This window comes from Lutibacter sp. (assembly GCF_041562875.1).
In the GTDB taxonomy this organism is placed as follows: Bacteria; Bacteroidota; Bacteroidia; order Flavobacteriales; family Flavobacteriaceae; genus Lutibacter.
In genome coordinates, this window is the sequence record NZ_JBFFOE010000011.1 from 1 (window position 1) to 45,975 (window position 45,975).

The following is a 45,975-nucleotide window of genomic DNA, read 5'->3' on the forward strand; positions in this document are numbered from 1 at the left end:
CTTTTTTAGTTGCTCCACTTGCAGCAATACTTTCAATTTGGATTTCAGTTAAAAACTGGCGATGACCATTTTTCTTTTTGTATCCTTTTCTACGTTTCTTTTTGAAAACGATTACTTTATCACCTTTTAGGTGACCTAAGATTTTTGCCGTTACTTCGGCTCCTTCTATAACTGGGGCGCCAACGGTTACTGTACCTTCACTTCCTATAAGAAGAACTTTATTAAAAGAAACTTTCGCTCCTTCTTCTTCTTGTAAGCGGTGTACGTAAACCTTTTGGTCTTTCGCTACTTTAAATTGCTGCCCTGCTATCTCTACAATTGCATACATACGTATAATATTTTCGCTTTGTTAATAATTTAATTACCTCTTTAATTAAGGCGGGTGCAAATATATAGATTTTTTCTTATTCAACAAAACAAATTTAACCCAAAGAAAAAAACCTTCAAAGCTCCTTAATAATTCATTTCCTTAATGTTACGTTAATTTTTAAGTTGAATAACTTATTCCCTATAAAATTTACTTAAATTTGAAATTCATTTTTGCTATGAAACCTACTTATCTATTTTAAAATTATTTCATTTCAAAAATTGTAACATCTAGTAAAAATCTGCGTCCTATAGCGCAATATTAATTAATTTAACCTATCAATAACTATGAGAAAAATGTATTTCTTAAGCCTTTTAGGGTTATTTTTTAGTGTAAACACATTTGCACAAAAAGTAGCTTTTGAAGAGTATGACTTAAGCAACGGTATGCATGTAATTTTACATCAAGACAATTCAGCACCACTTGTAACAACATCAGTAATGTATCATGTTGGCGCAAAAGATGAAAACCCTGAAAGAACTGGTTTCGCTCACTTTTTTGAACATTTATTGTTTGAAGGGACCAAAAATATTGAAAGAGGTGACTGGTTTAAAATAGTGTCATCTAACGGTGGAACTAATAATGCGAACACCACTCAAGACAGAACATATTATTATGAAGTTTTCCCCTCTAACAATCTAGAATTAGGTTTATGGATGGAATCTGAAAGATTATTACACCCAGTAATTAATCAAATTGGTGTAGACACACAAAATGAAGTTGTAAAAGAAGAAAAACGATTAAGAGTTGATAACTCTCCTTATGGGCAATGGAATGGTGAAGTATTTAAAAACTTATTTGAAAAACACCCTTACAAATGGACAACTATAGGATCTTTAGATCATTTAGATGCTGCAACTTTACAAGAATTTCAAGATTTTAATAAAAAATATTATGTGCCAAACAATGCCGTTTTAGTTGTTGCAGGTGATTTTGAAACAACAACAGCAAAAAAATTAATTGCAGATTATTTTGGAACTATCCCAAGAGGAGAAGAAATAACGCGTACTGTAATACAAGAAAATCCTATTACAGAAGAAATAAACACAACTTTTGAAGATCCAAATATTCAAATTCCAGCAGTTTTCACAGTATATAGAACTCCTGCAATGACAACAAGAGATGCTAGAGTTTTAGATATGATTTCAACTATTTTAAGTGATGGGAAAAGTTCTAGATTGTACAAAAAATTAGTAGATGACAAGAAAAAAGCAATGCAAATTGCTGCTTTCAATTATTCATTAGAAGAATATGGTGCTTATATAGTATTAGCACTTCCTTTAGGTGAAAACACATTAGATGATTTAGTTGTTGAAATGGATGAAGAAATTGTAAAAATTCAAACAGAATTAATTTCAGATAAAGAACTTCAAAAATTAAGAAATAAGTTTGAAAATCAATTTGTAAATTCAAATTCAAGTGTTGAAGGTATCGCAGGTTCATTAGCAACATTCTATATGCTTTATGACGATGTAAATTTAATTAATACCGAAATTGAAATTTACAATTCTATTACTAAAGAAGAAATTAGAGAAATTGCTAAAAAATATTTAAACCCTAATCAACGATTAGTGTTAGATTATTTACCAAAAAAAGATAAAGCATAAAACACAACAACACATGAAAACAAAATATATATCAATCATAACATTCTTATTTTTGACACTGTCATTGTCTGCACAAGTAGATAGATCAGTTCAACCAAAACCAGGACCTTCACCTAAAATTAATTTAGGGAAGCCTCAAACTTTTGAACTTAAAAATGGCTTAAAAGTTTTAGTAGTTGAAAACCATAAATTACCTCGTGTTTCTGCTATGCTAACTATTGATAATAACCCAATTTTTGAAGGAGATAAAGCAGGTGTCTCTAGTTTAACTGGAAGTTTAATAGGGTCTGGAACAAAAAACATAAGTAAGGATGCTTTTAATGAAGAAGTTGATTATTTAGGTGCTCGCTTATCATTTTCAAGTCAAGGAGCTCGATTAAATTCATTGTCTAAATATTTTCCAAGAATTTTAGAATTAATGGCTGACGGTTCTCAAAATCCAATTTTCACTCAAGAAGATTTTGATAAAGAAGTAAATATTTTACTAGATGGAATTAAATCTGGCGAAAAAAGTGTTGGAGAAATTGCAAGTAGAGTGCAATCTGCTTTGGCTTATGGGAAAAATCATCCTTATGGTGAATTTACATCCAAAGAAACTGTTGAAAATATTAGGTTAGCTGACGTTCAAAATTTTTATAACACCTATTTCAAACCTAACAATGCTTATTTAGTAATTGTTGGTGATGTTAATTTTGAAGAAGTTAAAAAATTAATTAAAAAGCAATTTAACAATTGGAAAAAAGGTGAATTACCTACTTATACAATTCCTGTTGTAAATAACGTTACTAAAACAGAAATTGATTTTATTGATATGCCTAACGCAGTACAATCTGATGTTACTGTTTTAAGCACCGTTGATTTTAAAATGACAGATAGTGATTATTGTGCTATTTTACTTGCTAACCAAATTTTTGGGGGCGATTTTAATAGCTACTTAAATATGAACTTACGTGAAGCACATGGTTATACTTATGGTGCAAGATCTGGTATTCGACCAGACAAAAATACTGCTGCCTTATTTACAGCTGGAGCACAAGTTAGAAATTCAGTTACAGACAGCACTGTGATTCAAACAATGTTAGAATTAACAAAAATCCGTACAGCCAACGTAACATCTGAAGAATTAGAAATTGTAAAAGCTACTTATGTTGGAAGTTTTGTTAGAAATATTGAAAAACCTGAAACAGTTGCTGGATATGCTCTAAACATTCAAACTAATAACTTACCTGAAGATTTTTATGAAACCTACTTAACTAAAATTAATGCTGTAACCATTGAAGATATTCAACGTGTTGCACAAAAATATTTTAGTGCAGACAATGCAAGAATTATTATTACTGGTAAAGCGTTAGATGTATTACCAAATCTTGAAAAGCTTCCATACAAAATAAATTATTTCGACAAAGATGCAAATGCAACTGGAAAACCAGAAATGACAAAACCAATTCCTGATGGTGTTACTAAGCAAACTGTATTTAATAATTATTTTGAAGCAATTGGAGGAACTGAGAAAGTAACTAGTATTACAACTTTTCACAACAAAGCAGAAGCTAGTTTTCAAGGAATGGCTTTAACTATGGAGTCAAAATCAATGGCACCAAACAAACAATTAGTTACCATGTCTGGTATGGGAATGATTTTATCTAAAATGGTTTTTGATGGAGAAAAAGGTTATTCTGAACAACAAGGAAGAAAAACTGAATTAAGCGGTGATATTTTAGAAAAAACTAAAGCTAACATTGTACCATTTCCTGAAGCAGGTTACTCAACTGATGAAAAAGTTTCGTTAGAAAAAATTGAACCAATAAATGGTAGTGATGCTTATGTAATAAAAGAAGGTGATGACACAACAATTTATTATGATGTAACTACAGGCTTAAAAATAAAACAAGTAACTAAAATTGAAGCTAGTGGACAAACAATGTATCAAACTTTTGATTTTTCAGATTACAAAGAAGTGAGTGGTGTTAAATTTCCTCATTCATTTAAAATGACAGTAGGACCACAAATATTTGAGTTTGTTATTAAAGAAATAATAGTTAACGAAGGTGTATCTGATAGTGATTTTGAATAAATAACACATCAAACAATATATTGTAAAAACGTCTCAAGAAATTGAGGCGTTTTTTTATTTAGATCTGTTTACCAAATATACCCCCAATAAAATTATAAAACCTGAACCAAATTGAATAAGGGTTATTTTTTCACCATCAAAAATTCCCCAAGAAATAGCTACTATAGGAATTAAATAAGTGACTGATGAAGAAAATATTGGGTTAGATATTTGAATTAATCTATTAAACATAATCTTCGCTATACCTGTTCCAAAAACTGATAATATCACTAAATATAAAATAGCTGTTATACTAGTTTCTGTAATTTTAAACGTGGTGAAAAAATCAGTAAACCACAATACTATTAATGTTGGAATAATTAATAAAACAAAATTTCCAACAGTAATACTCAATGCATCTAAATCATGTAAATATTTCTTTAAAATATTCACATTTAAAGCATAACCAACTGAAGCAATTAAAATAAAACTTGCGTAAAAATAATCTTGATTAGGATTTAGCTCTGCTCCTTTTAATATTAATAATACAGTTCCAACCAATCCAATTAAAACCCCTATTAACTGTCTTTTTCTAAATCCAAAACCAAAAATTAAAGCTCCAAAAATTAAGGTATTTAATGGTGTAAGTGAATTTAATATGGATGCTATTGAACTATCAATTTTCTCAATAGCATATGCAAATAAAAATGCAGGAAAAAAAGTACCAACAAAACCATTTAAAGTTAAATAATACCAATGTCTTCTTTTAATTTTTAATAAGCGTTTAAATCCAATTAACAATAGGAATACTGATGTAATTAAGATTCTAAGTGCACCAACTTGAACTGGAGTTAAGCCAACCAAGGCTCTTTTCATTAAAATAAAAGAAGTTCCCCAAATTATTGAAAGCACAATTAAGTAAACCCAACGTAATTTATTATTTTCCATTCAATCAAATAAAGTGCAAAAATCGTATAATTATTCGTTTTTAAAATTATTAGTTTCTAAATTCGCTTAATAATTAAATAAAAATCCTTATGAAAATATATATCTCAGTTTTAATAATATCTTTTGTACTGTTTTCTTGTAATGAAACAAAAAAAGATTCAGTAAAAAAAGTGGAAATTTCTAAACAAGAGGTTGCAGCAGTTTATAAAAACTTAGAAGTAGAAATTGAAGGAATGACTTGTGAAATTGGTTGTGCTCGATTAATTGAATCTAAGTTATCTAAAGTTGATGGCATAACCTATTCAAAAGTTAACTTTGAAGCTAAAAAAGGGTTATTTACCTATGATGAAAACAAAATAAGCAAAGAAGGTATTATTGCTAAAATAGACGGAATTGCTGGGGGTGACTTATATAAAGTGACCAAATCAACTTACATTACAGAAATTATTAAAGAAATTAAATAAAAAAAATTAATTGTCATAAATTTATCTTAAATTTGCATCTTAAATAAAAATCAATCTAAAATGAAACACATTAAATTTTTATTAGCAATCGCTTTAGTAAGTGTTATTGCTATCTCTTGTAAAGAAACTCCAAAAGTTGAAGAAGTTGCTCCAGTAGTAGAAGAAGTTGAAACTTCAGAAACTGTTGAAGCTATTGAAGATGCTCAAGAAGTTTTAGTAGCTGCTGATTCTCTTGCAACTACTGCTAAAGAAATAGTTGAAGAAGAAAAAGAATAATTTTTCTCTTCAAAATTTAAAAAAGCTTCAATTTATTGAAGCTTTTTTTATGCCTTATTTTTTCGAAATGAGTACTGTAAAAATAACATATTCATAAAATATAGCAATCCTACCAATTGATGACTCACACCTAAAAATAAAGGTATTTTACCTTTTACATATAATACAGTAAGAATTCCTAAAACAATTTGAGCTAAAACTAAAATTAACGAAATAGCCAACCATATTTTTGAAATTCCTTCAACTTTTCCTTTTAATTTAAAAAACATATAAATGGTTAAAGCACCTAATAAATATGCTAACATTCTATGTGTTAACTGTATAAATGCTGGAGCAAATAAATAAGTGTCATAATTTATCATATTTTCCCAACTCCAATTTGCTGATTTTAGTAATACATCAGGAATAAATTCCCCATTCATATCTGGCCAAGTTGGGTAATATAAACCCGCTTTCATTCCTGCCATCAAACCTGCAAAAATCATTTGTAAAAATGTAATGCCTACAACCATTGAAACTATTGGCTTTCTAAAATTTATTTTATTAGTACTTGGCAAGTAAACATCCGCAATTGTTTTTACCATAGCCCAAATAACTAAAATAGCAAATACAAAATGTATTGTAAGTTTGTATGCATTTACCCAAGGTCTGTTTACCAAACCACTTTGCACCATAATCCAACCTGCAGAAGCAGTTAGTATTGTTAATAAAATTACCAATACTAAACGTTTTATTAAATAAAAATCTAATTGTTTTTTAAAAACAAAAATTATAAATGGAATTAAGAAAATAAACCCTAATGACCGTATCCAAAGTCTATGAAAATACTCCCAGAAGTAAATAAATTTAAAATCTTGAACAGTAAATAATGAATTTATTTTATGAAACTGTGGTGTTTGCTTATATAATTCAAATGCCTCTAACCATTGTTCTGCATTTAATGGAGGAATAACTCCCGTAATTATATCCCAACGTGTTATAGAAAGCCCTGAGCCCGTTAAACGTGTAATTCCACCTAAAATAACCTGACCAACTAACATAATTAGTCCAACTATCAACCAGCTTCTAATTGTTTTTGTGTATTTAAATTTGCTTGCTAACATTTATTTCCATTCTAAAGTTTCAATCAAATGCATCATATCCTTTTCTAAATATTTTATAGTAGGAACAATTGAATCATAATTAGGTTTTGCATAAAAATACAATGCACCTGAAAGTACATTTTTCACACTGTCAGTTGCCCTAAATTGAATATTTGTTGCAACATTTCCTTCAATATTATATAATTTACCATAAACTTTTTTATCTGAATTTTCAAAAGGTCTATAATCAGGAATTGCATCGGCCTTTATAGTATGTTCAAAAGTTAATTTTTCAATTTCTTTTAAAATTTCATCTAAATTACCTTCAACTTTTCTGTAAGTAATATAAATGGTTGCTTTTAATTCAGGGTACTCTATAGATAGCCAGCAATTATTTTTAAAATTAACCTTAGCTAGATTTGAAATTTCAAAACTGTAAGGACAATTTGTTTCAATTTTTTTATAAGAAGTTATTGGATATTGTAATGTTAAATAAGGCTTTGGTTTTGGAACTATTTCCTCTCCGCAAGAAAATAAAAAAAAAGCTATAATTATGAATCCACTAAAATTTTTCATTGTACTGTTTTAAATATTTCTGTGGATTGTGATTTTTATTTGTTTAATTCTCTTTTTATCCATTGATTCTATTTTAAACGAACAATTTGCAAATTTTATTACTTCATTTTTTCTTGGGAATTTTCCACAAACCTCTAAAATAAAACCAGCAACCGTTTCAGATTCACCTTTGTGTTGGTCAAATAATTCTGAATTTTCAATTTCCAAGATTTTATAAAAGTCTTTTAAATTGGTTTTACCTTCAAACAAGTAATTATCTGCATCTAATCTTGAATATAGTAATTCTTCATCGTCAAATTCATCACTAATATCTCCTACAATTTCTTCAATTACATCTTCCAACGTTACAATACCACTTGTTCCTCCATATTCATCTACAACAATTGCTAAGTGGTTTTTCTTTTCTTGAAACTCTTTCAATAAATCGTCTAATTTTTTGTTTTCAGGAACAAAATAAGGTTCTCTTATTAATTTTTGCCAATTAAAATTTGTTTCATTTAAATGAGGCAATAAATCTTTTGCATATAAAATACCAATAATTTCATCAGTACTTTCTTTATATACAGGATTTCTTGAGTACCCTTTTTCAACAATTTTAGCAATAACATCTTCATATAATTCTGTAATTGATAGTGCAAAAATATCAATTCTGGGAATCATAATTTGACTTGTTTCAGTATTTCCGAAATTAACAATACCCTCTAATATTTTTTGTTCATCTTTTGTTGTAGCTTCATTTGAAGTTAATCCTAAAGCTTGAGATAATTTTTCAACTGATAAATTTGATTGTTTTTTACCTAATTTCTTTTCAATAATAATTGTTAAACTCATTAATGGTGTGCTTACCAAGGTAAGTAATGAATTTAATATTTTTATTGGGTACGCCATAAAAATGGCAAATTTTAACGAATTTCTTGATGCATACACTTTTGGTAAAACTTCTCCAAATAACAAAATTAAAAAAGTAACCAAAACTACTTCAATTACAAATTTTAATAAAATTGGGGTAATTTGACTAAATATCGTATTTCCTATATATGCAAACAATAATACAATTAAAATGTTAATGAAATTGTTTGAAATAAGAATAGTTGCCAATAATTTTTGTGGAGTTTTTAATAACTCTACAACAATTTTTTGCGTACTTAATTTAGATTCAGATGCTTTATTTATTTCTTCTTTAGAAAGTGAAAAAAAAGCAACTTCAGCTCCAGAAATTAAGGCTGATAAGGCTAACAATAAAAAAAGTGCTAATACACTTGAAAGTAGTAAAAAATCAATACTACTACTAATAAATAACATTCGTAAAAATATGGGTTCAGGATCCAAATTAATTTCTATTTAATTAAACTTAAAAAGGCAAATCATCATCTGCAACATCACTTATTGATTGCTCTTGAATCGTTGTTTTTTCAATTTTTACATCAGGAGCTTGTTCTGGTTTATTTAGCTCTTTTTTTGTGGTTAAAAATGTCATATCAACCACATGAATTTCAGTAGTGTATTTTTTATTTCCTGCTTCATCTTCCCACTGACGTGTTTTTATACGACCTTCACAGTAAATTTTATCACCTTTTGTTAAATATTTTTCACAAATTTCAGCCAATTTATTTCTAACAACAATATTGTGCCACTCTGTAGTTGTTACTTTTTCTCCAGTTTGCTTATTCGTATAGGTCTCATTTGTAGCAATTGGAAAACGTCCAATAGCATTACCTCCTTCAAAATAATGCATTTTAACTTCGTCTCCTAAATGCCCAATTAATATTACTTTATTTATTGTACCTGCCATAATCTCAAATTCATTTGTATCAAAAGTACTAAAAAATTTAGTGTGTTTTATATTGGTTTAAAAAATTATCTATCAATGAAGAAACCGGATATTTTTTTATAGCATCCCAAGAAAGTAAAAAATCTTGTGAAGTTTGAGTATTTACAACCCAAAACTTAGTATAAATGTGTTGATGAGATAATTTATGTATCACGCTATCTTTATTAAAAAGTCTCACAGATGTTGAAATATTTTTAAACAATTCTTGGAATTTACTATGTTCAAAAAGTTGTTTTTCACCAATTTCACTAAGTGTCTCAATTAAAGGGAACTCATAAAGATTTAACCAAATACCTTTTTCTCTTTTTACAATTTTAGTTCTATTATCTTCCGTTTGAATCACTATATAGTTAAAATACCTATTTTTTACTTTTAGCTTTTTTTCTTTTACAGGAAGTAGTTTAATTATTTTTTTTGACAATGCGACGCAACTATTGTTTAAAGGACAATTCTCACAATCTGGGTTTTGAGGTTTACACATTCTCGCTCCAAATTCCATAACTGCCTGATTGTGTGTGCCTGGGTTTTCAACATTAATTAATTCTTGTGCTAATTGTTTAAACTCTTTAATTCCTTTGGTTGAATTAATAGGTGTATTAATACCAAAATAACGAGCTAACACTCTGTAAACATTCCCATCAACAACAGCTGTGACTTCATTAAAACAAATTGAAGCTATTGCAGACGCTGTATAATCTCCTACTCCTTTTAATTTTAATAATTCATTATAGGTTACGGGAAATTCACCATTAAGTTCATTAACAATATGCTTCGCTGAAAAATGTAAGTTTCTAGCTCTTGAATAATATCCTAACCCTTGCCATAATTTAAGCACTTCTTCTTCTGAAGCAGAAGCTAAGTTATTTATAGTCGGAAAATTCTCGATAAATTTAAAATAATAGGCCATTCCTTGGTCTACTCTAGTTTGCTGTAAAATAATTTCGGACAACCAAATCTTATAGGGATTTACTGTTGTCCTCCAAGGTAAATTTCTTTTATTATGTAAATACCACAATACTAAGTGATTAGAAAATTTCATTCGTTTTTTTGTAAAACGCAATAATACAAGATTTAATTGATTAAATTTTAATGAATTAACTTTTTAGAATTGATTTATATATACTATATTTGCCGTCTTAATTTTATAATAACATATATAACAATATTAAAAATGACGAAAGCGGAAATCGTATCAAGCATTTCAGACAAATCTGGAATTGAAAAAGCAGATGTTTTAGCAACTGTTGAAGCGTTTATGGACGAAGTAAAGGTATCTTTAGAAAAAGGCGACAATGTTTATTTAAGAGGTTTTGGTAGTTTTATTATTAAAACAAGAGCTGAAAAAACCGGAAGAAACATATCAAAAAATACAACTATTAAAATTCCTGCACACAATATCCCTTCTTTTAAACCTGCAAAAGTATTTGTAGAAGGAGTAAAAACTAAAGTAAGTGTATCGTAGGTACAGCATATTTATTAACATAAAAACATCCTTTTATTATGCCAAGTGGTAAAAAAAGAAAAAGAGCAAAAATCTCTACTCATAAACGTAAAAAAAGAGCGAGAGCTAACAGACACAAAAAGAAAAAGTAAGCTAAGCTTACTTTTTTCTTTATAATTTAAAGTTCATTGAAATAAATATTTACACTAAAACTGTAAATATTGTTGGGTATAAATCCTGTAAAAACTAATTATAAATAGTTTAAGTTTAAATGCTTGAACATAAAAACAATTCAGAGTGAAAACGGAATTAATTATTAGATCAAACTCCTCTGATATTGATTTTGCCTTATTAAAAGACGGTAAATTAACAGCCCTTAACAAAGAAACAAACGGAAATAAATTCTCAGTAGGAGATATTTTTTTAGCTAAAATTGGAAAAGTTTTATCTGGTTTAAACGCCTCATTTGTTAACGTAGGTTACGAAAAAGACGGCTTTTTACATTACCAAGATTTAGGGGCACAATTATTATCATTAAACAAGTTTATAAAAGGTATTAGCACAGGTAAAGTTAAAGATTACACTTTAAATAATTTTCAACTAGAAAACGACATTGATAAAAATGGTAGTATAGTTGATGCATTAAAAACAGGACAAAGTTCATTAGTACAAATTGTAAAAGAACCAATTTCTACAAAAGGACCACGCATGAGTTCTGAAATATCTATTGCTGGTAGATATATGGTTTTAGTTCCTTTTTCTGATAGAGTTTCAGTATCACAGAAAATTACTGATTTAGAAGAAAAAGAACGTTTAAAAAGACTTGTTAAAAGTATTAAGCCTAAAGGTTTTGGTGTTATTATAAGAACTGTAGCTGTAAATAAAAAGGTTGCAGAACTTGATAGAGATATACAAAACTCATTAGAGCGTTGGGTGGCAATGTGTAAGAAAGTTAAATCTGTAAAAACACAACAAACACCTGTAAAAGTATTAAGTGAATTAAATAGAGCCTCTTCAATTTTAAGAGATTTATTTAATGACTCATTTACAAACATTGTTACAAACGATGAAGTTTTGTTTTTAGAGATTAAAGAATATTTACAAGAAATTGCTCCAGAAAAGGAATCTATTGTAAGTTTATATGAATCAAGCGTTCCAATTTTTGAGAAATTTGGAATTGAGCGTCAAATAAAAACATCATTTGGACGAACCGTTTCAATGAGTAAAGGAGCTTATTTGGTTATTGAACATACAGAAGCACTTCATGTAATTGATGTAAATAGCGGTAATCGCTCAAATAAAGCTACAACACAAGCAGATACAGCTCTTGAAGTAAATTTAATTGCAGCATCTGAAGTTGCGAGGCAATTACAATTACGAGATATGGGTGGCATTATAGTAGTTGATTTTATTGATATGCATACAGCTGAACATAGACAAAAGTTATATGATCATTTAAAAGCTGAAATGGATTTTGATAGAACAAAACACAAAATACTACCTCCAAGTAAGTTTGGTTTAATTCAAATTACAAGACAACGTGTACGACCAGAAATGGTGATTAAAACTCAAGAACCAAATCCTAGCGGTTCTGGAGAAGTAGAAGCTCCAATTGTTATTTTAGATACAATTAAAGCAGAGCTTGATAAGCTAATTATTCTAAAAGACCACAAAAAGATAATACTAAATGTGCATCCTTTTATTGCGGCTTATCTAAAGAAAGGAATTCCATCAATTCAGCAACGATGGTTTGCAAAATATAAAAAGTGGATTAAAATTTTACCTAGAGATGCTTACCAATATTTAAGATTTGATTTTACTGATGACAAAGGTGAACTCATTAAATAAGGCATTTACAATATCTAAAAGTCCTGCATTTTATGCAGGGCTTTTTTTAAAACCAATACCCAACATTAAAATACCAATATTTCTTATTGTGGTCAGGTGACCATGCATAATTAATTTCTATTGGTCCTAAAAAAGTATCTAAACCATATCCAACCATATAACCAGATTTGGTATTATCAAAAATCCTTCCTTCATTAAATAAATCGCGTTCTACTCTTGCATAGTTTCCTGCTGCTGAAAAATAATTTTTTGGTAAAAACTCATACCTTAAAGTAAGTGTAGATTTTAAAAATGAATTTTCAGAAAGCTCAGCAAAATCATACCCAAAAAACGGTATTAAAGTATTTATATAGTTTTCACCATATCCCCCCACATTATAGTTTAACACCCTATTTTCATTTTTACCAATAGTTATACCTGCTTCAGAAATAAAATGTGTAGTTAGCCTATTAAAAAAAGTATGGGCCAAACCTATTTCCCCTTTAAATTGAGAAAAAGAGACAAAATTAAAAGGCTCCAATTCAAAATCACTCTGATAATTTGAAGATGTTAAATACCATCTAAAATCTGCATTCAAATAAAATCCTTTCTTTTGAAAGTATTTTTTATCATATGTATCAATCTTTATGTATGATATCAGATTTAAATAATCAGATTTATCAAAATAACCTCTTTCATTATTATCCAAATTATTTATGTTTTCAAGAGATGATATGGTTTCAGTATATGCTCTAATACTTTTTTGCTCAATTCCAACCCCAATAGCAAATTTCCTATTAAAAACAGTTTGCAAATAGATTTGATTTGTAAAATCTTCATACTGTAAATTAATTTTATTAACACTTGCAGCATCAAAATTAACATTGGCATTAAAATTATTATATCTGGATTTGATTCCAAAACTCCAATAAAAGCCATTGTCTATAAAATAATTGATGTTATACCGAATATTATCTCCCAAAATAACATCAGCCGAAATAACATCGTTTTTATAAAAAATATGTTTTTGTGTTGTGTTTAATAAAATTCCTGTTTTATAAAAATCATCATAATGCACTCCTAATTTTATAAAGTTAGAAAATTCTTGTTCCTTTACTTTAAATTTAACCAAACTACCATCCTCTTCATTTACAATATTATACTGAATACTTTCAAAATTATTAGTTGCAGTTAGGTTATTAATACTTTCAATTAATTTTTCATAACTAGTTGTATCTCTGCTTTTAAAATTTAACTTACCTAATATATAAGCCCTTGTATAATATTTATTTCCATCTATTTCAATTCTTTTAATATGAAATTTTTGAATTTGTTTAGTATTTACTTTTTTGGTTTCCTTTTTAACCTGTTGGTCAGCAATATTTTTCAATTGAACTATCTTTTCTCTGGCTGCAATTTGGCCTGCATACATAATTTCATGTATTTTATCAAAAGAAATTACATTAAAGTCTTTTACATTAGGTTTTATTAATATGTCTGCATTTTCATGTTTAGAATTATTTGCTTGATGAATTTGAAACCCTACAATTTGATTTAATATTTCTACAGCAGAATCTAATCCTTTTTTATCTTTTAATCCACTCTGAATATCCACTCCAATAATAATATCTGCACCCATAGCCTTTACTTCATCTATAGGAAAATTGTTCACAATTCCACCATCTGTTAATAATTTACCATCAATTTCAACTGGAGCTAATAATGTTGGAAAAGAACCACTTGCTTTAACTGCTTCAGGTAAAAACCCTTTAGTTAAAACCTCCTGTTTCCCAGTCTCTAAATTAGTTGCAATACATAAAAATGGAATTGGCAAATCATTAAAATCATTAATATTATTAACATGTTGAGTCAATTTGGTTAGTAAATTAAGAACATTTTGTCCTTGAGATAATGCTCTTGGTATTCCAACTTTTCTATTCACAATTGGCAATGATAAAGCATACTTTTCTCCACTTTCTTTTTCATAAAATGGTTTTGATTTTCGTGGTAAATCATCTAACAGTATTTTTTCAAAATTAATGGAATTAATAATAGAATCTAACTGATTTCCATTATAACCTGATGCATATAATGCACCAACAATTGCGCCCATACTTGTTCCCCCAATATAATCTATTCTAACACCTGCTTCCTCTATTACTTTAATTGCAGCTACATGTGCAAATCCTTTGGCTCCACCTCCACTAAGAACTAAACCTACTTTAATATCTTTTTTTTCAATAACTTCTTGTGAAAACAGAAAGTTTATTGAAAAAATAAAAGTTATTATTAGAATTTTTTTCATAGTTGCTTATTTTTATAATAGTCTACAATTTTAATGGCTCTGCTTTTTCCAACAACATTTTCAATAGCTTCAAATGAAGCTTCAGAAATTCTTTTTACCGATTTAAAATGTTTCATTAAAGATACAATTGTTTGGTTACCTATTCCTGAAATTTCTTCAAGCTCATTGGTTAAAGAATTTTTACTTCTTTTATTTCTGTGATGTGTAATACTAAACCTATGCGCTTCATTTCTTAATTGTTGAATAATTTTTAAACTCTCAGAAGTTTTATCTAAATACATTGGTACTGAATCCCCTGGATAATAAATTTCTTCCAAACGTTTAGCAATACCAATAATTGCAATTTTATTTCTTAATCCTAACACGTCTAAACTTTTTAAGGAGGCTGATAATTGCCCTTTTCCACCATCAATTACTATTAACTGAGGCAAATCTTGTCCTTCTTCAAGCAAACGTTTATAGCGTCTAAAAACTACTTCTTCCATAGAAGCAAAGTCATCTGGGCCTTCAACAGTTTTAATATTAAAATGCCTATAATCCTTTTTACTTGGCTTCCCATTTTTAAAAACTACACAAGCCGAAACTGGGTTTGTACCTTGAATATTTGAGTTGTCAAAACATTCAATATGCCTTGGTTCAACTGTAAGTCGTAAATCTTTCTGCATTTGTAACATAATTCTATTTACATGCCTATCTGGATCTACAATTTTAATTTGTTTAAGGCGATCTTGCCTATAGTACTTCGCATTTCTAATGCTTAAATCTACAATTCTCTTTTTATCTCCAAGTTTAGGAATTGTAACTTTTATGGTTTCTCCTAAATTTACTTCAAAAGGCACATAAATTTCTTTTGAAGTAGAATTAAACCTCTGTCTAATTTCAATAATTGCTAATTCCAACAATTCCTTATCACTCTCATCTAATTTCTTTTTAATTTCAGAAGTATGTGATTGAATAATTGCACCATTTATTATTTTAAAAAAATTAACGTAGCTATACGTTTCATCTGAAACAATTGAAAAAACATCAACATTTGTAATAGATGGATTTACAACTGTAGATTTTGCCTGATAATTAGCCAATAATGCTATTTTTTCTTTAATTTTTTGAGCTTCTTCAAACTCCATATCATTTGAAAATTGTATCATTAACTCTTCAAATAACACCAATGAATCTTTAAAATTACCTTTAATAATATTCCGAATAGCGCTAATATCTTCATTATAATTTGCTTCAGTTTGCAACCCTTCACAACCACCTTTACAATTTCCAATATGAAAATCTAAACAAACTTTATATTTTTCAATTTCAATATTTTTTTCACTTAAATCGTAATTACAACTGCGTAACAAATATAATTCCTTAATTAAATCTAACAAGGCTTTTACAGCTCTTACAGAAGTATAAGGTCCATAATATTCTGAACCATCTTTAATTACATTTCGTGTTAAGAAAATTCTTGGATAACGCTCTTTTTTAATACAAATCCAAGGATACGTTTTGTCGTCCTTTAATAGTACATTGTAACGTGGCTGGTATTTTTTAATCAAATTATTTTCCAGCAGCAAAGCATCTGTCTCAGTATTAACAACAATGTGTTTAATATTGGCAATTTTTTTTACCAACATTTTTGTTTTACCGTATTCGTGATTTTTATTAAAATAAGATGCAACTCTTTTCTTTAAGTTTTTTGCTTTTCCTACATATAAAATAACCCCATTTTTATCATAATACTGATAAACGCCAGGCTGATTTGGTAAAGTTTGTATTTGAATTTCTAATTCCAAAAAATAAGTTGATTTTAAAAATTAAAATTACTGCTTTTTATTGAATCTTGCATTGGTTTTAGCAGATTGAATTCAAAACACATTTCTTATAAAAAAACGTATTTTTGCGGAAAACATAAAAATTCGCTTTTAAAACGAATTTTTTTACAGATAATTTAAAGTTATTAGAAAATGAAATATTGGAAAAAATATTCGAAAGAAAAATTAATAGAAAGAATTGACGGTGCATTAGAAGCAAATGTTAATTTTCAAACAAGTAAATTCTTAGGTTATCCTGTTTCCCGCTTAGATGAAAACGTATTCAATACAAGTGGTGGATTTTTAGATGTTTCACCTTTATTAAAATCATTTATTGCAAATCCAAACAATATTGGCTGCCATACTTTAGGCAAAAGTGAAGAAGCTTTTAAAGGTTCTCAAGAATTAGAAAAAGAAGTAATTCGAGTTTTAGCCGTAGATATTTTTAAAGCTGAAGAAGAAGAATATGATGGATATATTGCTACAGGAGGAACTGAAGCAAACATTCAAGCGCTTTGGATTTACAGAAATAAATTTAAAAAAGATTTTAATGCTACTTTAGATGAAATGGTGATCCTATCTTCTGAAGATACGCATTATTCAGTTCATAAAGGCTCCAATTTATTAAGTGTTGATACCGTTTCAATTCCAGTAAATTTTGATTCAAGAGAGATAATTGTTGAAGAGTTAGATACTATTGTTAGAGGCTTAATTTCTGAAGGCAAAAAGTATTTTATGGTAATTTCAAATATGGCTACAACTATGTTTGGATCTGTTGATAATCCTGATATTTATGCTAATATTTTATTGAAACACAATGTTGAATTTAGAATTCATATAGATGGCGCTTTTGGTGGATTTATATATCCAATTTCAAATAAAAAATCAACCATCAATTTTCAAAATCCACACGTTTCATCAATCACAATTGATGCACATAAAATGCTGCAAGCTCCATACGGAACAGGTGTTTTTTTATGTAGAAAAAACTTAATTGAAAATGTACTTACCAAAGAAGCTCAATATGTTGATGGAATGGATTTAACCATAGTTGGTAGTCGTTCTGGGGCAAATGCTATTGCTGTTTGGATGATTTTATTTAGTTATGGATATTATGGATGGTTTGAAAAAATAAGCACTTTATTACTTCGTACAGAATGGTTTTGTAAACAATTAAATGAACTAAATATTGAATATTTTAGAGACCCTTATATGAATATTGTAACCTTAAAATCGAAATTTGTTCCTGAAATACTAGCTCAAAAATTTGGGTTAGTACCTGATACTCACAATGGAGTAAATAGTTGGTACAAAGTTATTATGATGGATCACGTTGAAATTGATGATTTACTAAAATTTGTAAATGAACTTAAAAGAAGTTTATAAACTAAATAAATTCAAATACTCGTTTTAATAACGGGCATTTTTTATTTCCCAAATAATCCAGATTTAAAATCGTCCCAATGAGAAAACAGCTCTCTAAAAACTAAAAATGTTACTATAAAAACTACGATAGCAATTACTATCTTTTTTCTTTCTGCTTTCATATTGTTGATTTAAACCGGATTGCTTTAAACTAAAATTATTAATTAATAATAAAAGAATAAAATATTAAAGCTACTAAAACCAATAAAAATAAGATTTTAGTTTCGGTTGGAGCATTTTTAATTTGATTAAATATTTTCATAATTATAAGTTGCAATTTTTCGCTAAATTATAACATTAAATTAAACCCGTAAAAATTAAACCATAATAAATTCCTGTTATAACAAATACAATACCTGCAATAGAACGCATTACCTTTTCAACCTTGGTAATTTTAGCGTAAAAAATGCCAACATTTCCTGCCGCAAATGCCAGTAAGTAGGTAAATAAAAGCACTGGAAGCCCCGTTCCAAAGGCAAAAACAATTGGCAAATACAAACCGTCTAAACTTGAAATTGCCATTGGAATTAACATTCCAAAATACAAAGCACCACTATAAGGACAAAAAGCCAATGCAAAAATAACGCCTATTAAAAAAGAGCCTAATAAGCCTTTTCCTTTCAATTTCTCAGTCAGTTTTTCGGTAAAGTTATATTTCCCTAAGAAGTTAAGTCTAATAATATTCAACATAATTAAACCAACAAAAATCAATAATGGTCCTAAATACTTTTCTCCATTTTGTTGAAAAAATCTTGCAATATGAAACTTACTTGCTCCAAAAAATAGAATTAAACCAATAGCCGTATAACTAAAAGCTCTTCCTAAAGAATAAACCACACCACTTAAAAACACTACTTTTTTATTAGCAATATTTTTTGAAATAAATGCTGTGGCTGTAATATTGGTTGCTAACGGACAAGGACTGATTGAAGTCATTAATCCTAATACAAAAGCTGATAAAATAGGAATATTGTAGTTTTCAAGAAGTGCTTGTAAATAATCCATTTATATGCTTTTTAGCTCCTTTTCCAACTTCGATTTCATCTCAATAGAAAAAGCAGCTTGGTCATTTCCTTTCATAAAAGCAAATTCAGTTAAATCAATTTGAGTTTCTTTTCCATCAACAATAACATTTAAAAATAATGCTGTTCCGGTTGCTTCAAATTTTTCAGCTAATTTGTAATTTTTTTCATCATCTACATTTACAACCTGAAATGTGATGTTTTCGTTTTTTAATTCTTTAGAAAAATATGTATCCAGAGTATATCTTGTACTCGCTTCAATGGCATTGCAAGTCATACATCTATGCGTTGAGTGAAAATCAATCACTTCAATTTTATTTGCTGCTTTTTTGTTTATAGGTTGGCTGTTTTGCGCTTTTCCATTACAAGAGAATAAAAATACGCTAATCACTGTTATTACTAAAATACTAAGCTTTTTCATTGTTTAAAATTTAAATGGTTAAAAAATTATATTAAATATATATCCTGAAATTATAATACAGAGCGTTACAACTCCAAAGAAAATTCCTATTAATTTAAAGGTCATAACCTTTTTCAAAAGCATTGCTTCTGGTAATGATAAACCTACTACTCCCATCATAAATGCAATAGCAGTTCCTAAAGGAATTCCTTTTGAAACTAATACTTGAACTACCGGCAAAATTCCTGAAGCATTTGAATACATTGGAACGGCTAAAATAGTAGCAATTGGAACAGCAAAAAGATTATCTTTACTCATATACTGCTCAAAAAAACCTTCTGGAATATAGCCATGCATTAAACCGCCAATGGCAATACCAATAATTACATAGGGTAAAATTCCTTTTAAAATTGTCTTCGTGTCAATCCAAATTGAAGGTAATCTGTCTTTAAAAAGAATTGATTTGGTTTTAAATTCACCAGTCTCCTTTTGTGATTTTTCCAACACTTGTTGTACCCAAGGTGTTAAATATTTCTCCAATTTTAATTTTTGAAGAATGACACCTGAAATAGTTCCTAATAAAATTCCACTCATCACATATATAATAGTTGTTTTTAGACCAAATAATCCAATAAATAATCCAATTGCAACTTCATTCACCAAAGGTGATGTTATTAGAAATGAGAAAGTAACACCTAATGGAATTCCTCCCTTTACAAAACCAATAAATAACGGAACTGAAGAACAAGAACAAAACGGTGTAACCACGCCAAATAATGAAGATATTAGGTATTCAAAACCATATAATTTTTTGCGTGATAAGTAATTTCTAACTTTTTCAACAGGAAAATAGCTATTTACTATTCCCATAAAAAAGATGATTATAAAAACTAGCAGTAAAATTTTTACACTATCATAAATAAAGAAATTTAACGCTTCAGCTAAATGATTTCCTTCTTTTAGCTTGAAAATATCAAAAACTAACCAATCTGCTATTTGTTGAATCCAATCGAACATTTTTTACTAATAGTATTTTTTCTTCAACCATAATGAAACTTTCACTAAAAGTATTAAAACAGGAACCTCAACTAAAGGTCCAATAACACCCGTAAATGCTTGTTGAGAATTCAATCCGAAAACAGCAATAGCTACTGCAATTGCCAATTCAAAATTGTTTCCAGTTGCAGTAAAAGCAACAGCCGCATTTCGTTTATAATCTATATTCATTGCTTTCCCAGCAAAGAAGCTTACAAAAAACATCAATACAAAATAGATAACTAATGGAACTGCAATTTTTAATACATCGAAAGGAATTTCAACAATTAAATCTCCTTTTAAACTAAACATTAAAACAATAGTTGCTAATAACGCAATTAATGTAATTGGCGAAATAAACGGAATAAATTTACGATTGTACCAATTTTCTCCTTTATATTTTACTAAATATTTTCTACTTAAAAAACCTGCCGCAAAAGGAATTCCTAAATATATAAGAACGCTTTTTGCAACTTCAAAAACAGAAATATCAACATTAAAACTATCTAATCCTAAATAATTTGGAAGTACTGTAATAAATAACCACGCATAAAAACTATAGGTAATAATTTGAAAAACACTGTTTAAAGCTATTAGTGTAGCGCCATATTCTCTACTTGCGCCTGCCAAATCGTTCCAAACAATTACCATTGCAATGCAACGTGCTAAACCAATTAAAATTAAACCAGACATGTATCCTGGTTCGTCTCTTAAAAAGATTATTGCTAATACAAACATTAAAATTGGGCCAACAACCCAATTTAAAAATAAAGACATGGACATTAATTTTGTGTCTTTAAAAACTGTTGGAATTAAACTATAATCTACTTTTGCTAATGGTGGATACATCATTAAAATTAGTCCAATAGCTAATGGAATATTTGTTGAGCCAACCGACAAAGAATCTGTAATAGTTGCCATTTGCGGAAAGAAATAACCTAAACTTACGCCAATAGTCATTGCTAAAAAAATCCATAAAGTTAAAAACCTATCCAGTAATTTTAATCTTATTTTCATTTAAATAGTAATTAAATTATTAGCAACAACCAGACTCATTTTCTTCAGAAGAACAACAAGAAGAATCAGTATTTCCATCAGAACAACAAGCATTATTAGCGAAATTATCTACTAAAAATGGCAATAAATCTTCTTTTGAAGGAATTTTTCCAGCTATAACAACTTTTCCATCAATAACAATAGCTGGTGTACGCATTACATCATATATCATAATCTCCTGAATATCTGTAACTTTTACAATTTTAGCTTCAATATTTAACTCTTTTACAATATTAGCCACCACTTTTTCTGCGCTTATGCAACTTGGACAACCTGTTCCTAAAATTTTTATTGTTTTCATAATTTATATTATATTTATTTTATTTACATGAAGTTTCATTCATATTACTACTAAAAAACTCATTGAATAAAGCCTTTGCTCTTTTCCAGTTTTCTTGATTAATACAGTATTTAATTTTGGGAGGATTCACAGTTCCTTGAATCAAGCCTGCATCTTTCAACTCTTTTAAATGTTGCGAAATTGTTGATTGTGCCAAAGGTAAAACCTCCAATAAGTCACCGGTATAACAGCAACTCGCATTGTCTAAATGATTTAATATTTTAATACGTGTTGGATGCCCTAAAGCTTTTGCAAATTTTGCTATTTCTTCGGTTTCAACTTCGTAAATAATATCTTTTTTTGTTCTTTTCATAAGTTAATCGCAAATATACGATTAATAAATTATTTTCCAAATAAATTAAACCTTTCACTTATTTTACAGTCATATTAGAAAAATAAAATGTTTAAAATCGCGAAAATTAATTTGATATTTATATATCTTCTAAGTATTGTATCTTGTAGTAATAATAACGACATATCTCAAGAAAACAATACAGATACATCTGAATCACCAAGTACAGAAACATACAGCTATCCAATAGTTGACACTGGGGTATTCGCTTTTTATAGTGATATTAATACAATTTCATCACCTTCAAATAAGGATGCCTTTTTTGGCCAAGATGCAACTTATTCTGGAAGTCAACCTTCATACACAAATAATGGAGATGGAACAATTACCGATAATATTACTGGTTTACAGTGGGAACAGGATATGGGAACTAAAATCACTTTTACAGATGCCATTACAAAAGCAACTAATTCAACTTTAGGGAATTACATCGATTGGAGAGTGCCTACTTTAAAGGAATTGTACTCTTTAATTTTATTTACGGGCCAAGTTAAAGGTGAAGTTGCGATAGACTTTTTTATAGATATTAATTATTTTAGTCAACCTTTAGGAGATACTTCTATTGGCGAACGAGAAATTGATGCTCAAACTTGGTCTTCAACAGAATATGTTGGGCTAACAATGAATGCTGATGCAACTGTTTTTGGTGTGAATTTTATTGATGGACGTATCAAAGGGTATCCAAAATACAAGCCGGGTTCAGGTGCTGCAAATACGATGTATTTTAGAATGGTAAGAGGGAATACGGATTACGGTAAAAACAATTTTGTTGATAATAATGACGGAACCATTAGCGATTTAGCAACTGGTTTAATGTGGCAAAAAGCAGATGACGAAATTTCTAGAAATTGGGAAGAGTCATTAGCGTACGCCGAAGAATTGTCTCTTGGAAATAAATCTGATTGGAGATTACCAAATGCAAAAGAATTACAAAGTATTGCTGATTATACTAGAAGTCCGCAGACAACAAATTCACCAGCAATCAATCCTTTGTTTGAATGCTCTGAAATTACTGACACAAATGGAAACAAAAACTATCCGTTTTATTGGACAGGCACATCACATTTAGATGGTGCAAATCCTTATTCGAGTGCAGTATATATTGCTTTTGGTGAAGGTCAAGGAGAAATGAGTGGTGTTTTGATGGATGTTCATGGAGCTGGCTGTCAACGTAGTGATCCAAAATCTGGAAATATAAATGATTATCCACAATTTTTTGGACCACAAGGAGATGTTCGTTACGTTTATAATTATGTGAGATGTGTTAGAACAATTAATTAGATTATTTATGCTTCAAAAAACTTTTATTTACACTTACTTTATAAGCATACTATTACTTTCTTGTAGTAAAAATAATGAGGTTGAGGTTATAGCTGTAGCACAAAGTAAACCAAATATATTACTAATTATTGCTGATGATATGGGTTTAGATTCTTGTTCTGGTTATAATTTAGGAATTTCAAAACCAACAATGCCAAATCTGGAAAGTATGATTAATAGTGGTGTTAGGTTTACCAATTTATGGTCTAACCCTACTTGTACACCTACACGTTCAAGCATACTAACTGGAAAATATGGTATTAGAACCAATATGCTAAAAGTTGGTGATGAGCTTTCAACTTCTGAAATATCAATTCAAAAATATTTAGATAACAATTTAGGTCAAGCATATAATCATGCAGTAATAGGAAAATGGCACTTAGCAACAAATACTGATCACCCAATAAATATGGGTGTAAATTATTATGCTGGTTTGTTAACCGGTGGTGTCTCATCATATTGGGATTGGAATCTAACTGAAAATAATATAACAACTAATTCTACTGAATATTCAACAACAAAAATTACCGATTTAGCAGTTAATTGGGTTGAAAATCAAACAAAGCCATGGTTTTTATGGTTAGCCTATAATGCTCCACATTCACCTTTTCATTTACCACCAAATAATTTACATTCACAAGGTTTTTTACCTACTGATGAAGCAAGTATAGCTGCAAATCCGCTACCTTATTATATGTCAATGGTAGAAGCAATGGATTCTGAAATAGGAAGACTTTTAAGTTCGCTTAGTCAAGAACAAAAAAATAATACAGTTATTATTTTCATAGGAGATAATGGAACGCCACAGCAAGTTGCACAGGAATACAATCCACTAAGAGTAAAAGGAACTGTTTATCAAGGAGGAATTAATGTACCAATGATAATTTCAGGAAAAGATGTAAGTAGATTTAATGCAACAGAAGATGCTCTTATAAATACTACTGATTTATTTGCTACAATAGCAAATATTGCTGGTATTGAAGTTGATAAAATTAATGACAGTCAAAATTTTAAAGAATTACTTTCTAATGAGAACTCAAGCTCTAGAGATTATGCTTATTCGGAAGTGGGTTATGAATCGGGAAAATCAGATTATACAATTCGAAATAAAACGCATAAATATATTGCATTTGAAGATGGAACTGAAAAATTATATAATTTAAATACAGACCCTTTGGAATTAATAGATTTGATGCATATAAATCAGCTACCATTAAATGGCACTGATGAATTGATAAAAGAAGAATTAATTTTAAAACTTAATAAAATTAGGCAATAAATTTTTTTTATTCTTCAACTTTTGGAAATGCTTTTTTATTGAAAAGAATTAAGATTCCAACACCTGTAGAAATAGCCGCATCTGCAACATTAAAAATAGCATTAAAAAAAGTAAAAGGCTTTCCACCCCATATTGGTAACCACTTTGGTAAGTCTCCACTCCAAATTGGGAAATAAAGCATATCTACTACTTTTCCAAAGAATAAAGATCCATAAGGTTTCTCAGAAAATAAAGTTGCAATTTTGTGACCTCCGGGAGTGTTAAAAATAACTCCATAAAAAACAGAATCTATAATATTCCCCATTGCACCAGCAAAAATTAAGGAAACAGCAACTATAAGTACATTGTGAGCATTCTTTTTAATTGAAGTATACAACCAAAATCCAATACCTGTTATTGCAAATAACCTGAAAATTGTTAAAAATAATTTTCCTGTTTTACCCCCAAATTCAGCACCCCAAGCCATTCCATTATTTTCAATAAAATGGATACGAAACCAATCAAAAACAACAACATCTTCCCCGTAGAAAAAGTTAGTTTTTATATAAATCTTACTAATTTGATCTATTAACAATACTGAAATTATAATAAATAAAGCTTTCTTCAATTTAAAAAGGATTTTTAATCTTAATTATGTTAAAAAAGTGAAGCTCCCAAAAATAAGGAAGCTTCTGTAATTTTACAATTTTCACCAATTATTGTTGCATATTTTTAGCCTCAATACTTAATGTTGCGTGTGGAACTAATTTTAAACGTTCTTTCATAATTAATTTACCTGTAACACGACAAATGCCATACGTTTTATTTTCAATACGTACGAGTGCATTTTTTAAATCTCTAATAAATTTTTCTTGTCTAATCGCTAAAGCCACATTTGCTTCTTTTGACATGGTTTCAGAACCTTCTTCAAAAGCTTTAAATGTTGGTGAAGTATCATCAGTACCATTATTACTGTCGTTTTTAAAAGCACTTTTAATTAATGCTAAATCTTCTTCAGCATATGCTATTTTATTTATAATTAGCTCTTTAAATTCGGCTAAATCTTTGTCTGAATATCTATTATTTTCGTTCATAACTTACATTTTTTGTATTACTATTTTAGTATTCACATCGTCAAAAACAATTTCTGTACCATTTTCTACTATATCTTCAAACACTAATTCATTTGTTAACGTTTCAGATTTAATATATTGTTCATTTGCCGCAACTGACAGTTCTAATATATCATTTTTTTGAATAATTAATTTTATTTTATCGGTAACATCAAAACCAGATTCTTTACGTAAGTTTTGAACTCTGTTTACCAACTCTCTAGCATTTCCTTCTTTACGTAATTCATCCGTAATTGTTACATCTAAAGCTACTGTTAAATTTCCTTGATTAGCAACTAACCAACCTTCAATATCTTGCGATGAGATTTCTACTTCATTAAGTTCTAAAAATACAACATTTTCATTTACTTTTATAGATATTCCACCTTGTTTTTCAACAATCGCAATGTCATTTTGAGTTAATTTTTGAATTGCTTCTCCAACAAACCTCATTTCTTTTCCAAACTTAGGTCCAAGTACTTTAAAATTAGGCTTTATTGTTTTAACCAATATTCCTGAAGCATCATCAATTAACTCAATTTCCTTTACATTTACTTCCGATTTTATTAAGTTTTCAACAGCTAAAATCTCTTCTCTTTCTTCATTATTTAAAACAGGGATCATAATTCGCTGTAACGGTTGACGAACTTTTATCATTTCTTTTTTTCGTAATGATAAAACCATAGATGATATTTTTTGAGCCTGTTGCATTTTTCGCTCTAACTTACTATCAATCAAACTTTCATCACATGTTGGAAATGTTGCCAAATGTATGGATTCAAAATTTTCTTTTCCTGAAATAGTTGTTAAATCTTTGTAAAGATTGTCCATAAAAAATGGTGCGATAGGAGAAGCTAATTTTGCAACTGTTACCATACATGTATACAATGTTTGGTATGCAGAAATTTTATCTTGTCCATATTCTCCTTTCCAAAAACGTCTTCTGCTTAAACGAACAAACCAGTTACTTACATACTCTGAAACAAAATCTTGAATTGCTCTTGCTGCTTTTGTTGGTTCGTAATCTTCGTAAAATTTCTCTACATTTTTAACCAATGTATTTAATTCAGATAAAACCCAACGGTCAATTTCTGGTCTCTCTTTAATTGCAATTTCATCTTCAGCATAGGTAAAACTATCTAAATTGGCATACAATGAAAAGAATGAATAGGTATTGTATAATGTTCCAAAAAATTTTCTTCTCACTTCATCAATTCCTTCAATATCAAATTTTAAGTTATCCCAAGGATTTGCATTTGAAATCATGTACCAACGTGTAGCATCTGCACCATATTTCTCCATTGTTTCAAATGGATCAACAGCGTTTCCTAAACGTTTCGACATTTTTTTACCTTCTTTGTCTAACACCAATCCGTTAGACACTACATTTTTATAAGCAACCGAATCAAAAACCATGGTTCCAATTGCGTGTAATGTATAAAACCAACCACGTGTTTGGTCAACTCCTTCTGCAATAAAATCGGCTGGAAAGAATTTTTTATCATCAATAAGTTCTTTGTTTTCAAACGGATAATGCCATTGTGCATAAGGCATTGACCCAGAATCAAACCAAACATCAATTAAATCTGATTCTCGTTTCATTGGTTGTCCGGAAGGAGAAACTAAGATAACTGCATCAACAATATTTTTATGCAAATCAATTTTATCATAATTTTCTTCGCTCATATTTCCAACCTCAAACTCTGAAAATATATCTTCCTTCATCATGCCTGCCTCAACGGCACGTTGCATTTCTAATTTTAATTCTTCAACAGAACCAATAATAATTTCTTCCGTACCATCTTCAGTTCTCCAAATTGGCAATGGAATTCCCCAATAACGTGAACGAGATAAATTCCAATCATTTGCATTTTTTAACCAGTTTCCAAAACGTCCTTCTCCTGTTGATTTTGGTTTCCAATTTATAGTATTATTAAGTTCAAACATTCTATCACGTTTGTCTGTAACTTTTATAAACCAAGAATCTAATGGATAATATAATATTGGCTTATCTGTTCTCCAACAATGTGGATAACTATGGCGATACTTTTCTACGTGAAAAGCTTTATTTTCTTCTTTTAATTGTATTGAAATTTCTACATCCAATGAACGCTCAGGCGCTTCACCGTCTGCATAATATTCGTTTTTTACATATTTTCCAGCATATTCAGCCATATGCTTGGTGAATTTTCCTTGTAAATTCACTAACGGAACTGGATTTCCATTGTCATCTAACACCAACATTGGTGGTACTTCAGGATTTGCTTGTTTAGCAACCATAGCATCATCTGCACCAAAAGTTGGAGCTGTATGTACAATTCCCGTACCGTCTTCAGTAGTTACAAAATCACCTGCTATAACTCTAAATGCGTTTTCAGGATTTTGATATGGAAGTGTATATGGCATTAATTGCTCATAACGACATTCTAATATATCTGCACCTTTAAATTCTTTTATGACTATAAAAGGTATTTTCTTATCGTCAGCTTTATATTCAGCAAGTTGAGTTTCATTTTCAACTACAAAGAATTTTTTAGAAAACTGTTTTCCAACTAAATTTTTAGCTAAAATTACAGTAATTGGTTCAAAAGTATATTGGTTGAAAGATTTTGCAACAACATAATCTATTTTCTTTCCAACAGTTAATGCTGTATTTGAAGGCAATGTCCAAGGTGTTGTTGTCCAAGCTAAAAAGTGAATGTCACCATCTATTTCTTGAAGAAAATCAGGTAAGGTATTTTTTACAGCTTTAAATTGAGCAACAGCCGATGTATCCGTTACATCCTGATACGTTCCAGGCTGATTTAATTCATGTGAACTTAACCCTGTACCCGCTTTTGGTGAATATGGCTGAATAGTATACCCTTTATAAATCAATCCTTTTTTGTACAATTGAGCCAATAACCACCAAACGGTTTCCATATATTTTGGCTTGTAAGTCACATACGGATCTTCCATATCAACCCAATGTCCCATTTTAAGGGTCAATTCTTCCCAAACATCAGTATAACGCATCACTGCAGTTCTACAAGCATCATTATATTCTTCTACACTAATTTTTTTACCAATATCTTCTTTGGTAATTCCTAATTCTTTTTCAACACCTAACTCAATTGGCAACCCGTGAGTATCCCAACCTGCTTTGCGTTTTACTTGGAAACCTTGTAAGGTTTTATAACGACAAAAAATATCTTTAATAGCACGTGCCATTACGTGATGAATTCCAGGTAAACCATTTGCTGAAGGAGGTCCTTCAAAAAATATAAATGGCTTATTTTCATCTCTAGTAGTGATACTTTTTTCGAAAATATGCTCTGCTTCCCATATCGCTAAAGTTTCTTCTGCTACTTTAGTGAGGTTCAATCCCTTATATTCTCTAAATTTTTTACTCATTTTATGCCTTTAAATCAATTAGGTCGCGAAATTACGTATTTTCTTGAAAATATCATTTCATAAATTGTAAAATATTTATTACAAAAAAAAGTTGAACTTACGAAGCTCTTTAATTACTATTTCAATAATTTTTTAAATTAAAAATCTCAAATTCCTCTTTCCTTCTGAATATCTTGATAAGCCTTTTGAACTTGTTTAAATTTATCCTCGGCACCTTTTACATGCTCATCACCTAAATGTTGCAATTTATCTGGATGGTATTTTTTAGCCATTTTCCTATAGGCTGCTTTCACCTCATTATTAGTTGCTGTTTTCTCAATTTCTAAAATTAAATAGGAACTTTCAGAACTATCATAAAACATAGCTTTTATAGATTCAAAATCGTACTGATTTATATATAAATAACCAGCAATTATTTTTATTGAATTTATTTCAGCTTCTACAACAACTCCATCAGATTTTGCTATTCCAAATAAAAAGTGAATTAATTGTAGGCGTGATGCATGCGTCAAATTTTGACGAATTTGTTCAGAAATTTGTCGTGTTGAAACTTTATTATTTTTAATAAAAATCTTAAATAATTTGAATGCATTATTGGCTCTTTCTTCGCCATACATTTTTTTAAAATGGCTTCTAACATAAGCTAATTCTCTTTCATCAGTTTTTCCATCTGCTTTAATTACTATAGATGACAAAAGCAATAAACTAATTTCAAAATCACCTGATTGAGTTGTTCTGCCAGTTTCTCTATAATTTTTAGCTATTTCAACATCTCCCTTTGAAAAACCATCAATCAAATTTCCAACAGCAAATCCTAAAATACTTCCAATTGGCCCACCCAATGTAAATCCTAATCCAGCTCCCAACCATTTCACAAAATTCCCCATAATATAATTTTAATTTGGCAAATATACATTCATTTGTTAGGATGTTAAAAGTTGAAAGCACTTCAATTGTTAAATTAATTATAAACTTAATCATACTTTCAACAATTAAATATTGTGTTTAGTCATTTCATATTTAATCTATTATATTTGCGGTTATAAATACGTCTAACTTAAAAATCAAAAATATGTATCCACCAGAATTAGTAAAACCTATGCAAACAGAATTAGAAAATGCAGGTTTTAAATCATTACATTCGGCTCTAGAAGTTGAAGAAATATTAAAAAAAGAAGGTACAACTTTAGTTGTAGTAAACTCAGTTTGTGGTTGCGCGGCAGGTACAGCGCGCCCAGGCGCAGTTCTTTCTTTACAATATGATAAAATACCTTCTAATTTAGCAACGGTATTTGCAGGAGTAGATGTTGAAGCTACAGCAACTGCTCGTGAAAACATGATTCCATTTCCACCTTCATCACCTGCAATTGCTTTATTTAAAGATGGTGTTTTAGTTCATATGCTGGAACGTCACCATATAGAAGGTAGATCTGCTGAAGTAATTGCTTCAAATTTAGCAGGAGCTTATGAAGAGCATTGTTAAATTATTATTTCTTTTGAAATGATAAAAACCATAACATATATTTTAAAAACGATTGCTCTAGTAGCAATCGTTTTTAGTTGTACAAATACCGCTGAAACTACACAAGAAAGTGAAAAGGCTGAATTGACCATTTTACAAGAAGAAATTGAACAATTAATTGCCACTGAAATTTGTAATGAAAATGCCAATTGTGATTTTATTGCCTTTGGAAGTAAACCCTGCGGAGGACCTTGGAGTTATTTAGTTTACAGCACTTCAATTAATATTGATTTACTAAAGGAAAAGGTAGATACCTATAATAAAAATGAAACCGCATATAATATAAAATGGAGTATTGTTTCAGATTGTATGGCAAGTGTTCCTCCAACAAGTGTTCAATGCATAAATGGAGAGTGTATAGCTATTTACTAAAATTGTAACTATTCATTACAAAATTACGTCAACCTGAACTTAATTTAGGTTCTCATAATAACCCTCATTCAAAATAGTGAGATTTTGAAATAAATTCAGAATAACATCCTTATTATTTTCTTTAAATTTATGTATTTTTAAAAAATGAATAAACAGCAAATAATTTTAACTACAGAAGCATTTGTAAAAGCAACTTTAGAAAATGCAGAAGGCGGTCACGACTGGTTTCACATTTTACGCGTTTGGAACAATGCCAAATTAATTTCAAAAAATGAAAATGTTGATAGTTTCATAATTGAACTTGGAGCGCTATTACATGATATTGCTGATTCAAAATTTCACAATGGCGATGAAACTATAGGCCCAAAAATTGCACGTGAATTTTTAGAAAAACAGCGAGTTGAAGAATCAGTAATAATTCATATTGAAAATATAATTACAAACATTTCTTATAAAGGTGGAAATTTTAGTCAAAAATTTACTTCTCCAGAACTAGAAGTTATACAAGATGCAGATAGATTAGATGCTATTGGTGCCGTTGGTATTGCACGTTGTTTTAACTATGGTGGTTTTAAAAATAGGCCTTTATACAGTCCTGAAATTTCTCCAAAATTAAATCAAACTAAAGAGGAATATAAAAACTCTAAAGCGCCAACAATTAATCATTTTTACGAAAAATTATTGTTGTTAAAGGATAGAATGAATACTGAAACGGGTAAAAAAATAGCAGAAGAACGCCATAATTATATGGAAACTTTTCTTCAGCAATTTTATAATGAATGGAATGGTGAAAAGTAAAAAAAATCAGATTGCAACAGCGTGTTTTCTTCTACATATCAATTAAAATATTTTTGCATTAGTAACAGTAATAATTTTCCATCAATAGGTTTTGAAATATAATCATTACATCCTACAGATAAAGCTTTTTCTCTATCCCCCGCAAGTCCATAGGCCGTTTGAGCAATAATAATAACATCTTTATTAAATTGTCTTATTTGTTGAGTGGCGCTATAGCCGTCCATTACTGGCATTTTTATATCCATCAATATCAGGTCAATATCCGGATTATTTCGGCAAGCTTCAATAGCTTCAAGCCCATTCATCACTTTAATAATTTCACTACTTATATTTTCAACAGTGATGCCAATTAACGAACTGGAAGTTTCATCATCTTCAACAATTAAAATTTTTAACCCAACAACTTCAGAAGAATCATACTTACCTGTTTCATTTAATATTATCTCATTATCAATACTAATTTTTTCTTTTTGTTCAGCATTATAAGGTAAGGTAAAATAAAAAGTGCTTCCTTTTCCTTCTTGGCTTTCAACCCATATTTTACCGCCAAGTGTTTCTACATAAGCTTTAGTAATTGACAAGCCTAATCCCGCACCTTGATGCGCCATTTTATCAGAAATATCAGCCTGAATAAACCGTTCAAAAATTGCTTCCTGTCGATCTTTAGGAATTCCAATTCCAGTATCTTTCACATAAAATTCAAGACTACTTCCATTTTTATGATAACCCAATTCTATTGAGCCTTCAATAGAATATTTAATAGCATTTTTAACAAGATTTGTTAAAATGGCAAATAATTTCTCTCGGTCGGTTTTTATGATAGTTTCTTTTGACGGTAGTTCGTTTTTATATAAGAGTGTTAAACCTTTGGTTTCAACTTCAGGCTTAAAAAAAGTATAAATATATTCTATTTGTTCATTTACATTTGATTCAATCAAATTAACTTCCATTAAACCAGCTTCAATTTTTGAAATATCCACAATATCATTGATGATATTAAGCATTCTGGCACCACTTTTCTCAATTATCTCTATGAATTTTTGTTGCTGGTCACCTGTCAGGTTAGGGTTTTTAAGTAGTCCTGAAAAACCTAAAATCCCATTCATTGGTGTGCGAATTTCGTGACTCATATTGGAAAGGAATGCTGATTTTAAACGATCACTTTCTTCTGCTTTTTCTTTAGCTTTAATTAATTCTATTTCTTTTTCCTTGACCTTTGTAATATTCCGAATCACTCCAATCAAATATCTATTACCATTATCATCTATAAATCTTGTCTTACGGGTTGAAATTGTTATTGTTTTGCTCCCTTTAGTTGTAAGTAATTCTTCATTTATATTTTCATTTCCATCTTTTAATACTTGCCTATCAATTTTTAAAAAGTTTTCCCGTTCTTCAGGCAACACATCTTCAGCTAGTGTTTTTCCAATTATTTCATTTTTAGATAATCCAAATATTTTACAAAAAGCTTCATTAACAATAAGCAGCCTACTATGTTCGTCTTTCACGAATATAGGATCTCCAATATTGTTAATTATATTATCAAGATATTTTTCACTTTCCTCTGCTTGATCTTTGGCTTTAATAAGTTCAAACTCGGTTTTCTTAAGTTTTGTAATATCTCTGGCTATTGATGTTATTTTAACTATTTGATTATTGTTTCGCTCAATATGAATATTCCAAGAGACATTTAATACTTTCCCTTTTTTACTAATTGTTTTATTTTCAAAATGGAAATTGCTCTCACTTGAATTTAACCATTCTGAAAATTTATTCATGGTATATTCTCTATCGTCACTGTTTACAAAATCAAATGCCGATTTCCCAATACAATCTTTGGGTTCTAGCTCAAAAAAATCTATTGAAGCTTTACTTACGAATAAGAATTTTCCTTCACCATCAACTATAGTAATTAGGTCACTAGTTGTTTCTACAACATCTTTGTATTCTTTTTCGCTTTCTTTAGCTTTTACTTTAGCAACTCTAACTTTATAACGTAATAAACCAATAAATATAATTAATACTAAAATTAATAATAATGCTGAATAAATTCCATTTTTCAACCATTGTGGAAACACCTCGATTGAGCCAACTTTACCATGTGACCATTTTTGTCGCGCAATATTAAAAACAGAATTTCTATCGTGTTTCCAATTATGAAAGTATTCGTCTAAAAATTTTAGTAATTCACCATTTGTGTCTTTTTTTACAGTAAAAAAGATATCAAAAGGATTAAAAATGATTCCACTTGAACGAAGTTTATATTCTTTAAATTTAGGAGCTCCAAATGTGTTATTTACAACACCCGCATCAACTTTTTTAGATGAAATTAAATTAAATACTTCTTCAAAATCGGTAGTTTCAATAAACTCACAATTTATTGTAAGCTTGGAAGTAAGTTGCTTTAAATAGGCTCCGCTAAAATCACTTTTCATTATAGCAATTGTTTTGCCTTCTAAATCCAGTATTCCATTAATCTCAGAATTAGGAATTACATAAACTTCACCCCAAACGGTTAATAAGGGTGTGTTTGAATAATCCATGAATTTTGAACGCTCTTCAGTAAAAGCAACACTCGTGAGTATATCAACTTCCCCATTTTTAATACGCTGAAGTCCTTCATCCCAAGAACCATAAACGTAAACAAACTTTTTATTTTCCTTTTCAGCAATTTCATTTAAAGCTTCAACATAGAATCCTTTAATCTTACCATCAGTATCTTGAAAAATTCCAGGATAAAAATTAAACGCTCCTACTTTAACAACTTCCTGTGCGTTTATATTTGTAATTATTATTAGAAAAAAAAATATTATATTTTTCATATATCAAATTGAATAAAAAGGAGATGGTTTTTGTTAAATTCCATCTCTAAAAACTAATTTTAGCAATTTCGTTTTTACAAATATAAATTTATGAAATTTATGACTAAAACTTGTGACAATTATCATAATAAGTGGAATCCAATAAAGACTAAAAATTGATTATGAATTGTTTAAAATAAAAAAACATAGAAGATGACGACTAGTTTTTGCAAACTTATCTTCAGTAGTTTTTACGGAATGGGATGGGAATTTGTATCTTTTTTAATTTATCCTAACACTATAAATAAATGTTAAAAATTTAAAATAATTTATTTCAATTAATAGTTTTCTTATCTTTCATCACTTTTTAATGAGAGTTTAAATATAGATTAACCTAAGAAATTTAATGGGCGCTTATAAATTTTTAACATTTTCTTTTTTCCTTACTAGTTCTTTGATTTTTTCTCAAACTAGTATTCATCATAATGTAAGTGAAGGTGAAAGCATTTATGCTATAGCTAAAAAATACGATGTGAAAGAAACTGAAATTTATGAATTAAACCCTAGAGTTAAAGGAAAGTTATTACAATTAAATACCGTATTACAAATTCCAAGAAAGCAAGACAATATTGAAGAAATAGAGATAAATACTTCTAACAATGACTCAACTATAGCTCAAAAACATGTAGTTGTATCTAGGGAAACTTTATCTAAAATTTCAAAAAAATATGGAATTTCAATTAAAGAACTAGAGCGTTTAAATCCTGCTGTTATAAGAACGCTTCCTATAAATTATTTGTTAATTCTTAAAGAAGAAACACCTTCTGTTGAAATTGTCACAAAAGGAATTGAAATAAATCCATCGTTCGAAAATATTGAAGAAGTTTTTGTAGAACCTTCAATAATTCAATTTTTAATAGAAACCGTTTCAAAAAATTTAGGAACTAGGTATAGAATTGGTGGAACTAGTATAAAAGGATTTGATTGTTCTGGATTAATTTTTAATGCTTTTAAAGAAATAAATATAACGCTACCTAGATCCTCTAATCAACAATCTAAAATGGGGACAAAAAAAGATAAGTCTCAAGCACAAAAAGGCGATTTAATATTTTTTGCAACCAGAGGAAAAGGAATTATTAACCACGTTGGTATGATTACTGAAATTGTTGAAGATGAAATAATATTTATACATTCTTCAACTCATTCAGGTGTTATTATTTCATCTATGAAAGAGCCCTACTATTCTAAAAGATATATACAAATAAATAATGTTTTATAAAAAATGCAGTTATTCAAACGTTTTTAAAGAACGTTTGAATAACTGCAAATTATTTTGTTTAAGCTAAATTTAAAATTCTAAATCTGCAACTAAATCAAACTCATCATAAATAGCTTTGTCTTTTAAATTATCAAAAAAGCTAGTTGACCCATATTTAACATCGTATTTTGTTCTGTCTATTTTTAATGAAGCATTTGCTTTATTTCCATAAACCGAAAGATCAAATGTAACAGTATTTGTAATTCCTTTTATTGTTAAATCTCCTATAACTTTATAAGAGTTTTTACCTGTAGATTTTACTTTTTTAAAGATTAAAATTGCAGTTGGATTTTTTTCAACACCAAAAAAATCATCCGATTTTAAATGACCTTCTAATTTACCTTTATATTCTCCTTCTAAATCTGTATTAGTGATTGTAGCCATATTAATTGTAAACTCTCCATCTGTTAATTTATCATCAGTAAATGTTAAAGATCCTGATTTTAAATTGATTGTTCCTTGGTGTGAACCAGTTACTTTGTAACCTTTCCAAGCTATTTTACTATTTTCTATTATAATTTCTTTTTTCACTTCTTTTAGTGTTGTGAAAGAAAATGTAATTAGCGCAACTATTGATACAACTCCTAAACTTTTAATTGATTTTTTCATTATTTATTGTTTAAATATTATGATACAAATGTATATAACAATGCTTGAAAAGAAAATAAGGTAGATTATGAAATGGTGTTAATCTAGTTTAACATTTATTGTTCTAAAATAAGTTGACTTTTAATTTTACTTAAAAATTCTTTGGTAATTCCAAGGTATGAAGCAACCATATATTGGGGAATACGCTGTTCTACTGTTGGGTACAATTCTTTAAAGTTAAGATATCTCTCTTTTGCTGTAAGGCTAAAATTTTTTATAATTCGTTTTTGTGAAGCTGCAAGCGCTTTTTCTATAATTTTCCTAAAAAAACGTTCTAATTTTGGAATTTTAATATACAGATCTTCTTTATCATCATAAGAAAATTGAATAAGTTCTGTGTTTTCGAGACATTGAACATTAAAATCTGCAGGTGTTTGTGTAATGAAACTTCCCATATCAGATGTCCACCAATCTTCAATTGCAAACATTGCAATATGCTCTTGTCCGCTATCATCCACATAAAATGTTTTTGTACAACCTGAAATAATGAAACATTCATGTTTACAGATATCTCCTTGTTGAACAATGTATTGTCCTTTTAAATATTTTCTATGATTAACTTTTGAAAGTAAAAATGACTCTTCCTCTTCAGTTAAACTGATATATTTATTTATATAATTTAATAACTGGTTGACTGATTTCATTTTAGATTTTAAGTGTATATCTTACTTTTATTTGTTGTTTTTTATTCAAAATTAGGTTTACGTTTTTCTAAAAAAGCTGTGGTACCTTCTTCAAAATCATTGGTATTAAAACTAACTCCAAATTGCTCTATTTCAACGGCAAAACCATTTATACAATTGGTATAATTTGCATTTATAGCTTTTATAGCTGCAGCAATTGCAGTTGAAGAGTTTCGTATTATTTTACTCGCTAATTTTTCACACAAAGGTAATAATTCTTCTTGCTCAACTACATAATTTACTAATCCCCATTCTTTGGCTTCTTCTGCTGAAATCATGCCTGCTGTCATAATCATTTCCATGGCTTTTCCTTTACCAACTAATTGCGGCAAGCGTTGTGTACCACCATAACCAGGAATTAAACCTAAAGAAACTTCTGGTAAACCCATTTTTGCATTTGTGCTCGCAATTCTAAAATGTGCAGCCATTGCTAATTCCAAACCTCCACCTAAAGCAAAACCATTTACAGCAGCAATAACAGGTGTACTTAAATTTTGAACAAAATCAAACAGTAATTCTTGTCCTTTTCTTGCTAGTTCAGTTCCTTCTTCAATACTATAATTTGCAAATTCAGAAATATCAGCACCTGCAACAAATGCTTTTTCACCACTTCCTGTAATAATAATTGCTTTTACAGAAGTATTTAAATCCAAAGCTTTAAAAGCATCGTGTAATTCTGCAATTGTGTTTTTGTTTAATGCATTTAATTTAGCTGGTCTGTTTATGGTAATTACGGCTAAATTCTCTTTTAATTCTACTAATATATTTTCGAAATTCATATCATTATTTTTTAGGTAATACTATTTTAAAAACGGTTCCTTTATATAATTGTGTTGTAAATGTTATAGTTCCATTATAGGCTTCAACAATATTTTTAACCATTGGCAGTCCTAAACCCATTCCGCTTGATTTTGTGGTAAATTTAGGTTCAAATACGCGCTCTTTATCTTCATCAGAAATTCCATTTCCATTATCTGCAACTACAATAATAACATTTCCATTATCTTGTTCAACAGAAACTTCAATTTTTTTATTTTCAACTTCTTCTAAAGCATGCGTAGCATTTTTAACTAAATTAGTCATAATCCTAATCAACTGTGTTTTATCTAACTCGGCAATAATAATTTCTTGTTTTGGGAAATAAGAAATATAATCTTCTGAAAAAATATCAATAGAATGTTTTACAACTTCAACCACATTTAACGCTTCACATTTTTGAGTTGGCATTTTAGCAAAATCTGAAAATGCCGATGCAATTAAACTCATTGTGTCTATTTGTTGAATTAACGTTTTACTATATTCATTAATTTTATCATAAATTTTTGGGTCATTGGCATCAAATCTTCTCTGAAAACTTTGTACTGTCAATCGCATTGGTGTTAATGGATTTTTAATTTCATGAGCCACTTGTTTTGCCATTTCTCGCCAAGCTTGTTCACGTTCTCCTTTTGCTAATTTCACTGCGCTTTCTTCAAGCTCATTAACCATATTGTTGTATGCGTTTACAAGGGTGAAAATTTCAGCACTAGGATTTTTTAGAATAATTTTTTCATTGCGTTTTGTTAAACTTGTTTGCCTCATTTTATCAGTAACAGCCTTAATATTTCTAGTGATATAACTTGAAATAAAATAAGCCAAACCAATGGCAATTAAAAACATTAAAAAATATACAAAACCCATTCTAACCAAAAACTCCTCTAAATCTTTGTCTTGCACTGTATTATCTTGCACATATTGCAAATTTAATATTCCAATTGGCTTAAACTTATTATCTGTTATATAAGAATATGAAGATTGAAAATCATTTCCTTTTATGGTTTTTGTATTTATATAATGATGTTCAAAATTATTAGCAATTTTTTTTAAAGTGATGTCAGACAATACATCAGGAGCATCACTTTTTACAAAACCTGAATGGGAACTTTTAACTCTATTTCCTTCTAAATCGTAGATATTTATTTCTAATTTTTCAATTTCAGAAATTTCATAAATTTTATCCTTAAAAATTGCTGCTAATTTCTCGGTTACTAACGGATATGAGTTTTGAGATGAGTTTAACCAAAAATTAATAGCTGCTTTTACTGATTCTTCTTTTCTGTCTAACCTTCCTTTATTGTATTCTTCGGTTTGTTCTTTGTATTGATAAATAGTAACTACTGCAATTAAAACAGAAGCTATTAATACCAACAAAATCATGGATAAAAATATTCGAATTCGTAAAGAAAGTTGTGTTAATTTCATCTGATTAAATTTATAATTTTTTAGTTGTCAGATGATTTTTACACGGAAAGAATTTTGAAAGATATTTAAATTTTTTGATGTTCATTTCATGCTTTAATTTGAAGTAAATATAGGTAATAAATTTAATGCTATATCTTACAATAAATATACCAAGAAAATTATTTAAATTTTATTTTAAACCAAATAAGTAATAACGCTAAAAAAGCTGTAATTGAATTTGCAATTATCATGGATAAACTTTTTAAATGAATACCATACACTAACCATAGTATAATTCCAACAAAAAATACTAAATACATAGTTAACGATAAACTATCTGCTGATTTAGATTTCCAAGTTTTATATACTTGCGGAATAAAAGAAGCTGTTGTTAAAAGAGCCGCTAGCAAACCTATTATTTCATAGTTGTCTATCATTTATTTTAATTTCAGTTTTTTAGTTATTTATCATTCCTGCTTTGGCAGGAATGATAAATAATACTTAATTAACCTACAATATTTACTATTTTACCTGGAACTACAATCACTTGTTTAGGTGTGCGCCCATCTAATTGTGCCTGCGTTTTTTCATGCGCCATAACAGCAGCTTCAATTTCTTCTTTGCTCAAATTTAATGGTAATCCCATTGTGAAACGCATTTTTCCATTAAATGAGATTGGGTATTCTTTACTGCTTTCCACTAAATATTTTGCTTCAAATATTGGAAAATCAACTGTTGAAACTGATTCAGAATGACCTAAGTTTTTCCATAATTCTTCAGCAATGTGTGGTGCGTAAGGTTCCATAATTATGGCTAAAGGTTCTAAAATTGCACGTTTATTACATTTTAACGCTGTTAATTCATTTACAGCAATCATAAATGTTGAAACCGATGTGTTGAAAGAAAAATTTGCAATATCTTCTTCAACCTTTTTTATAGTTTTATGTAACGTTTTTAATTCTTCTTTTGTTGGTTCTTCATCAGAAACTGAAAAAGCATCATTTACAATATATAATTTCCATAATTTTTTCAAGAAGTTGTAAACACCAGAAATTCCTGAGGTTTTCCATGGTTTAGATTGCTCTAATGGGCCTAAAAACATTTCAAATAAACGTAAACTATCTGCTCCATATTCTTCACAAATTTGATCAGGATTTACAACGTTGTACTTAGATTTTGACATTTTTTCAACCTCTCTCCCAACAATATATTTATCATCTTCTAAAATAAATTCAGCGTCCTTATATTCAACTCTCCAGTTTTTAAAAGCTTCAATATCTAACTCATCATGAGCATTCACAAAAGAAACATCTGCGTGAATTGGTGTAAAACCTGTCCACTCTATTTTAGGAGCATTTTCAATTTCACAAGCGCTCAATAAATCAATAGTTGTTTTTATTGCTTCAGTTTTTTTATTGGCTCCCATAGAACTTCTTTCCTTAATGATGTTTTCCATTAAGTTTTTGCTAACAAAAATTGTTTTCTTAGCTAAATCTGTTCCATTTCCTTCTCCAAATTCCCATCTATAAACAAATGCACTAGTTCCTGTAATCATTCCTTGATTAATCAGCTTCTTTGCATATTCGTCAACTGGAACAATTCCTTTATCAAACAAGAATTTTTGCCAAAAACGTGAGTATAATAAGTGTCCGGTAGCATGTTCGCTTCCTCCAATATATAAATCTACATCTTGCCAATAGTTTACCGCTTCTTTACTTACAAACTCCTCCGTATTTTCAGAATCCATATAACGGTTAAAATAAGACGAACTCCCCGCCCAACCTGGCATTGTATTTAACTCTAATGGAAAAACAGTTTTATTATCAATCAAATTATTTGAAACTACTTTATTTGTTTTTGTATTCCAAGCCCAAGTTGTAGCATTCCCTAATGGTGGTTTTCCATCTTCAGTAGGTAAATATTTCTCAACTTCTGGTAATACAATTGGCAAATGCTTTACATCAATCATTTGAGGTAATCCATTTTTATAATATACCGGAAAAGGTTCTCCCCAATAACGCTGACGACTAAAAACAGCATCACGTAAACGGTAATTTATTTTACCATACCCAAAGCCACGTTCTTCAATTTCATGAATAATACGTTTCATGGCTTTTTTATAAGGCAATCCACTTAAAAAATCTGAATTTGAGATGATTGAATTGTCTTTATCTGTATTTGCTTCTTCAGAAATATCAACTCCTTCAAATATATTTGGTATTTCTATGTTGAAGTTTTTAGCGAAATCATAATCGCGTTGATCACCACAAGGGACCGCCATAACAGCACCGGTTCCGTAATTTGCTAATACATAATCACCAATCCAAATTTGAACTTTTTTACCCGTAAACGGATGCAATGCATATGCGCCTGTAAAAACACCTGAAATTGTTTTTACATCAGCCATTCGTTCTAATTCACTACGCTTTGAAGTTTTTTTAATATAGGCTTCAATTGCTTCTTTTTGCGCTTCCGTTGTAATTTTAGAGACTAGTTCATGTTCTGGAGCCAGCGTCATAAAACTTACTCCAAAAATAGTATCGGGACGTGTTGTAAAAACGTCTATTTTTAATTCTGTATCTGGTGCTGAAGTTTCTTTTTCTTCCTTAGATTTAGGTGCTTTTGGAAATTGTAAGGCATTGTCTATTTTATAAGAAACCGCAACTGAATTTTCTAAAACCTCATCAGAAGAAAACCGAAGTACACTAAAACCTTCATTTTCAAAATAAGCAGTTCTTGCTTCTTCATCTTCTTTTCCAGAAAATTCAACAATTGTATTTTTTGCTAAACATACAAAATCTACTAAAAAAGTACCAATGGTATACTTCGTTCTAAATTTTGAAGCTCCTTTTTTCTTTCTTAAAACATCCCATAATTCTGCTTCAGCTTTTGAAGGATTCGAACGTTTTACTTTCAGCGCTTCAATTTCTTTAAAAGATAAATTTATTTTCTTGCTATCCGTGTTTCCAGCCGACAAAACTTTAAATGAAACCATTGCACCTTCTGAACGACCAATCCAATTGGTTTGAGAATCTTTTAATGGTTGTGGCCAATCTATTTTAGCCATTCCATCTAATAAACGTTGTGCATATGCAGTAATTCTCATACTCCACTGCATCATTTTTTTACGAATAACGGTATGCCCTCCACGTTCTGAAACACCATTTACAATTTCGTCATTTGCTAAAACAGTTCCTAAATCTGGACACCAATTTACTTCAGTTTCAGATAAAAATGTTAAACGATATTGTAACAGTATTTTTTGTCTTTCTTCTTCTGAATAGTTTTTCCAGTCTTTTGAAGTGAAAATTGAAATATCATCATCACAAGCTGCTTTAACATTGCTATTTCCTTCAACTTCAAAAATTGAAATTAAAGTTGAAATATCTTCCGATTTATCGCTTGTTTTATTGTACCAAGAATTAAATAGTAACGTAAAAATCCACTGAGTCCATTTATAATAAGATGGATCAGAAGTTCTTACTTCACGAGACCAATCGAATGAAAAACCTATTTGATCTAATTGCTTTCTGTATGTTTTAATATTAGCTTCGGTAGTAATTGCTGGATGTTGCCCAGTTTGAATAGCGTATTGCTCAGCAGGTAAACCAAAGGAATCATATCCCTGAGGGTGAAGTACATTAAAACCTTTGTGACGTTTATAACGCGCATAAATATCTGATGCAATATAACCAAGTGGATGCCCAACATGTAAACCAGCTCCTGAAGGATACGGAAACATATCTAACACATAATATTTTGGCTTATCTGAATTATTTTCAGCTTTAAATGTTTGGTTTTCGGCCCAAAACTTTTGCCAATTCTTTTCAATCTCTTTAAAGTTATATTCCATCGGTACTTATTCCATTTTTAAAAGCGCAAAGTTACATTTTATATAGAAAACTATAAAGCCTATTTTGAAGTTGTTTATTTTTGTAACTTCGGAATGAATCTTATTCACACTAATTAATAATGTCAAATGAAATTGGATTGGTACTTTCGGCTGGTGGCGTTAGACCTATTGCTCATATTAGATTGATAAAAGTATTGCTTGAAAATGATATTATACCTACAGAAGTTACAGAAACAAGTGCTGGAGCTTTAGTTACTGCCTTGTATGCATCAGGCTACTCTCCAGAAGAAATGCTTCATTTTTTTGAACAAACTCCTTTGTTAAAATTATCGCTGTATGCCTATCATAAACCAGAAATTATGGAAAGTGATAAATACACCTATTTTTTTAAAGAATTTTTTCCTAATGATTCTTTCGAAAGTTTAAAATATCCATAAACAGTAACTGCTACCAACTTAATAATTAAGGAGAATTAGCCTATTTTAATTCGGGTGAATTAATAACTTCTTCAGCCATGACACCCGTTTTTTTTACCAGTTGAAATCAATGGGAACGTATATTCTGATGGCGGAATTTTAAATAACTTTCCTATAGAACCTTTACAAGATAAATTTAAAAATATTATTGGAAGCTTTGTAAATCCTATTTCTATTATTGACAAGACTGAAATTAATTCTTTATTAAAACTTTTGTATAGAGTTTATCATATTAGTTTAGACGCTAATAATGTTAAAAAAATTAAAAAATGTAATGATGTGTTTTCACACCCAAATATTGAAAAAATTGGAGTTTTAGATTCCAAAATTATTCATAAACCTTATCAAATGGGATATGATTTCGCGAAAATTGAAATTAAAAAAAATTTAAAATCTTTAATTTAGATTCCTTTCCACTATAGTATAATTTCTACTTTTGCACTATAAAATGATAAAATAAAACCTCTTTGTTTCTGTGGAATTCGTACTTTTCGCATTTAAATAAAACCTAAAAAGTTGAGTAAAAATAATTACAAAGCACATTTAGCATTATTAGGAGCCAATGTGATTTATGGTGTAAACCATATTGTAGCCAAAGGTGTAATGCCCGCTAAAATTGGACCTTCAGCATTTGTTTTTTTAAGAATTTTAGGCGCTGGACTTTTATTCTGGATTATAAAATCATTTATTAAAGAGAAAATCGAAAAAAAAGATTTTCGAATAATAATTCTTGGTGGTTTATTTGGAGTTACCTCTAATCAATTATTGTTTTTTCATGGATTAAGCTTAACATCTCCTATTGATGCTTCCATAATAATTACGGCTGTGCCTGTAATGGTTTTAATTTTTAGCACATTTTTATTAAAAGAAAAAATTACCTCAAATAAATTAATTGGTATCACAATTGGTGGTGCTGGTGCTATTCTTTTAATTTTATATGGTAATAAATCAGGTGGAACAAGCTCTATTTTAGGGAATATATTTGTGTTTGTAAATGCGTGTTCATATGCCTTATATATGGTTATAATTAAACCATTAATGAAAAAATACAAGCCTATTACCGTAATTAGCTGGGTGTTTTTATTTGGATTTCTATTTATGTTCCCAATTGGGATTCAAGATGTTTTAACTACTAATTTTGAAGCATTTAACTTAAATACATATTTAACAGTCGCCTTTGTTGTTATTGGAACTACTTTTTTAGCCTACTTATTTAATATTTATGCATTAAGTAAGGTTGCCCCTTCAATTAGCGGAAGTTATATTTATTTACAACCTGTTGTAAGTTTTATAATGGTTAGCTTTTATGCTTTTGCTTTAGGTCATAATGAATATGCTCAAGATATTAATTTTATAAAAATATTAAGTTGTATAATGGTTGTTATTGGAGTATATATGATTAGTAGAAAACCGAAAGTAAAACTAATCTAACCCTCTTGCCATCTTTTCTTGTGGCAATAAACAATTATAAATAATTGCATTCATTGGAGTTGGAATTCCCAATTCTTTTCCCATTTTTACAATAGTTCCGTTTTGTGACTCTAATTCCGAAGGTTTGCCTTGCATTATATCGCGTTGTAATGATGACGTTGTATCATAGGGTTGTGATTCAATAATTTGGAATTGTTTTTCAATAATATCCTTATGCAAATTAACTCCTTTAGCTTTTGCAACATTTACAATTTCTTTGGCAGTTTTATACATTATTTTTTTTATTTCATCTGAAGCAATCATTTCACCAATTGTTGCTCTAGTTAAAGCACCAATTGCACTAATAGTAGTAATAAACAAAAACTTAGTCCATATTTCTTGTTGAAGATTGTTGGATAATTTAGTTGTAATTCCTGCATTTAAAAATATTTTTTCTAACAATTGCGCTCTTTCAGTTTTCTTATTATTTAGCTCACCAAATACAATAGTTGGTTCATAAGAAATATGATTGATAATTCCGTAATCTTCAACTTTGCTAACCACTTTGCATAAACCTCC

43 protein-coding genes are annotated in these 45,975 nt (G+C 29.2%); 16 read left to right on the plus strand and 27 right to left on the minus strand.

What is annotated here, in order from left to right; translation table 11 throughout:
- Window positions 1–328: 50S ribosomal protein L21 (gene rplU, locus ABY863_RS02910; protein WP_372792763.1), on the minus strand; the 328-nt coding region annotated here is incomplete at its 3' end.
- 326 nt (window positions 329–654) lie between these two features.
- Between rplU and ABY863_RS02915 the strand changes: the two genes are divergently transcribed.
- Window positions 655–1,974, plus strand: coding sequence for a M16 family metallopeptidase (locus ABY863_RS02915; protein ID WP_372792764.1), 1,320 nt, complete (start codon window positions 655–657; stop codon window positions 1,972–1,974).
- A 13-nt stretch (window positions 1,975–1,987) separates the two neighbouring features.
- Window positions 1,988–4,048: an insulinase family protein gene (locus tag ABY863_RS02920; protein WP_372792765.1), complete on the plus strand. Its 2,061-nt coding sequence runs from the start codon at window positions 1,988–1,990 to the stop codon at window positions 4,046–4,048.
- A gap of 54 nt (window positions 4,049–4,102) precedes the next feature.
- On the opposite strand, the gene ABY863_RS02925 is transcribed toward ABY863_RS02920, so the two are convergent.
- Window positions 4,103–4,975: a DMT family transporter gene (locus tag ABY863_RS02925; protein WP_372792766.1), complete on the minus strand. Its 873-nt coding sequence runs from the start codon at window positions 4,973–4,975 to the stop codon at window positions 4,103–4,105.
- An 89-nt stretch (window positions 4,976–5,064) separates the two neighbouring features.
- Here ABY863_RS02925 and ABY863_RS02930 point away from each other — a divergent pair, with 89 nt between their 5' ends.
- Together ABY863_RS02930 and ABY863_RS02935 are read left to right on the plus strand one after the other, a co-directional pair.
- Window positions 5,065–5,439 carry a cation transporter gene (locus ABY863_RS02930; protein WP_372792767.1) on the plus strand — a complete coding sequence of 125 codons (375 nt, stop codon included), beginning with the start codon at window positions 5,065–5,067 and terminating at the stop codon, window positions 5,437–5,439.
- A 60-nt stretch (window positions 5,440–5,499) separates the two neighbouring features.
- Window positions 5,500–5,715, plus strand: coding sequence for a hypothetical protein (locus ABY863_RS02935; protein WP_372792768.1), 216 nt, complete (start codon window positions 5,500–5,502; stop codon window positions 5,713–5,715).
- A gap of 47 nt (window positions 5,716–5,762) precedes the next feature.
- On the opposite strand, the gene ABY863_RS02940 is transcribed toward ABY863_RS02935, so the two are convergent.
- The 5 genes from ABY863_RS02940 to mutY are packed head-to-tail and all read right to left on the minus strand — an operon-like array spanning window position 5,763 to window position 10,243.
- Entirely contained in the window at window positions 5,763–6,818 is a 1,056-nt protein-coding gene (locus ABY863_RS02940) for a COX15/CtaA family protein (protein ID WP_372792769.1), read from the minus strand.
- Window positions 6,819–7,373 (minus strand): gliding motility lipoprotein GldD, encoded by a 555-nt coding sequence (gene gldD / locus ABY863_RS02945; protein WP_372792770.1) that lies wholly within the window; start codon window positions 7,371–7,373, stop codon window positions 6,819–6,821.
- 9 nt (window positions 7,374–7,382) lie between these two features.
- Window positions 7,383–8,702: a gliding motility-associated protein GldE gene (locus tag ABY863_RS02950; protein WP_372792771.1), complete on the minus strand. Its 1,320-nt coding sequence runs from the start codon at window positions 8,700–8,702 to the stop codon at window positions 7,383–7,385.
- Window positions 8,703–8,724: 22 nt separating this feature from the next.
- Complete coding sequence (locus ABY863_RS02955; RefSeq protein ID WP_372792772.1) at window positions 8,725–9,165, minus strand: single-stranded DNA-binding protein; 441 nt, start codon at window positions 9,163–9,165, stop codon at window positions 8,725–8,727.
- Between the two features lie 37 nt (window positions 9,166–9,202).
- Window positions 9,203–10,243, minus strand: coding sequence for an A/G-specific adenine glycosylase (gene mutY / locus ABY863_RS02960; RefSeq protein ID WP_372792773.1), 1,041 nt, complete (start codon window positions 10,241–10,243; stop codon window positions 9,203–9,205).
- A gap of 132 nt (window positions 10,244–10,375) precedes the next feature.
- On the opposite strand from mutY, the gene ABY863_RS02965 reads away from it, so the two are divergent.
- A complete protein-coding gene (locus ABY863_RS02965; protein ID WP_299528460.1) occupies window positions 10,376–10,666 on the plus strand; it encodes an HU family DNA-binding protein in 291 nt (96 codons plus the stop codon).
- Between the two features lie 276 nt (window positions 10,667–10,942).
- Complete coding sequence (locus ABY863_RS02970) at window positions 10,943–12,493, plus strand: Rne/Rng family ribonuclease (protein ID WP_372792774.1); 1,551 nt, start codon at window positions 10,943–10,945, stop codon at window positions 12,491–12,493.
- 46 nt (window positions 12,494–12,539) lie between these two features.
- On the opposite strand, the gene ABY863_RS02975 is transcribed toward ABY863_RS02970, so the two are convergent.
- Complete coding sequence (locus ABY863_RS02975; RefSeq protein ID WP_372792775.1) at window positions 12,540–14,777, minus strand: patatin-like phospholipase family protein; 2,238 nt, start codon at window positions 14,775–14,777, stop codon at window positions 12,540–12,542.
- Entirely contained in the window at window positions 14,774–16,564 is a 1,791-nt protein-coding gene (gene uvrC / locus ABY863_RS02980) for an excinuclease ABC subunit UvrC (protein ID WP_372792776.1), read from the minus strand. Before uvrC ends, ABY863_RS02975 begins: the two co-directional genes overlap by 4 nt.
- A 171-nt stretch (window positions 16,565–16,735) precedes the next feature.
- Between uvrC and ABY863_RS02985 the strand changes: the two genes are divergently transcribed.
- Window positions 16,736–17,968, plus strand: a complete 1,233-nt coding sequence (locus ABY863_RS02985; RefSeq protein ID WP_372792777.1) for an aspartate aminotransferase family protein — start codon at window positions 16,736–16,738, stop codon at window positions 17,966–17,968.
- A 336-nt stretch (window positions 17,969–18,304) separates the two neighbouring features.
- On the opposite strand, the gene ABY863_RS02990 is transcribed toward ABY863_RS02985, so the two are convergent.
- Genes ABY863_RS02990 through ABY863_RS03015 form a run of 6 tightly spaced genes read right to left on the minus strand, consistent with a single transcriptional unit; the run spans window position 18,305 to window position 22,173 of the window.
- Window positions 18,305–19,012 (minus strand): aromatic aminobenezylarsenical efflux permease ArsG family transporter, encoded by a 708-nt coding sequence (locus ABY863_RS02990; RefSeq protein WP_372792778.1) that lies wholly within the window; start codon window positions 19,010–19,012, stop codon window positions 18,305–18,307.
- On the minus strand, window positions 19,013–19,450 hold the full coding sequence (locus tag ABY863_RS02995; protein WP_372792779.1) for a nitrophenyl compound nitroreductase subunit ArsF family protein: 438 nt from the start codon (window positions 19,448–19,450) through the stop codon (window positions 19,013–19,015).
- An 18-nt stretch (window positions 19,451–19,468) separates the two neighbouring features.
- A complete protein-coding gene (locus ABY863_RS03000) occupies window positions 19,469–20,446 on the minus strand; it encodes a permease (protein WP_372792780.1) in 978 nt (325 codons plus the stop codon).
- Between the two features lie 6 nt (window positions 20,447–20,452).
- Window positions 20,453–21,481: an ACR3 family arsenite efflux transporter gene (arsB, locus tag ABY863_RS03005; protein ID WP_372792781.1), complete on the minus strand. Its 1,029-nt coding sequence runs from the start codon at window positions 21,479–21,481 to the stop codon at window positions 20,453–20,455.
- A gap of 19 nt (window positions 21,482–21,500) precedes the next feature.
- The gene (locus tag ABY863_RS03010; RefSeq protein ID WP_372792782.1) at window positions 21,501–21,821 is read right to left on the minus strand and encodes a thioredoxin family protein; all 321 of its coding nucleotides are present in this window, start codon (window positions 21,819–21,821) and stop codon (window positions 21,501–21,503) included.
- Window positions 21,822–21,840: 19 nt separating this feature from the next.
- Entirely contained in the window at window positions 21,841–22,173 is a 333-nt protein-coding gene (locus ABY863_RS03015; protein WP_299525525.1) for a helix-turn-helix transcriptional regulator, read from the minus strand.
- A gap of 111 nt (window positions 22,174–22,284) precedes the next feature.
- Here ABY863_RS03015 and ABY863_RS03020 point away from each other — a divergent pair, with 111 nt between their 5' ends.
- Window positions 22,285–23,493 carry a DUF1566 domain-containing protein gene (locus tag ABY863_RS03020; protein ID WP_372792783.1) on the plus strand — a complete coding sequence of 403 codons (1,209 nt, stop codon included), beginning with the start codon at window positions 22,285–22,287 and terminating at the stop codon, window positions 23,491–23,493.
- Between the two features lie 7 nt (window positions 23,494–23,500).
- Window positions 23,501–24,811, plus strand: a complete 1,311-nt coding sequence (locus tag ABY863_RS03025) for a sulfatase-like hydrolase/transferase (protein ID WP_372792784.1) — start codon at window positions 23,501–23,503, stop codon at window positions 24,809–24,811.
- Between the two features lie 7 nt (window positions 24,812–24,818).
- On the opposite strand, the gene ABY863_RS03030 is transcribed toward ABY863_RS03025, so the two are convergent.
- From ABY863_RS03030 to ABY863_RS03045, 4 genes are all read right to left on the minus strand, one after another.
- Window positions 24,819–25,418 carry a lipoprotein signal peptidase gene (locus ABY863_RS03030; RefSeq protein ID WP_372792785.1) on the minus strand — a complete coding sequence of 200 codons (600 nt, stop codon included), beginning with the start codon at window positions 25,416–25,418 and terminating at the stop codon, window positions 24,819–24,821.
- Between the two features lie 88 nt (window positions 25,419–25,506).
- Window positions 25,507–25,884, minus strand: coding sequence for a TraR/DksA family transcriptional regulator (locus ABY863_RS03035; RefSeq protein WP_372792786.1), 378 nt, complete (start codon window positions 25,882–25,884; stop codon window positions 25,507–25,509).
- A gap of 3 nt (window positions 25,885–25,887) precedes the next feature.
- Window positions 25,888–29,295, minus strand: coding sequence for an isoleucine--tRNA ligase (ileS, locus tag ABY863_RS03040; protein ID WP_372792787.1), 3,408 nt, complete (start codon window positions 29,293–29,295; stop codon window positions 25,888–25,890).
- A gap of 146 nt (window positions 29,296–29,441) precedes the next feature.
- Window positions 29,442–30,182: a TerB family tellurite resistance protein gene (locus tag ABY863_RS03045; RefSeq protein WP_372792788.1), complete on the minus strand. Its 741-nt coding sequence runs from the start codon at window positions 30,180–30,182 to the stop codon at window positions 29,442–29,444.
- 185 nt (window positions 30,183–30,367) lie between these two features.
- Here ABY863_RS03045 and ABY863_RS03050 point away from each other — a divergent pair, with 185 nt between their 5' ends.
- The 3 genes from ABY863_RS03050 (at window position 30,368) to ABY863_RS03060 (ending at window position 31,987) form a co-directional block, all read left to right on the plus strand.
- Window positions 30,368–30,778, plus strand: a complete 411-nt coding sequence (locus tag ABY863_RS03050) for a BrxA/BrxB family bacilliredoxin (protein WP_372792789.1) — start codon at window positions 30,368–30,370, stop codon at window positions 30,776–30,778.
- An 18-nt stretch (window positions 30,779–30,796) separates the two neighbouring features.
- Window positions 30,797–31,189 (plus strand): hypothetical protein, encoded by a 393-nt coding sequence (locus tag ABY863_RS03055; protein ID WP_372792790.1) that lies wholly within the window; start codon window positions 30,797–30,799, stop codon window positions 31,187–31,189.
- Between the two features lie 144 nt (window positions 31,190–31,333).
- The gene (locus ABY863_RS03060) at window positions 31,334–31,987 is read left to right on the plus strand and encodes an HD domain-containing protein (RefSeq protein WP_372792791.1); all 654 of its coding nucleotides are present in this window, start codon (window positions 31,334–31,336) and stop codon (window positions 31,985–31,987) included.
- A gap of 38 nt (window positions 31,988–32,025) precedes the next feature.
- Here the strand turns inward: ABY863_RS03060 and ABY863_RS03065 are convergent, their stop codons facing one another.
- Window positions 32,026–34,809, minus strand: coding sequence for a PAS domain S-box protein (locus ABY863_RS03065; RefSeq protein WP_372792792.1), 2,784 nt, complete (start codon window positions 34,807–34,809; stop codon window positions 32,026–32,028).
- 385 nt (window positions 34,810–35,194) lie between these two features.
- Between ABY863_RS03065 and ABY863_RS03070 the strand changes: the two genes are divergently transcribed.
- Entirely contained in the window at window positions 35,195–36,067 is an 873-nt protein-coding gene (locus ABY863_RS03070; protein ID WP_372792793.1) for an NlpC/P60 family protein, read from the plus strand.
- Between the two features lie 69 nt (window positions 36,068–36,136).
- Here ABY863_RS03070 and ABY863_RS03075 read toward each other — a convergent pair whose 3' ends face one another.
- The 6 genes from ABY863_RS03075 to ABY863_RS03100 all read right to left on the minus strand — a co-directional run bounded on the left by ABY863_RS03075 (window position 36,137) and on the right by ABY863_RS03100 (window position 43,510).
- Entirely contained in the window at window positions 36,137–36,715 is a 579-nt protein-coding gene (locus ABY863_RS03075) for a YceI family protein (RefSeq protein WP_372792794.1), read from the minus strand.
- Between the two features lie 95 nt (window positions 36,716–36,810).
- Window positions 36,811–37,398, minus strand: a complete 588-nt coding sequence (locus ABY863_RS03080) for a Crp/Fnr family transcriptional regulator (RefSeq protein ID WP_372792795.1) — start codon at window positions 37,396–37,398, stop codon at window positions 36,811–36,813.
- Between the two features lie 41 nt (window positions 37,399–37,439).
- On the minus strand, window positions 37,440–38,216 hold the full coding sequence (locus tag ABY863_RS03085) for an enoyl-CoA hydratase/isomerase family protein (RefSeq protein ID WP_372792796.1): 777 nt from the start codon (window positions 38,214–38,216) through the stop codon (window positions 37,440–37,442).
- Window positions 38,217–38,220: 4 nt separating this feature from the next.
- Window positions 38,221–39,678: a PAS domain-containing sensor histidine kinase gene (locus ABY863_RS03090; RefSeq protein ID WP_372792797.1), complete on the minus strand. Its 1,458-nt coding sequence runs from the start codon at window positions 39,676–39,678 to the stop codon at window positions 38,221–38,223.
- Window positions 39,679–39,836: 158 nt separating this feature from the next.
- Window positions 39,837–40,094 carry a SemiSWEET family sugar transporter gene (locus ABY863_RS03095; protein WP_372792798.1) on the minus strand — a complete coding sequence of 86 codons (258 nt, stop codon included), beginning with the start codon at window positions 40,092–40,094 and terminating at the stop codon, window positions 39,837–39,839.
- 68 nt (window positions 40,095–40,162) lie between these two features.
- Complete coding sequence (locus ABY863_RS03100) at window positions 40,163–43,510, minus strand: leucine--tRNA ligase (RefSeq protein ID WP_372792799.1); 3,348 nt, start codon at window positions 43,508–43,510, stop codon at window positions 40,163–40,165.
- A 119-nt stretch (window positions 43,511–43,629) separates the two neighbouring features.
- On the opposite strand from ABY863_RS03100, the gene ABY863_RS03105 reads away from it, so the two are divergent.
- From ABY863_RS03105 to ABY863_RS03115, 3 genes are all read left to right on the plus strand, one after another.
- Window positions 43,630–43,947 carry a patatin-like phospholipase family protein gene (locus tag ABY863_RS03105; RefSeq protein ID WP_372792800.1) on the plus strand — a complete coding sequence of 106 codons (318 nt, stop codon included), beginning with the start codon at window positions 43,630–43,632 and terminating at the stop codon, window positions 43,945–43,947.
- Between the two features lie 252 nt (window positions 43,948–44,199).
- Window positions 44,200–44,391 carry a hypothetical protein gene (locus tag ABY863_RS03110; protein WP_372792801.1) on the plus strand — a complete coding sequence of 64 codons (192 nt, stop codon included), beginning with the start codon at window positions 44,200–44,202 and terminating at the stop codon, window positions 44,389–44,391.
- A 111-nt stretch (window positions 44,392–44,502) separates the two neighbouring features.
- The gene (locus ABY863_RS03115; RefSeq protein WP_372792802.1) at window positions 44,503–45,417 is read left to right on the plus strand and encodes a DMT family transporter; all 915 of its coding nucleotides are present in this window, start codon (window positions 44,503–44,505) and stop codon (window positions 45,415–45,417) included.
- Here the strand turns inward: ABY863_RS03115 and ABY863_RS03120 are convergent.
- The coding region (locus ABY863_RS03120) for a ketopantoate reductase family protein (protein ID WP_372792803.1) at window positions 45,409–45,975 on the minus strand (567 nt) is incomplete at its 5' end. The genes ABY863_RS03115 and ABY863_RS03120 overlap by 9 nt on opposite strands.

What these genes read in the sequence shown, in the direction of transcription:
- ABY863_RS02930 (WP_372792767.1), top strand. Translation starts at nt 5,065, where the DNA reads ATGAAAATATATATCTCAGTTTTAATAATATCTTTTGTACTGTTTTCT.
- ABY863_RS02990 (WP_372792778.1), bottom strand. Translation starts at nt 19,012, where the DNA reads ATGGATTATTTACAAGCACTTCTTGAAAACTACAATATTCCTATTTTA.
- ABY863_RS02940 (WP_372792769.1), bottom strand. Translation starts at nt 6,818, where the DNA reads ATGTTAGCAAGCAAATTTAAATACACAAAAACAATTAGAAGCTGGTTG.
- ABY863_RS02920 (WP_372792765.1), top strand. Translation starts at nt 1,988, where the DNA reads ATGAAAACAAAATATATATCAATCATAACATTCTTATTTTTGACACTG.
- ABY863_RS03080 (WP_372792795.1), bottom strand. Translation starts at nt 37,398, where the DNA reads ATGAAATCAGTCAACCAGTTATTAAATTATATAAATAAATATATCAGT.
- arsB (WP_372792781.1), bottom strand. Translation starts at nt 21,481, where the DNA reads ATGAAAATAAGATTAAAATTACTGGATAGGTTTTTAACTTTATGGATT.
- ABY863_RS02965 (WP_299528460.1), top strand. Translation starts at nt 10,376, where the DNA reads ATGACGAAAGCGGAAATCGTATCAAGCATTTCAGACAAATCTGGAATT.
- ABY863_RS03050 (WP_372792789.1), top strand. Translation starts at nt 30,368, where the DNA reads ATGTATCCACCAGAATTAGTAAAACCTATGCAAACAGAATTAGAAAAT.
- ABY863_RS03075 (WP_372792794.1), bottom strand. Translation starts at nt 36,715, where the DNA reads ATGAAAAAATCAATTAAAAGTTTAGGAGTTGTATCAATAGTTGCGCTA.
- ABY863_RS02955 (WP_372792772.1), bottom strand. Translation starts at nt 9,165, where the DNA reads ATGGCAGGTACAATAAATAAAGTAATATTAATTGGGCATTTAGGAGAC.
- ileS (WP_372792787.1), bottom strand. Translation starts at nt 29,295, where the DNA reads ATGAGTAAAAAATTTAGAGAATATAAGGGATTGAACCTCACTAAAGTA.
- ABY863_RS02925 (WP_372792766.1), bottom strand. Translation starts at nt 4,975, where the DNA reads ATGGAAAATAATAAATTACGTTGGGTTTACTTAATTGTGCTTTCAATA.
- ABY863_RS03025 (WP_372792784.1), top strand. Translation starts at nt 23,501, where the DNA reads ATGCTTCAAAAAACTTTTATTTACACTTACTTTATAAGCATACTATTA.
- ABY863_RS03100 (WP_372792799.1), bottom strand. Translation starts at nt 43,510, where the DNA reads ATGGAATATAACTTTAAAGAGATTGAAAAGAATTGGCAAAAGTTTTGG.
- ABY863_RS03055 (WP_372792790.1), top strand. Translation starts at nt 30,797, where the DNA reads ATGATAAAAACCATAACATATATTTTAAAAACGATTGCTCTAGTAGCA.
- ABY863_RS02995 (WP_372792779.1), bottom strand. Translation starts at nt 19,450, where the DNA reads ATGAAAAAGCTTAGTATTTTAGTAATAACAGTGATTAGCGTATTTTTA.
- ABY863_RS03060 (WP_372792791.1), top strand. Translation starts at nt 31,334, where the DNA reads ATGAATAAACAGCAAATAATTTTAACTACAGAAGCATTTGTAAAAGCA.
- ABY863_RS03000 (WP_372792780.1), bottom strand. Translation starts at nt 20,446, where the DNA reads ATGTTCGATTGGATTCAACAAATAGCAGATTGGTTAGTTTTTGATATT.
- ABY863_RS02985 (WP_372792777.1), top strand. Translation starts at nt 16,736, where the DNA reads ATGAAATATTGGAAAAAATATTCGAAAGAAAAATTAATAGAAAGAATT.
- ABY863_RS03070 (WP_372792793.1), top strand. Translation starts at nt 35,195, where the DNA reads ATGGGCGCTTATAAATTTTTAACATTTTCTTTTTTCCTTACTAGTTCT.
- ABY863_RS03015 (WP_299525525.1), bottom strand. Translation starts at nt 22,173, where the DNA reads ATGAAAAGAACAAAAAAAGATATTATTTACGAAGTTGAAACCGAAGAA.
- ABY863_RS03095 (WP_372792798.1), bottom strand. Translation starts at nt 40,094, where the DNA reads ATGATAGACAACTATGAAATAATAGGTTTGCTAGCGGCTCTTTTAACA.
- mutY (WP_372792773.1), bottom strand. Translation starts at nt 10,243, where the DNA reads ATGAAATTTTCTAATCACTTAGTATTGTGGTATTTACATAATAAAAGA.
- ABY863_RS03105 (WP_372792800.1), top strand. Translation starts at nt 43,630, where the DNA reads ATGTCAAATGAAATTGGATTGGTACTTTCGGCTGGTGGCGTTAGACCT.
- ABY863_RS03035 (WP_372792786.1), bottom strand. Translation starts at nt 25,884, where the DNA reads ATGAACGAAAATAATAGATATTCAGACAAAGATTTAGCCGAATTTAAA.
- ABY863_RS03065 (WP_372792792.1), bottom strand. Translation starts at nt 34,809, where the DNA reads ATGAAAAATATAATATTTTTTTTTCTAATAATAATTACAAATATAAAC.
- ABY863_RS03010 (WP_372792782.1), bottom strand. Translation starts at nt 21,821, where the DNA reads ATGAAAACAATAAAAATTTTAGGAACAGGTTGTCCAAGTTGCATAAGC.
- ABY863_RS03085 (WP_372792796.1), bottom strand. Translation starts at nt 38,216, where the DNA reads ATGAATTTCGAAAATATATTAGTAGAATTAAAAGAGAATTTAGCCGTA.
- ABY863_RS02975 (WP_372792775.1), bottom strand. Translation starts at nt 14,777, where the DNA reads ATGAAAAAAATTCTAATAATAACTTTTATTTTTTCAATAAACTTTCTG.
- gldD (WP_372792770.1), bottom strand. Translation starts at nt 7,373, where the DNA reads ATGAAAAATTTTAGTGGATTCATAATTATAGCTTTTTTTTTATTTTCT.
- ABY863_RS02935 (WP_372792768.1), top strand. Translation starts at nt 5,500, where the DNA reads ATGAAACACATTAAATTTTTATTAGCAATCGCTTTAGTAAGTGTTATT.
- ABY863_RS02915 (WP_372792764.1), top strand. Translation starts at nt 655, where the DNA reads ATGAGAAAAATGTATTTCTTAAGCCTTTTAGGGTTATTTTTTAGTGTA.
- ABY863_RS03090 (WP_372792797.1), bottom strand. Translation starts at nt 39,678, where the DNA reads ATGAAATTAACACAACTTTCTTTACGAATTCGAATATTTTTATCCATG.
- ABY863_RS03045 (WP_372792788.1), bottom strand. Translation starts at nt 30,182, where the DNA reads ATGGGGAATTTTGTGAAATGGTTGGGAGCTGGATTAGGATTTACATTG.